At 56.1% G+C, this 57,671-nt stretch carries 49 protein-coding genes, 1 tRNA gene and 2 rRNA genes (2 of these 52 only partly in view); 20 read left to right on the top strand and 32 right to left on the bottom strand.

What is annotated here, in order from left to right; translation table 11 throughout:
- The 7 genes from ACWFTY_RS06305 to ACWFTY_RS06275 form a co-directional block, all read right to left on the bottom strand.
- Positions 1–1,264, bottom strand: partial view of a patatin-like phospholipase family protein gene (locus ACWFTY_RS06305; protein ID WP_447526506.1) — the 5' portion only. Its footprint begins 374 nt before the window's first position; only the first 1,264 of its 1,638 coding nucleotides appear in the window; its start codon is at positions 1,262–1,264; its stop codon lies beyond the left edge, outside the window.
- A 172-nt stretch (positions 1,265–1,436) separates the two neighbouring features.
- Positions 1,437–1,682, bottom strand: coding sequence for an addiction module antidote protein (locus ACWFTY_RS06300; RefSeq protein WP_447526505.1), 246 nt, complete (start codon positions 1,680–1,682; stop codon positions 1,437–1,439).
- Positions 1,675–1,851: an addiction module antidote protein gene (locus ACWFTY_RS06295; RefSeq protein WP_447526856.1), complete on the bottom strand. Its 177-nt coding sequence runs from the start codon at positions 1,849–1,851 to the stop codon at positions 1,675–1,677. The genes ACWFTY_RS06300 and ACWFTY_RS06295 overlap by 8 nt, the downstream gene beginning before the upstream one ends.
- Before the next feature lie 151 nt (positions 1,852–2,002).
- Positions 2,003–2,638 carry a PAQR family membrane homeostasis protein TrhA gene (trhA, locus tag ACWFTY_RS06290; protein ID WP_447526504.1) on the bottom strand — a complete coding sequence of 212 codons (636 nt, stop codon included), beginning with the start codon at positions 2,636–2,638 and terminating at the stop codon, positions 2,003–2,005.
- Positions 2,639–2,714: 76 nt separating this feature from the next.
- Positions 2,715–3,371 carry a TetR/AcrR family transcriptional regulator gene (locus ACWFTY_RS06285; RefSeq protein ID WP_447526503.1) on the bottom strand — a complete coding sequence of 219 codons (657 nt, stop codon included), beginning with the start codon at positions 3,369–3,371 and terminating at the stop codon, positions 2,715–2,717.
- A gap of 1 nt (position 3,372) precedes the next feature.
- Positions 3,373–4,620 carry a cytochrome P450 gene (locus tag ACWFTY_RS06280; RefSeq protein WP_447526502.1) on the bottom strand — a complete coding sequence of 416 codons (1,248 nt, stop codon included), beginning with the start codon at positions 4,618–4,620 and terminating at the stop codon, positions 3,373–3,375.
- Between the two features lie 265 nt (positions 4,621–4,885).
- On the bottom strand, positions 4,886–5,278 hold the full coding sequence (locus tag ACWFTY_RS06275; protein ID WP_447526501.1) for a host attachment family protein: 393 nt from the start codon (positions 5,276–5,278) through the stop codon (positions 4,886–4,888).
- Positions 5,279–5,594: 316 nt separating this feature from the next.
- On the opposite strand from ACWFTY_RS06275, the gene ACWFTY_RS06270 reads away from it, so the two are divergent.
- Complete coding sequence (locus ACWFTY_RS06270; RefSeq protein WP_447526500.1) at positions 5,595–7,925, top strand: TonB-dependent receptor; 2,331 nt, start codon at positions 5,595–5,597, stop codon at positions 7,923–7,925.
- A gap of 10 nt (positions 7,926–7,935) precedes the next feature.
- Here ACWFTY_RS06270 and ACWFTY_RS06265 read toward each other — a convergent pair whose 3' ends face one another.
- Positions 7,936–8,073, bottom strand: coding sequence for a hypothetical protein (locus tag ACWFTY_RS06265; RefSeq protein WP_447526499.1), 138 nt, complete (start codon positions 8,071–8,073; stop codon positions 7,936–7,938).
- Positions 8,074–8,152: 79 nt separating this feature from the next.
- Between ACWFTY_RS06265 and ACWFTY_RS06260 the strand changes: the two genes are divergently transcribed.
- Together ACWFTY_RS06260 and ACWFTY_RS06255 are read left to right on the top strand one after the other, a co-directional pair.
- The gene (locus ACWFTY_RS06260) at positions 8,153–9,331 is read left to right on the top strand and encodes a diguanylate cyclase domain-containing protein (protein ID WP_447526498.1); all 1,179 of its coding nucleotides are present in this window, start codon (positions 8,153–8,155) and stop codon (positions 9,329–9,331) included.
- 201 nt (positions 9,332–9,532) lie between these two features.
- Positions 9,533–10,231, top strand: coding sequence for a hypothetical protein (locus ACWFTY_RS06255; protein WP_447526497.1), 699 nt, complete (start codon positions 9,533–9,535; stop codon positions 10,229–10,231).
- Positions 10,232–10,339: 108 nt separating this feature from the next.
- Here ACWFTY_RS06255 and ACWFTY_RS06250 read toward each other — a convergent pair whose 3' ends face one another.
- The 3 genes from ACWFTY_RS06250 to ACWFTY_RS06240 form a co-directional block, all read right to left on the bottom strand.
- Entirely contained in the window at positions 10,340–10,720 is a 381-nt protein-coding gene (locus ACWFTY_RS06250; protein ID WP_447526496.1) for a DUF1304 domain-containing protein, read from the bottom strand.
- Positions 10,721–11,068: 348 nt separating this feature from the next.
- Positions 11,069–11,599: an isoprenylcysteine carboxyl methyltransferase family protein gene (locus tag ACWFTY_RS06245; protein WP_447526495.1), complete on the bottom strand. Its 531-nt coding sequence runs from the start codon at positions 11,597–11,599 to the stop codon at positions 11,069–11,071.
- A complete protein-coding gene (locus tag ACWFTY_RS06240) occupies positions 11,596–12,645 on the bottom strand; it encodes a type III polyketide synthase (protein WP_447526494.1) in 1,050 nt (349 codons plus the stop codon). Before ACWFTY_RS06240 ends, ACWFTY_RS06245 begins: the two co-directional genes overlap by 4 nt.
- 257 nt (positions 12,646–12,902) lie before the next feature.
- On the opposite strand from ACWFTY_RS06240, the gene ACWFTY_RS06235 reads away from it, so the two are divergent.
- The 3 genes from ACWFTY_RS06235 to ACWFTY_RS06225 all read left to right on the top strand — a co-directional run bounded on the left by ACWFTY_RS06235 (position 12,903) and on the right by ACWFTY_RS06225 (position 15,004).
- Positions 12,903–13,766, top strand: coding sequence for a phasin family protein (locus ACWFTY_RS06235; RefSeq protein WP_447526493.1), 864 nt, complete (start codon positions 12,903–12,905; stop codon positions 13,764–13,766).
- A gap of 219 nt (positions 13,767–13,985) precedes the next feature.
- Entirely contained in the window at positions 13,986–14,324 is a 339-nt protein-coding gene (gene clpS, locus ACWFTY_RS06230) for an ATP-dependent Clp protease adapter ClpS (protein ID WP_447526855.1), read from the top strand.
- A 20-nt stretch (positions 14,325–14,344) separates the two neighbouring features.
- A complete protein-coding gene (locus tag ACWFTY_RS06225) occupies positions 14,345–15,004 on the top strand; it encodes a DsbA family oxidoreductase (RefSeq protein WP_447526492.1) in 660 nt (219 codons plus the stop codon).
- Between the two features lie 5 nt (positions 15,005–15,009).
- Here ACWFTY_RS06225 and ACWFTY_RS06220 read toward each other — a convergent pair whose 3' ends face one another.
- The 4 genes from ACWFTY_RS06220 to ACWFTY_RS06205 form a co-directional block, all read right to left on the bottom strand.
- Complete coding sequence (locus tag ACWFTY_RS06220; protein WP_447526854.1) at positions 15,010–15,801, bottom strand: DUF1295 domain-containing protein; 792 nt, start codon at positions 15,799–15,801, stop codon at positions 15,010–15,012.
- A gap of 2 nt (positions 15,802–15,803) precedes the next feature.
- Positions 15,804–16,382 carry a lysophospholipid acyltransferase family protein gene (locus ACWFTY_RS06215; RefSeq protein ID WP_447526491.1) on the bottom strand — a complete coding sequence of 193 codons (579 nt, stop codon included), beginning with the start codon at positions 16,380–16,382 and terminating at the stop codon, positions 15,804–15,806.
- 206 nt (positions 16,383–16,588) lie between these two features.
- Complete coding sequence (locus ACWFTY_RS06210) at positions 16,589–17,548, bottom strand: cation diffusion facilitator family transporter (protein WP_447526490.1); 960 nt, start codon at positions 17,546–17,548, stop codon at positions 16,589–16,591.
- 126 nt (positions 17,549–17,674) lie between these two features.
- Entirely contained in the window at positions 17,675–17,854 is a 180-nt protein-coding gene (locus ACWFTY_RS06205; protein WP_447526489.1) for a PspC domain-containing protein, read from the bottom strand.
- Positions 17,855–18,467: 613 nt separating this feature from the next.
- Between ACWFTY_RS06205 and recF the strand changes: the two genes are divergently transcribed.
- The 3 genes from recF to mobA all read left to right on the top strand — a co-directional run bounded on the left by recF (position 18,468) and on the right by mobA (position 20,939).
- Positions 18,468–19,541 (top strand): DNA replication/repair protein RecF, encoded by a 1,074-nt coding sequence (gene recF, locus ACWFTY_RS06200; protein WP_447526488.1) that lies wholly within the window; start codon positions 18,468–18,470, stop codon positions 19,539–19,541.
- A gap of 86 nt (positions 19,542–19,627) precedes the next feature.
- Positions 19,628–20,308, top strand: a complete 681-nt coding sequence (locus tag ACWFTY_RS06195) for a CHAP domain-containing protein (protein ID WP_447526487.1) — start codon at positions 19,628–19,630, stop codon at positions 20,306–20,308.
- 40 nt (positions 20,309–20,348) lie between these two features.
- Positions 20,349–20,939, top strand: a complete 591-nt coding sequence (mobA, locus tag ACWFTY_RS06190; RefSeq protein ID WP_447526486.1) for a molybdenum cofactor guanylyltransferase — start codon at positions 20,349–20,351, stop codon at positions 20,937–20,939.
- Positions 20,940–21,003: 64 nt separating this feature from the next.
- On the opposite strand, the gene ACWFTY_RS06185 is transcribed toward mobA, so the two are convergent.
- Positions 21,004–21,270: a hypothetical protein gene (locus ACWFTY_RS06185; RefSeq protein ID WP_447526485.1), complete on the bottom strand. Its 267-nt coding sequence runs from the start codon at positions 21,268–21,270 to the stop codon at positions 21,004–21,006.
- 200 nt (positions 21,271–21,470) lie between these two features.
- Here ACWFTY_RS06185 and ACWFTY_RS06180 point away from each other — a divergent pair, with 200 nt between their 5' ends.
- Entirely contained in the window at positions 21,471–22,901 is a 1,431-nt protein-coding gene (locus ACWFTY_RS06180; protein ID WP_447526484.1) for an amidohydrolase, read from the top strand.
- Positions 22,902–23,433: 532 nt separating this feature from the next.
- Here ACWFTY_RS06180 and ACWFTY_RS06175 read toward each other — a convergent pair.
- The 6 genes from ACWFTY_RS06175 to ACWFTY_RS06150 all read right to left on the bottom strand — a co-directional run bounded on the left by ACWFTY_RS06175 (position 23,434) and on the right by ACWFTY_RS06150 (position 32,236).
- A complete protein-coding gene (locus ACWFTY_RS06175; protein WP_447526483.1) occupies positions 23,434–24,438 on the bottom strand; it encodes a sensor histidine kinase in 1,005 nt (334 codons plus the stop codon).
- A 598-nt stretch (positions 24,439–25,036) separates the two neighbouring features.
- A complete protein-coding gene (locus ACWFTY_RS06170; RefSeq protein ID WP_447526482.1) occupies positions 25,037–25,435 on the bottom strand; it encodes a response regulator in 399 nt (132 codons plus the stop codon).
- Between the two features lie 280 nt (positions 25,436–25,715).
- Positions 25,716–26,939, bottom strand: coding sequence for a hypothetical protein (locus ACWFTY_RS06165; RefSeq protein WP_447526481.1), 1,224 nt, complete (start codon positions 26,937–26,939; stop codon positions 25,716–25,718).
- Between the two features lie 283 nt (positions 26,940–27,222).
- Complete coding sequence (locus tag ACWFTY_RS06160; protein WP_447526480.1) at positions 27,223–27,924, bottom strand: hypothetical protein; 702 nt, start codon at positions 27,922–27,924, stop codon at positions 27,223–27,225.
- Between the two features lie 79 nt (positions 27,925–28,003).
- Entirely contained in the window at positions 28,004–31,201 is a 3,198-nt protein-coding gene (locus ACWFTY_RS06155) for an amidohydrolase family protein (RefSeq protein WP_447526479.1), read from the bottom strand.
- A gap of 84 nt (positions 31,202–31,285) precedes the next feature.
- Complete coding sequence (locus tag ACWFTY_RS06150) at positions 31,286–32,236, bottom strand: XdhC family protein (protein WP_447526478.1); 951 nt, start codon at positions 32,234–32,236, stop codon at positions 31,286–31,288.
- Positions 32,237–32,539: 303 nt separating this feature from the next.
- On the opposite strand from ACWFTY_RS06150, the gene gltB reads away from it, so the two are divergent.
- The gene (gene gltB / locus ACWFTY_RS06145; protein ID WP_447526477.1) at positions 32,540–37,192 is read left to right on the top strand and encodes a glutamate synthase large subunit; all 4,653 of its coding nucleotides are present in this window, start codon (positions 32,540–32,542) and stop codon (positions 37,190–37,192) included.
- Between the two features lie 21 nt (positions 37,193–37,213).
- Positions 37,214–38,650 (top strand): glutamate synthase subunit beta, encoded by a 1,437-nt coding sequence (locus tag ACWFTY_RS06140; RefSeq protein WP_447526476.1) that lies wholly within the window; start codon positions 37,214–37,216, stop codon positions 38,648–38,650.
- Positions 38,651–38,959: 309 nt separating this feature from the next.
- On the opposite strand, the gene ACWFTY_RS06135 is transcribed toward ACWFTY_RS06140, so the two are convergent.
- From ACWFTY_RS06135 to ACWFTY_RS06125, 3 genes are read right to left on the bottom strand one after another with little or no spacing between them, the layout of a single operon-like run.
- Complete coding sequence (locus tag ACWFTY_RS06135; protein ID WP_447526475.1) at positions 38,960–40,219, bottom strand: TolC family protein; 1,260 nt, start codon at positions 40,217–40,219, stop codon at positions 38,960–38,962.
- Positions 40,216–43,326 (bottom strand): efflux RND transporter permease subunit, encoded by a 3,111-nt coding sequence (locus ACWFTY_RS06130; protein ID WP_447526474.1) that lies wholly within the window; start codon positions 43,324–43,326, stop codon positions 40,216–40,218. The genes ACWFTY_RS06135 and ACWFTY_RS06130 overlap by 4 nt, the downstream gene beginning before the upstream one ends.
- Positions 43,327–43,330: 4 nt before the next feature.
- The gene (locus ACWFTY_RS06125; protein ID WP_447526473.1) at positions 43,331–44,464 is read right to left on the bottom strand and encodes an efflux RND transporter periplasmic adaptor subunit; all 1,134 of its coding nucleotides are present in this window, start codon (positions 44,462–44,464) and stop codon (positions 43,331–43,333) included.
- A gap of 293 nt (positions 44,465–44,757) precedes the next feature.
- On the opposite strand from ACWFTY_RS06125, the gene trxC reads away from it, so the two are divergent.
- The 8 genes from trxC to ACWFTY_RS06085 all read left to right on the top strand — a co-directional run bounded on the left by trxC (position 44,758) and on the right by ACWFTY_RS06085 (position 52,047).
- Entirely contained in the window at positions 44,758–45,198 is a 441-nt protein-coding gene (gene trxC / locus ACWFTY_RS06120) for a thioredoxin TrxC (protein ID WP_447526472.1), read from the top strand.
- Positions 45,199–45,315: 117 nt separating this feature from the next.
- Positions 45,316–46,728 (top strand): efflux transporter outer membrane subunit, encoded by a 1,413-nt coding sequence (locus tag ACWFTY_RS06115; protein ID WP_447526471.1) that lies wholly within the window; start codon positions 45,316–45,318, stop codon positions 46,726–46,728.
- A complete protein-coding gene (locus ACWFTY_RS06110) occupies positions 46,725–48,035 on the top strand; it encodes an efflux RND transporter periplasmic adaptor subunit (RefSeq protein ID WP_447526470.1) in 1,311 nt (436 codons plus the stop codon). Before ACWFTY_RS06115 ends, ACWFTY_RS06110 begins: the two co-directional genes overlap by 4 nt.
- Positions 48,032–48,721 carry an ABC transporter ATP-binding protein gene (locus ACWFTY_RS06105; protein ID WP_447526469.1) on the top strand — a complete coding sequence of 230 codons (690 nt, stop codon included), beginning with the start codon at positions 48,032–48,034 and terminating at the stop codon, positions 48,719–48,721. The genes ACWFTY_RS06110 and ACWFTY_RS06105 overlap by 4 nt, the downstream gene beginning before the upstream one ends.
- A complete protein-coding gene (locus ACWFTY_RS06100) occupies positions 48,721–49,935 on the top strand; it encodes an ABC transporter permease (RefSeq protein WP_447526468.1) in 1,215 nt (404 codons plus the stop codon). The genes ACWFTY_RS06105 and ACWFTY_RS06100 overlap by 1 nt, the downstream gene beginning before the upstream one ends.
- Positions 49,936–50,155: 220 nt before the next feature.
- On the top strand, positions 50,156–50,785 hold the full coding sequence (locus ACWFTY_RS06095; RefSeq protein ID WP_447526467.1) for a peroxiredoxin: 630 nt from the start codon (positions 50,156–50,158) through the stop codon (positions 50,783–50,785).
- Positions 50,786–50,888: 103 nt separating this feature from the next.
- Positions 50,889–51,059 carry a helix-turn-helix domain-containing protein gene (locus ACWFTY_RS06090; RefSeq protein WP_447526466.1) on the top strand — a complete coding sequence of 57 codons (171 nt, stop codon included), beginning with the start codon at positions 50,889–50,891 and terminating at the stop codon, positions 51,057–51,059.
- A 247-nt stretch (positions 51,060–51,306) separates the two neighbouring features.
- Entirely contained in the window at positions 51,307–52,047 is a 741-nt protein-coding gene (locus ACWFTY_RS06085) for a ZIP family metal transporter (RefSeq protein WP_447526465.1), read from the top strand.
- 245 nt (positions 52,048–52,292) lie between these two features.
- On the opposite strand, the gene ACWFTY_RS06080 is transcribed toward ACWFTY_RS06085, so the two are convergent.
- The 7 genes from ACWFTY_RS06080 to ACWFTY_RS06050 all read right to left on the bottom strand — a co-directional run.
- The gene (locus ACWFTY_RS06080) at positions 52,293–52,544 is read right to left on the bottom strand and encodes a hypothetical protein (protein WP_447526464.1); all 252 of its coding nucleotides are present in this window, start codon (positions 52,542–52,544) and stop codon (positions 52,293–52,295) included.
- A gap of 74 nt (positions 52,545–52,618) precedes the next feature.
- Positions 52,619–54,160, bottom strand: coding sequence for an IS66 family transposase (gene tnpC / locus ACWFTY_RS06075; RefSeq protein WP_447524186.1), 1,542 nt, complete (start codon positions 54,158–54,160; stop codon positions 52,619–52,621).
- A 54-nt stretch (positions 54,161–54,214) separates the two neighbouring features.
- The gene (gene tnpB / locus ACWFTY_RS06070; protein ID WP_447524187.1) at positions 54,215–54,562 is read right to left on the bottom strand and encodes an IS66 family insertion sequence element accessory protein TnpB; all 348 of its coding nucleotides are present in this window, start codon (positions 54,560–54,562) and stop codon (positions 54,215–54,217) included.
- Positions 54,559–54,966 (bottom strand): IS66-like element accessory protein TnpA, encoded by a 408-nt coding sequence (gene tnpA / locus ACWFTY_RS06065; protein WP_447524188.1) that lies wholly within the window; start codon positions 54,964–54,966, stop codon positions 54,559–54,561. Before tnpA ends, tnpB begins: the two co-directional genes overlap by 4 nt.
- Before the next feature lie 323 nt (positions 54,967–55,289).
- Positions 55,290–55,366: transfer RNA gene (locus ACWFTY_RS06060), tRNA-Met, on the bottom strand.
- 134 nt (positions 55,367–55,500) lie between these two features.
- A 5S ribosomal RNA gene (gene rrf, locus ACWFTY_RS06055) occupies positions 55,501–55,615 on the bottom strand.
- A 171-nt stretch (positions 55,616–55,786) separates the two neighbouring features.
- A 23S ribosomal RNA gene (locus ACWFTY_RS06050) occupies positions 55,787–57,671 on the bottom strand (it continues 918 nt past the right edge of the window).

Raw genomic sequence — 57,671 nt, 5'->3', positions numbered from 1 at the left:
AACAAATCAAAACAGACCGAGCCCGAATTCCACCAGCCTCTCGCAATGGTATAATTAATGCCGGAAATGGCTTATCGTCCTTGCCGACAACATGAACAGATGGATGTAAAAGCTGCTGATCATCCGGAACATAGAATCTCAATTTAAGAAACTGAAGCCCTTGGTTTTTATCTCCAGATAAACCTAAAGTAGTTGTGTAAATGTCGGGATAGTCATCACCCATTAGCGATTGTGCATAAACTTCTTGAGTTGCGACATCGGCATGATAATTAGTATTACGAAGCTGTTCATAAAAGGACAGTGCTACGGAACTGGTTAAGTGCTCCAATTCCAAGAGATCGTGTTTTTCGAGGGAAAACCAATCTGGACTACTGCGAGCCAGACTTCCTTGAAACCAAGCTTCAAACTGCTTTTTGGAATTTTTTGATTTCACATAAAACCGTTGGCGAACTTTACCTTCAAAAACTGAAGCAAAATCGAAAGTTGAAATGTCTGTGTGCAATTGTAAAACATTAGAAGGGCCTAACTGGCGCTTTGATTCTTCTACCCGTTCGGAAACCATTCCTTCAAAGATCGCCATCGCATAATTCAACACTCCTTTTTCCGCTCGGTTAAGGGGCACCTCCGAAACGAAGGAAACTCCCATCGCTCTTTGGCCCGGCCTTAGGTCTTTGAGTGCCTCCTCAGAAGGCAGATTCTGGAACAAACCACCGTCAACGATACAGCTCTTGCTACTACCTTTGACTGGCATACGAAAAGCGATCGGAATTGCACAAGAGTCTACCAACGCTTCAACCAATTGTGTTTGAGAAGTTTCATTATGGACTGGCTTGGTCAAGCCCAGAATATCGGAACAAGAAATTCGAAGTTGAGCAGTTTTTCCATTCATCAACGCCGCAATGGTTCGATCCCCAGAAATTCCGGCCTTATTAAGTAATTCTAATATCAGCGCATGAACCGACGCTTCGTCATAAATCGGTTGATTCAATATCAATCGTCTTACAACATTTATTCTTTTCATACGTTTTGTCGGAAATTTTTGCGCTATCATAGAATCGAAGCTGGCAGCGCTGGCCAATATATTTTCAATATCTCCATCCAACGCGTAAATTGCAGCGGCGATTGCTCCTGCAGATGCGCCTGAAACTCTCATTACGTTAAAGTTTTCCAGGTCCTTTTCCAAAGATCGGATAGCATCGACTGCTGCTAGCAAATCAAATAACTTGGCTCCACCGCCCTGAAAAGCTATAGAAATATCCAACAAAAAACCCCGTTTTCAAGAGTTAGCAGTTTAATTATTATAACGATAATTGCAACAGTTCTCAAATCATCTGTTTTTAGGGATTTACTGTGACATTGAACCCGATGCCCACCGTTCTCCAATAACTCATAGCCAGATCACGGTGACAGTTGCAACAATCCCCAATTTGCCGCCCTCACCCACTAACCGACAACCGCACCCCCATCGCCCGCAGCACCCCCAGCAAGGTCTCCAGCGTCATATTGCCATTCGGACCCAGTGCCTTGTAAAGCGCCTGCCGCGTGATCTTGCTCTCAGCGGCCACCGCAGCCATGCCCTTGGCGCGCGCGACATCGTTCTGCGCGGTGCGGATCAGCGCGGCGTCATTTTCTTCGATCACGGTGACAGTTGCAACAATCCCCAATTTGCCGCCCTCACCCACTAACCGACAACCGCACCCCCATCGCCCGCAGCACCCCCAGCAAGGTCTCCAGCGTCATATTGCCATTCGGACCCAGCGCCTTGTACAGCGCCTGCCGCGTGATCTTGCTCTCTGCTGCCACCGCCGTCATGCCCTTGGCGCGCGCGACATCGTTCAGCGCGGTGCGGATCAGCGCGGCGACTACGAAATGGCCAAAACTGCCCCCCTTACCTTCGTCATCCTGAACTCGTTTCAGGACCTCAGGCGTCGGCGCGCAATCTCACGGGATCCTGAAACAAGTTCAGGATGACGGCGCGGGGAGCTTGCGGTGGGCAGTCACTCTAACCCGCCACCAAAGCCACCCAAATCGCCACAAAGAAACTCGCCCCGCCCATCATCACAAAACTATGCCAGATGGAATAGCGAAAGGGGCACCCCTTGCGGGCATAGAAGATCGTGCCGAGCGAATAAAAGGCTCCACCCGCCAACATCGCCCATAATGATAATGGCGGCAACTGTTCCATCATCTCGGGCACGCCAATAATGCCCATCCATCCCAGACCGAGATAGGAAGCCAGCGACCAGCGCGAATCCAGGTTCTTGCCAAATATCTTGTACAGTATTGCGGGAATAGCGAGCGCCCAGACCGTCGTCAGCAGGAAGAGGCTGAACTCCGTGCCCGCGAGGACAAAAATCGGGGTAAAAGTTCCCGCGATCGTCAGATAGATCGCCGCATGGTCGATCCGGCGCAGCATCAGCCGCCGGTCATGAAAAGGTGACAAATGGTAGAACATGGACATGACGTGAGAAAATGCCACGCAGACCACATAGGTACCGACCGCCGCAACCACAGCCAGACCGTGACCGGCAGCAGCCTGTAAAAGCAACGCCAGGCCGGCCGCCAGGATGAAAATCAATCCTATGCCATGGACGATAAAATCGGCGCGGCGTTCCTGTTTATCGGGAGTGGGGTACATCAGGTCACAATCTTTGGAAGGGGGGCATTGGAGACGGGATAGCGATGACAGCATATTTATCGCCAACAGTCACCCACTAACCAACGGCCGCGATCTGCCCCTCGCCCACTTCGATCCGCTCGATCGATCCTTTCAGCCGCTCGACCGCACCGGGAAGCAGCTTGTGCTCGAACAGGGTGAGATGGCGGAGCAGGCTGCTGCGCACCGCGCCGCCGCCCTGCTCGATCGAGGCGCCCATCTCGCGATAATGGTCGAGGCCGTAGCGCAGGATGATGGTGGCGTTGATCGCCAGATCGGCCAGACGATCCTCCTGCCAGTCAAGCAGCCCGGCCGCGACAAAGGCCTTGAAATAGACGTGAAATTGATGCTGCGTCCGCTCGATCCAGCCGCGGGCGCCGCGCCGGACAATCTCGTCATGGCCGCCATAATCACCCTGGTCGCGGTAGAGGAAGCGATATTCCTGGAACTCCCAGATCAGCGACTGCAGCAGATCGCCATATTCGTCGACAATATCCGCGCCCGCCACCGGCAGCCGCGACAGCCGCTTTTCGATGTCGATCGCAAAGCCTTCGCTGATCGCCGTCAGAATCGCCCGCCGGGTCTTGAAATGATACCAGAGATTGCCCTCGGCCATGCCGAGATGCTCGGCCAGCGCGGCGCTCGACACATTGCCATAGCCGCGCTGGTTATAGAGCCGCCGGGCCTCAAGCACGATCCGGTCGCGGGTTTTCAAATCAGTAACGCTCCAGCTTGACCATCATTTTCTTGTAACCATGGACGAAACAGGCGGGCACACGCTCCGGTTCCTCGAGCACATTGACCCGCAGGCGCCGCTTCGCCATTTCCTCGAGCAACACATGCAGCTGCAGTTCGGCTACTCTCGCGCCGACGCAACGGTGGATGCCGTAACCGAAGGACAGATGCCGCCGCGCGTTGTCCCGGTCGACGCGGATGCTGTCACCATCCTCGAAAATACTCTCGTCGCGGTTGGCGGAGAGATACCAGAGCACGACCTTGTCGCCCTTCTTCATCGCCACGCCGTCCAGTTCGGTATCTTCCATCACCGTTCGCCGCATATGCGCCAGCGGCGTCTGCCAGCGGAGCAGCTCCGCCACCGCATTGGGGATGAGCGACGGATCGGCCTCCAGCTTCGCCCGCTCTTCGGGGAACTGGCTGAGACCGTAGGCATAAGCGCTCATCGAGTTGCGGGTGGTGTCATTGCCGCCGACGATCAGCAGGATCAGATTGCCGATAAATTCCTCGGGCTTCATTTCGCTCATCGATTCCGACTGCATCATCACCGAGATCAGGTCCTTGCCCGGCGCTTCACCGGCCTTGCGTTCCCATAATTTGGTGAAGGCCGCAGCCATTTCCATGGCATATTCATTGCGCCGCGCGATGCCGTTTTCTTCGTGGATCAGCTCGACATCGCCCAGCTTGTTCGACCATAGAGTCAGCTTGTCGCGATCTTCCCACGGGAAATCGAACAATTTGGCCAGCATCCCGGTGGTCAGTTCGATCGACAGTCTCTCGACCCAGTCAAAGGCTTCGCCGACCGGCAGCGAGTCGAGCACCTCGCCGGTGCGTTGTCGAACTTCGTCTTGCATCGCCCTGACTTCGCTGGGCCCGAAAGCCGGCGCGATCGTCCGGCGCTGCGCGGTATGTTGCGGCGGGTCCATCGCAATGAACTGCGGCTGGCGGAATTCGTCCGGCAGCAGGCGGTCGGTATAGAAGGCAATCGAAATGCCGCCATATTCATAGGACGACGAGAAAATCTTCGGCAGCGCCTCGACATTGACGATCGGCTTGTAGGTCGAGATCGACCAATAAGGCCCGAATTTGGAATCCGGCACATATTGGATCGGCGCTTCGGCGCGCAATTTGCGAAACGGCTCCTGCCAGCGATCCTCCGCATAGAGTTCCGCCAGCGAAACGTCGATCGGTTCGATCGCGGCCTTTGTTGCTTCCAATACCGTTGCCATAGTCTTCCCCCTCCAGAGATTTTGCACGACTCGTCTTTTTTTAGGGTGATAACCCTAATTTGGATCGAGCGCAAATTTTCTGTGGGGTGTGGCGTGGGAGCTGGCGTTGCTGTTGAGGGGGACAGAGTGGCCTGAGGATCGCGCGCCGCCCCTCCCTCGTCATCCTGAACTCGTTTCAGGACCTCGGGCGGCAGCGCGCGATCTCTAGGGGTCCTGAAACAAGTTCAGGATGACGAGTAATTGGTTAGGTTAACGACCTCACAACTTATTGTGCCAGAGACTTCTCAATATCCGCCACCGGTGAATTGATCAGCGTTTTCGCCTGTTCCAGCACGATTTTGTCACTCACCTCCTGATGCAGCAGCGGCCGGATTTCGCCCAGCGAGTCCGGATCGGCAACCAGGATCAACCGCTCATAGGCACCCTTGTGCGCGAGATCGTAAAGTTTTTCCGCGATGATTTTCGAGAAGGTCGCCTCCATGCTTTCGCGCGGCGACTGCTCGGACGGTGATTTGCCGGCAGGGCCTTGATCGGCGAGATCGCCAGGCGTCCAGTCGCCGTCATGCTCGAGCGAACCGCTCCTGACATAGAAGGTCTTGGCCTCCCTGCCGGTGGCGATGACGACAAATGTTTCTTCCGGAAAATTCAGGTTACCCATATTCATGTCCTTTTTTAGGTTCGGACAATCAACGCGGAAGTCGGGAAAAGGTTGCTTTCGAGAATTGCCGTCGGGGCGACAATACGTCCCCTCGTCATCCTGAACTCGTTTCAGGACCTCAGGCGTCAGCGCGCAATCTCTGGGGGTCCTGAAATAAATTCAGGATGACGATTATTGCTCCCCGCCATCGCGCCCTTGTCACAATGGTGTCGCACAAAATTCTCCAAAACGTCATCCGGTGACCGTCAACCTGTCACAGCTTTGCTGCACTGCACCATCCGTTCCCGTGTCGCACATAAAAAGGCTGAAAGCTTCCATGACAAAATATTCACCCGACGCCCTGTCCCGCCCCTCTCTGATCGCCCTCGCCGCCGCGCTGTTTATTGCCGGAGCGGCCCCGGCCGTCGCCCAGTCCGATACCGATGATTTGGCAGAAGAGTCGGACGGCGACGTCATCATCGTCACCGCCCAGAAATTCGAGCAGAAGTCGACCGATGTGCCGATCACTATCTCGGCGAATACGGGCGAGCGGCTCAAGCAACTGGGCGTCTCCGATCTCGACGAGCTGTCCAACTATGTGCCCGGCCTGAATATCCAGGAGCAGAGCGCCAATAATCCCGGCATCGTCATCCGCGGCATCACCTCGGACAGCGGCTCGGCGCAGCAGGCCGCCCGTGTCACGCTTTATTATAACGGCGTCGATATCTCCCGTTCGCGCGGCTCCTATCAGGACCTGTACGACATCGACCGGATCGAGGTGATCAAGGGGCCGCAGGCGACCCTGTTCGGCACCGCCTCTGCGGTCGGCGCGATCAGCATCATCTCCAACAAGCCACAGCCCGGCCTGTCCGGCGAAATCACCGCCAGCTATGGCAATTTTGACGCCTATACGCTGAGCGGCCATCTCAACGCGGGATCGGATGTGCTCGCGGTGCGTGTCGCCGGTGCCTATAAGAAGCGCGACGGCTATGTCACCAATCTCGCGGCCAATCAGGATGATCTCTATGCGCAGGACCAGCTCGGTGGCCGCGCTTCCCTGCACTTTTCGCCGAACAGCAATTTCACCGCCGATCTGGTGCTGACCTATGATCGCCAGCGCAACTCCGGCACGCCGTTTATCTCCGGCACGCTGCCGACCAGCGCCGGACCGGCCGATCCATTCGGGGCTGCCGATCTGCGCGGTTCGCCTTTCTCGGCAGCAGTACTGGGCGATGACAAGCTCGGCCTGACCCGCGATGTCTATGACGCCAATCTGACGATGAGCTGGGATTTTGCCGACGAGTGGAACCTCACCATGGTCAACGGCTTTCGCAAGTTCAACAGCAACGAAGTCTTCGACGCCGATGGCTCCGCCGCCTATTTCCTGGAGTTTGCCGAGGATGCCAATGGCGAGCAAGGCAGCCATGAAACCCGCTTCACCTATAATAATGGCGACACGTTCCGCGGCAGCTTCGGCTGGAATTTCTTCCGCGAGGACAGCAATCAGCGAGTGCCCTTCTCGACCGATGAAGTGACCTATTTCCAATGTCTGGCCAACGCCGTCGTCGCCGGCGTTGCCTGTGTCGATGACAATGGCGTGCCGGCCGGAGACGCGATCCGCGACCTGACCGGCGGTGCTGTCGATACCATCCCCTATCAGGCCGTGTTCGAAAATTTCGGCAAGAATGACAGCTATTCGGTCTTCGCCGACGGCACGTGGATCCCGACCCCCAGCGTCGAGTTGACCGCAGGCGTCCGCGTGCTGATCGAGAAGCGCCGCTCAGGCTATCGCGCCACCGCACCGGGTTCCGTCTTCACCGGCGCACCACCCTTCGCGATCACCGACACCGACGGCCAGACTTTCCGCACCGAGGACAGTTTCTCGGCGGTATTGCCGCGTTTCAATATCCTCTACCGCTTCTCCGATGATATCAATGGCTTTGCCACGGTCTCTAAAGGGCGCCGTTCCGCTACGGTGAACGCCGGTGCCACCGCCACACCCACCGGACCGATCGGCAATTTCAACGACATCGCCGCAGAAACCGTGTGGAATTACGAGGTCGGCCTGAAGGGAGCATCGGGCCCGATATCCGGTTCGCTCGGCGTCTATTACCAGACCTATGACAATTTCCAGGTCACCGTCAACGATCCGGCCAGCCCCGGTACCACAACCACGCTCAGCGCCGGTAGCGCGACCAACTTCGGGGTCGAGGCCGAGGTCAGTGTCCGTGCCACCGAATGGCTCAGCCTGTTCGCCAATATCGGCTATATTGACGGTGGCATCGATGACGAGCCGGGCAACGGCAATCTGGCCGGCGCGCGCTTTCGCCTCCAACCGGAAGTCCAGGCAGCAGGCGGCTTCACTATCGATTATCCGATCAATGACAGCACCCGCTTCTTCGCAACGCCCAGTGTCACCTATCGCAGCCGGGTCTATTTCGAAGCGCCGAATTCACTGCTGGCCAGCCAGGCCGCTGTCACGCTTGTCAATCTGCGCGCCGGCGTTTCCTTCGCCGATGACCAGTTCGAGATTGCCGGCTTTGCCCGCAACCTGACCAATAAAAATTACCTGCTTGATGCCGGCAATACCGGCGGTGCCTTCGGCATCCCGACCTTCATCCCGGCGGAACCGCGCTTCTACGGCGTGCAGGCCAGCGCGAAATTCTAGCGACCACGCGCTAGAAACAGACCATATTCCCGGTGAGGCTGCGGCCTTCGCCGGGAATATGGTGACCAATGCACGCCGCTTGCGGATGGCGGACAAATCCGGTGCGAACGGCGCAATATCCGCGAATCTGCGCATATACCGAAAACATTTGTTAACCCTATTTGTACAGCAGTCGCCTAGTCAGGACATTATATACTCAACCCGCTATTGCAGGATGGCCTGACGACATGGATCTAGCGCCACTATCAGAAGAAAACTGGCAGACATCCTGGCAAACTCCATGGCGGTCGCCAAAAATCCCGCAAGAAATCCGGTCCTCGATCGAGCAAATGCAATTGCACCGGGCCATGACCCATGTACCGATGATTTATCTGGTCGCCATTTTCAATCTGGTGTCGGTGATGGTGCTGTCGGCTCACGAAGGGGTTGAGCCAGTCTATTATGGCTGGATGGGCCTGTTAGCGGTCGGCTGCGTAGGGCGGATGGTGATGTGGATGCGCTATCCAAAGGATCCGGATTCTCTGGTCCACTCGCAGAAAATCCTCAGAAACCTCTCCGTCCTCTCGATCGCTATCGTCTCGTTTCTCAGCATCTGGTCGGTCCTCATAATTACAACCGGCATGTTCGCAAACCAGATGTTCATCCCGATGTCATTGGTCTTCGGATCAACCTGCATTGCCCATTGTCTGGCCTGCGTCAAAAAGGCAGCCGTCACCGTTTTGCTTGTCGGAGTGATACCATCGGCTATCGCGATGATCTTGGTAGGCGGTTTTGATGACGTGATCATGGGATGGAGCATGATCACGATCGTGCTGCTGATGATCCGGTTCATCATCGATAGCTATAATCAGATCATTTCCGGTCTGATCATGCGCCATACAATATGGAAACAGGCGCATAGCGACCCCCTGACCGGACTGGCCAATCGCCGGGCGATGATGAACCATCTGCATCTGGCCGAACGGTCCTTCGCCAGCGACGGCAGCGGTTTTGCTGTTGCCTTAATCGACCTCAATCGCTTCAAGCAGGTGAATGACAATCTGGGCCATGATGTCGGCGATCATCTGCTGGTCGAGGTTGCCAACCGGCTAAACCAGAGCTGTGCCGCAGACGAGATTGTCGGCCGTCTCGGCGGCGATGAATTTTTGATTTTGATGCCCGATGTGACCGGTCACGAAAAAGCGCTGGCGCGAGCGACTGCATATCTTTCCGGCTTCGCCAGGCCAGCCAAAATCAACGGCCATATCCTGACACCATCAGCCAGCGTCGGCATCGCCGTTCAGGCGCTTGACGGTAAGGGCACCGAGCAATTGCTCAAGGCTGCTGACAGCGCGCTCTACAAGATGAAGCGTAGCGGCAAAGGCGTGAGCAAGCAGGTGAAGCCGGTTTTGCGCAATATTGCCTGATGTCGCGAAGGCAAGCCGAACGCGAAGCCTCTTAAGCTAGGCCGGGTGAATCGGGAATTTTGCAACCAATGCCGTCATCCCAAGTTCTATCAGGATGAGGAATGGTCGTGATGTACCGAGCGTACCTGTCCACAAACACGTACTGCGACAACCGGTTTGTCATTCTATGGCCTGTCCAGCGAACATCGGGAAACAATATTCATGAAAGCCATACTCGTCCTTATCGTAGCGCTGGCCTTTGCCATTGCGCCTTTTCTGTCGCCGGAATTTGGCGGGATTGACCCGGACCGATATCCGGTACCCCAGAACAATCCACCGGTTCAGCCAATTGGATGGGCTTTCAGTATCTGGGGTCCGATCTACTTGTGGCTGGTCGCCCATGCATTTTTTGGCGCATTCAAGTTCAGGCAGGACGCGGAATGGGACAAGAGTCGCATTGCACTGGCGCTATCTCTGGCCGTCGGCACGATCTGGCTGCCCGTCGCGCTGATTTCGCCTATCTGGGCAACCGTCCTTATATGGATCATGCTGATCGCCGCGCTGGTGGCATTATATCGCTCTGGAAATGCATCACCCGTCTGGATAGCAAAATGGCCACTCGCGCTCTATGCGGGCTGGCTGTCTGTTGCCTCGTTCCTATCCATCGGACTGCTGCTTGCCGGATATGGTTTTGTCGGTGAATTTACGGCAGCAGTGATTGCACTGATTTTAGCGACCGGCTTCACCGGCTATAATGCCCTTCGCCTCCAGTCATGGCCCTATGCCATCGCCGTGGCCTGGGGTTTTTTCGGCATCGCCGTGGCCAATATGGGTTCCGCAATGACGCTGGTGATCGCGGCCGTGGCAGCGGCGGCTATCGTTCTCGGACTGACGGCACTATCGAGGAAATCTTTCGGCTAGAGGGAGAGCTCGGGGATCACTCGTCATCCTGAACTTGTTTCAGGACCTCGGGCGTCGGTGCCCAATCTCAAGGGGTCCTGAAGCAAGTTCAGGATGACGGGCAGCGGCTTACCGCCGCATCCGGCTCAAAGGCAACCACAGCAACAGCAGCCCGATCACCGCTGGCCCCGCCTGCACCAGCGCAATATCCGGCGAAACACGCCAGGCCCCGAAAATGCCCGCTGCGGCCACGAACAGCAGGAAGCTGCTCGCGACCTTGCGCTGCCATTCCGCATCGCGAATGAACAGCGACCAGATCAGGCCGACAGCAACACAAAGATTATAGACCCCCTGATTGGCGGCCATGGCGGTTGTCGGTTCGAACAGGTTGGCGGGGAGGTCTGGAAAGGTCGCCGGCCCCTGCGCCTGCCAGGCGAATATCCCGAACCAGGCGACGTAGAGATGGAGAATGGCAACCAGCGTGATCATGATCTTGGCAAATATCGACACGCAGTAACTCCCCGAGGCTGGTGGCTCTTATAGGCGGTAAATCTGCAAGCTCAACATGGCTTGCTGGCCAGCATTATCTGGCCGTGATAGCAAATGGCTTTCCTACATCGCCGGATTTTGATAAATTCCACACTGGTTCTTTAACATTTTGAGCAGCCTCGGTTTTGGCCGCCTCATATCCAACAGCACCAGCCAAAGGTCGCAGATTTTCGGTTTTCTTAACACTGTAAAGTTTGTAAAGTTCAATCCACCCCGAGAGAATTGTTTTTTACCTTGGCAGGTCCAGTTCAGACATTGTCTGAAGTCCGATCGAAGCCGTCATTGGCCCCAACTTTGACAAACTTTGGATTAGCCGCGCTCGCCGAGCACCTTATTTTCGACGCCGATCCGGTGGCGCAACAGGATCGCGTTGAGGATAGAGAAGACCAGAGCCACCCATGGCAGGCCGAGCATCAGCGGAACGATCGCGATCTCGAGTATGACGACGAGATAATTGGGATGGCTGATATATTTATAGGGCCCGCGTTTGACCCGGTCGAAATGCGGCGCCGAAATGATCCTGGTTGTCCACCAGCGGCCAATGCTCGCCAGCGTCCAGATGCGCAAAACTTGCGTGCCGACGAACAGCGCCAGCATCGCCGGATGGATCGTGTGCAGCGGGTCGACCAGCAAGGCAATGATCGCAATCCAGGCGCTATGGAGAAAAATGAAATAATGATAATGGTCCGCACCATGTTCCTGCCCGCCTTCGCCGAGCAGTCGTTTGGTATTGCGATTGGCGTGGACCAGTTCGCCCAGCCGCTGGACGACGATATAGACAAGCACCCAGGTCACCGTTGTCGGACTGGTCGTGAAAATGGCGCCAAGCTGATCAGTCATGCTGCACCCTGCGGATCGAGGATACCGAGCGCTGCTGTGAAGCCGGGACCGAGCGCGGTGAGCAGGATCGGCTTGTCGGGCTTCTCTGCCAGGAGCTGCTCGAGCACGAACAGCACCGTCGGCGAGGACATGTTGCCATGCTGACGCAGGACTTCGCGAGTGGCAGGGATACCGGCAATGGCCGGCGCGAAATATGCCTCCAAAGCTTCCACCACCCTGCCCCCGCCGGGATGGCAGGCGGGTTCGGCGAGATCGGACATTTCCAGACCCTCCGCTTTCAGAAAGGTATCGCAAAAGGGCGCGAAATCCCTGGTCACGAAAGTCGGAATATCCCGCGCCAGCACCAGATCGAAGCCAGTCGTGCCGATGTCCCAGCCCATCATGTCGCGGGTATCGGGCCAGGTCTTCTGGTCAAAGGCACGGAAGCTGGGCGCACCGGCCTGTCCCGTCTTGCCGCTGAGCACAGCCGCAGCACAGCCATCGGCAAACAGCGCGGTGGCGATCATGTTCTTCTTGTCGAACTGGCTATAATCATAAGACAGGCTGCACAATTCAAGCGAGATCATCAGAACATTCTGACCCTCACCCGCGTCCGCCAGATCATTGGCCAGCCGAAGGCCGAGCACGCTGCCGGCGCAACCATAGCCGAATACCGGAATGGTCTGGGTCGACGGCTTGAAACCCATCGCCTCGATCATCCGGCTGGGAATAGAGGGCGTCATCATCCCCGTAGTCGAAATCACGATGATGGCGTCGATATCGGATGGCGCGAGCGAAGCCTTTTCCAGCGCATCCCCGGCCGCCTTGTGCGCCAGCCGCGTACCGACCTGATCATAGATAGCGGCCCGGCCGGTCCAGCTGCGTGGCTCCAGATAATAATCCGCCTCGCAGGCAAGATAGCGCTGATCAATCCCGCTATTCCCGAGGATTTGTTCCAGCCTGGCCGGAAGTGCCGCCCCCCTGGCCTTCGCCAGCACCGCCAGCACTTCAGCCTGGCTGATCCGGTGATCGGGAACAGCGGTGGCGATAGATTTCAATATGGACATGGGGAACTTTCGATCATCATTATGCAGCTGTTACAACAGATGCAGCAGGGAAACACGCAAATCTGGTGCAATGCACCATAGCACGTATGGCGAAGACCAGAGAAATATCGTTATCAAATAATATACAGTCCCAAAAAACGACTATATTCCAGCAGCTTCTGCGTCAAAAAGTGACTTATTGTGCACTGCACCATTTTTCTTGACATTGGCAGTGTGATACCCTATTTGTGCACTGCAACATAGAAGTGAGATAACCGATGGCTGATACGAAGAACGAAACATCCACTGCCCCGGCAGGAAAAGTAACCGGCTCGCTCTCTGCTGATGCGGCTTATGCTGCAGCGGCCTCCGCGACCAATATTTCCGACAAACCGGCTGCAGAAACCGCGACCGTCGAGAAAGCCGCAGCTGAACAAGCTCCGGTAGTGACAGATACCAAAAAGCCGGTGGCTCCCGCTGCTAAACCGGCAACAGCGGCAAAGCCTGCTGTCAAAAAAACCGCAGCAACCAAGCCGGCAGCAAAGAAGGCCGCAGCGAAGCGTAAAGTCGCTGCGAAGCCAGCCGCCAAAACCACATTGAACAAAACGACCAAAGGAACCAAGAAAATGGCTACCACCAAAACCACCGCAACCAAACGCGTTGTGAAGAACACCAAAGCCGCCAACACCAAGGCTGCCAACACTGCCAAGAAAACTGCTGAGCAGATGGGCTCGCGCTTTGAAAAGCTGACCGCCGACGCGCAAACCCGCGCCAAAGCAGCTGCTGAACGTGCCGTTGCACTGTCGAAGAACGCCGTTGAATTCAACCGCGAAAATGTTGAAACCCTGCTCGAAAGCGGCAAGATCGCTGCGAAGGGCGCTCAGGAAATCGGCAAGACCAACGTCGAATATACCCGCGAGAATTTTGTTGAAGCCAGCCGCGCTCTGCAGGGCCTGTTCAGCGTCGCGACACCGAAGGACATGTTCGCAAAGCAGGCTGACTATGTACGCAGCGGCCTGGACCGGGTGATGGACCAGACTTCGAACAATGCCGATGCTGTCGTCAAGCTCGCTGGCAAAGCCTATCAGCCGATTGCTGATCGCGTCAGCGAAATCCGCAAGGAACTGAAAGCAGCCGCTTAAGCCGCTTCTTCAACCGATCAAAAAGGGCCGTTCCGCTGGAGCGGCCCTTTTTATTTGTGCATTATTGACACGGGTCACCGCAAAAGCTTCCGAAACTATCAATCCGCCACTTGCCCTCGAGGGTAAAAATACCATATCCTGAGGCTAATGATGAACCAGCAGATTCTTTCCCCCTTCCATAAATTCATTCGGCAAATCCCTGCCGGCAACCAGCCGGTCATGGGCGACGATGCGGACAAAGGCTCCGGTGACGACGATGACGACACAAATCTCGGCATCGCGACCAAGACCAGAGCCAAGACCAAAAAGCCCAGCCCCTATAAAGTCCTCATTCTCAACGACGATTATACGCCGATGGAATTTGTCGTCCTGGTGTTGAAGCGATTTTTCAACATGGACATTGATGAGGCCACGCGCGTCATGTTGCATGTCCACCAGAAAGGCGTCGGGGTCTGCGGGACGTTCAGCTACGAAGTCGCGGAAACCAAAGTCACTCAGGTGATGGATTTCGCCCGCAAAAACCAGCATCCGCTGCAGTGCACGCTTGAGAAAGCCTGAAAATAATCAAGGAAGTTCCCATGTCCGATATACCTGTCATCACTATCGACATCGTCTCCGATGTTGTCTGTCCATGGTGTATCATCGGATATAAGAAGCTTGAAAAAGCGATGCAGCAATTCGAAGGCAAGGCCCGTTTTGAACTGGCTTGGCATGCCTTTGAACTAAACCCGTCCATGCCGCCGGAAGGCCAAGACATCAGCGAACATATGGCTCAAAAATACGGCGCTACGCCCGAGCAAAGCAAAGCCAATAGAGAGCGCCTGCGTAACGCCGGTAGCGAGCTAGGTATTGAATTCAGCTATGGTGACAAGATGCGGATGGTGAACACATTTGACGCCCACCGCCTGCTCCACTGGGCCGGAGAGACCGGCAAGCAGACCGCTCTGAAACTGGCTTTGTTCAAAGCGCATTTCACGGATGGCAAGGATGTCAGCAATCATGATACCCTGGTATCCGTCGCAGCGTCAGTCGGTCTGGACGAAAAACGCGCCCGTGATCTGCTCAGCACCAACCTCTTTGCAGAAGAAATACGGGCGACGGAAGCCGAGTGGCAAGACCGTTTCATCACCGGCGTACCGGCCTTCATCTTTAACAAGAAGTTCATGGTGCCAGGCGCCCAGGAAGCGGAAGTTTTTGCCAATATTATTGAAAACAAGCTGCTCAAAGAAGCCGCTTAGCCCGGTTATTTCTTCGGCGGCATCGGAAAGAATCCGGAAGTCCGTTCAATATACTTCACATAGTCCGGCCGGTTCTGTTTCAGGCTTTTCTCCAGCAACGGTGCGCCGCTCCACTTCATCAACGTGAAGCTCAGGAACAATGGGCCGATTGCGGCTAGCCAGACGGGCCAGCCCATCGGCGCCGCGACCAGCCAGATCCCCCACCAGGCGCAGAAATCTCCAAAATAATTGGGGTGGCGGGTATATTTCCACAATCCGCTATCCAGCACCTTCCCCTTGCTGGCCGGATTGGCCTTGAAAGCTTTGAGTTGCATATCGCCTATGGTTTCAAAACCGATGCCGATCACGGCAATCACAGCACCGATGACGGAAATATATGACAGGCTATCGGCACCCGCCAGCAATATACCGAGCTGAGCCGGCAAGCAGACGATGAACAGCAACGGGATTTGCATCGCCCAGGCCTTGAGTAGAGCCGCTTTTGCGAAGCTCATGCCCTGCTTCTCCATCGCGCGACCCATGATCTTTTTATAGCGAGGATCGACGCCTTCCTTGCGCCAGCGCAGGAACAGATGCGTTCCCAGCCTGATACCCCAAAGCGCAGTGAGTGCCCAGATCGTGTAAGCCAGTGATCCGGGGTTTTCGGTCTGCATGAAAGACGCGCTGGCCATAACAGCCATGCCATAGGCCCAGAAGGCATCGATGAAGGATACGTCCCGGATACGTATTGAAATCAACCACAGGATGATCATGATGGCGACCAACAAGCCGAAATTCAGTCCGAGGGCTGCGAGCACGTTCAACGGACCTCTCCTTTATCAAGTTTGTCACCGGCTGATCCGGGTTCGGTCGACACAATATCGCGCATCGCTTTGTCGGGATATTTAGGTGTCACGCTATAATAGAAGTCGCTGAGCTTCCGCATGTCATCTTTGTAGTTTCCGGAAGGCATGAAGGATGGACCCAATCCGCCGCTGCGTTTCGAATAGTCCATCAAACCGATTATCAAAGGCACTTTTGCCTTGAGCGCGATGTAATAAAAGCCTGTCCGCCATTCTTTCACGCTACCGCGCGTGCCCTCTGGCGGAATTGTCAGCAGAAAATCTTCGCGCCGCTCGAATTCTTTGACCATCGCGTCGACCATATTCTGCGATTTTGACCTGTTCACCGGAATGCCGCCCAGGCGACGCATCATATCGCCCCAGGGTGGTTTGAATAACGTGTCTTTTCCGATCCAGTAGGATTTGATCTTCAGTTTATTGATCAGCCCGAAAAAATAGAGAAAGTCCCAGTTACTGGTATGAGGCGCGGCAATGATGACGGCTTTTCTTGGTGGCGGATTTTCCTGAACGGCAGACCATCCGTTTATTGTAAACATGAAGACAGAAAATCGACGAACAATTTCCGACAACCAGTTCGGTTTAATCTCGTCGTGCACACATCCTCCCTCTCGCGGGATTGAGCGCCGCGTTTGCCAGAAGACCATAAGTCTATTTTCCGGCTGCGCAACGAAAGATGTCCGTTGGTGCAATCGTCACCGTCACTTGATGCCGCGATTGCCTGCAACAGATATTCGGGCTCGCCTCAGTTTTGGCCGCTACAGTCCGTCTGGCACAGATCTGCTTCTTCATCCTCAAGTTCGATCTGGATAGTGATATGGTGGATCGAGAATAGCATATTCAGCTCTTTCTGCACGGAGGCCAGAAAACCTTTACCCGGATGTCCCTCTGGCAAAACCAGATGCGCTGTCATCGCCGTCTCGCTCGTGCTCATCGGCCATATGTGCAGATCGTGCACGGCCTGAACGCCAGGCAAAGAAGCAAGATATGCCATAACTTCCTCGACATCGATATCCCGCGGCACACCTGCCAATGACATATGCACGGCTTCAGACAACAGCCCCCATGTGCTCCAGAAGATAATCGCGACGATCAGCAGGCTTATCAACGGATCAATCCAGTTCAGGCCGCTGAAATAGATCGCGATGCCGCCAATCACCACTCCTGCCGACACGCCGGCATCGGCCATCATATGGAGAAAAGCACCGCGGATGTTGATGTCTTCTTTCTGGCCGCGCACGAAAAGCATGGCAGTCCCGAAATTGATGACAATGCCGAACGAGGCGACAACGATGACTGTGGTTGACGCGACCGGGCTGGGCGCGCTGAATCGTTCAATCGCCTCCCAGGCGATGGCGCCGCAAGCAACCAGCAGGAAAAGCCCGTTAAGCAAAGCAGCCAGAATCGATGATCCGCCGAGACCGTAGGTAAATCGTTTGCTGGGCGGCCGTTTGGACAGTTCCGCGCCAGCCCAGGCAACGGCTAGCCCGAGAACATCAGACAGGTTATGACCGGCATCAGCCAATAGTGCCATGGATCCGGCCAGCAGGCCGAATATGACCTCTACGACAATATATATGATGTTGAGGGAAATTCCGAGCGCGAAGGCACGGCTGAAATTCGTCGGCATATGGCCATGCGCGCCGTGGCGGTCGTGATGGCTATGGAAAACATGGCCGTGATTGTGATGATGACCTGCGGACATCGGCGCTCCGACTATTGCAATGCGAATGTTCAAATTTTCGATTACACGGATTAGTCAGAGCGGTCTATCATCTTTATACAATATTTTCCGTATGTTATATCATCTAGTGACGACCTGATGTCGAGATCAGTCGACAATCAGACCGATCGCCAGATAGATTATAACTGCGGAACCAAAGCCAAATATAGTTGCGAGAACGAATATGATACGCAGCAGATTGGCGTCCATTCCACTCCAGTTGGCCAGTCCGGAGCAGACGCCCATCAGCTTGCCATTGGCTTTGTCGAGTTTCAGTTTATTTTTCATGGGTTGTTTGCTTCCTTGTCTGGACGAGACGGGTTCCGGCCAACTGCCGGATGCGGATTCCGAGTTCTTGTTTTGGCTGGCCATCAGATCACCACCGAAGATGCATTGTTAATGGCGGGCAGAATGCTGGCGCCGATAAACAGGGCTGCTGAAACGGCTGCGGCAAAAGCGGCGGAGAAAGAATTCTGAAGATTGATTGACATGGGCTGTGCTTTCCTAGGTTGAATTGGACTTAAGCGACGACCGATGCGGCGTTGCTGACTGCGGGGCCGACACTGGCGCCCACAAATATGGCGGCAGAGAAGATTGCGGCTACGGCGGCGGAGATGTTGCTGGAGACATTCGAGAACATTTTGATTTCCTTTCGGCTTGAAACTGTTTTCGCATCGTTGCGAAGATGTCTGATACTTTGCATGAGCCGTGCCAGTTTATATATTTGTGTATATTCCAATAGGTTGCTTCAATCTCGCAGCCCACGGAAAATTGCCTTAAACCGAATTTTGGCGGTTTTTCCCAAATATTGGCCAACGACTTCCTCGGATCAGATAGAACATATACCCGCGCCGAATTTGCTTCTCATCACAGTTGCCGAAAGCTAGTGACCAGCCCTGTCATGACCTTGTCACAGCTCACTCTGCACAACTTTCGCAACTATCCGGAATTGCGTTTGAATGCCGCCCCTGGGTTCATGGTGTTCAGCGGTGCCAACGGCGCAGGCAAGACCAATATACTGGAAGCGGTGTCGCTGCTCGCGCCAGGCCGTGGCCTCCGCCGCGCTTCGCTCCGCGATATCGCCAGCCAGAATGGCCCCGGCGATTTCGCCGTCGCCGCACAACTGGATGATGTTCATCTAGGAAGCGGCACCAGCATAGATGCGCCCGAACGGCGCAAAACCCGGATCAACGAGGCAGCTGTACCGACCAACGATCTGGGGGAATGGCTTTCGATATTGTGGCTGACACCCGCGATGGATCGGCTTTTTACAGAGGGCGCGTCAGGGCGCCGCAATTTTCTCGACCGGCTGGTGACAGCGCTAGAGCCCTCCCATGCACGGAACTGCGCCCGCTACGAAGCCGCCCGGCGCGAACGCAACCGGCTTCTCGCCGATGCATATTCGGCGGACAAGGACTGGATCGACGGCTTGGATGTGCAACTGGCACAATTTGGCTCGCTCGTCGCAGAAGCCCGCAACCGGATGGTTTCCGCATTGAACCAGCGGCTTCGGCAATCAGACAGCCAGATATTCGCAACACCGGCGGTGGAACTCGCCGACGGGCAGTTGCACGGTGAGCAGCAACTTCAACGGATGCTACAACAAAACCGGTCCGCCGACCGCGCAGCCGGTCGAACCATACGGGGGCCTCATCGAACCGACCTCAACGTCTTTCATTCGGCGAAACAGCAACCCGCCGACAAATGCTCGACCGGCGAACAGAAAGCGTTGCTTTTCTCGATCATCCTGGCGCACGCGGATCTGATTGCCGAACGGCGCGACAGCCGGCCGATATTGTTGCTCGATGAAGTCGCAGCCCATCTTGATCCACAGCGCAGAGCAGCCTTGTTCGGCAAGCTGGCGGAGCGTGGGGGGCAAGTCTGGCTGACTGGTACAGAACCGGAACTATTCCGCGACATACCGGAAAACGCGCTGCATTTCGAAGTCTCGGACGGCACTGTCACGCCGAGGTAGAGACTCGAACGGATGGGATATGGTTTACGAGTGATTCACGATGATCATTAGCTTAGACTTTCCGCCATGCCTCTATGCCCGTTCGGATGAACGCAACGGCTCTCAAAAACATACTGATCACTCTTCGCAACGCGATCATTCCCATGCTGCTGGTATTGCAGGCGATCATGATGCCCGCTCCGGCGCATGCGAATGACTATTTGCAATGCGTTCCTTTTGCCCGCGAGCTCAGCGGCATAACAATTTATGGCGACGCCCATAGCTGGTGGGATCAGGCGGACGGAAGCTACCAACGCGGAACTATGCCCGCGGAGGGTGCGGTCCTGTCCCTGCCCAGCCATGGATCAATGAGGCTCGGCCATGTCGCAGTGGTTCGCGAAATTGTCGATGAGCGCACGATCCTGATCAGCCATGCCAACTGGTCGCCAATCAATGGCCGGCGCGGCCAGATCGAGCGCCGTGTTAAGGCCAAGGATGTCTCAGAAGACAACGACTGGAGCAGGGTCCGAATCTGGTATGCGCCGATCGGCAAGCTTGGGACCACGGCCTTTCCAGTCAATGGCTTCATCTATCCCGCGAAACCATCCAAAAAAGCCAGCCGTCAATGGGCATCTTCCAAACCGCAGCACAGCAGCAGACGGCCCAGTCGCCCGCTGTTTGACCGCAGGTTGAAAGCGGAGCTTGCCCAATCCGCCGTTCAGGAACGGCCGGCCGATACGGAACCCAGAGACTTGATCGGGGAATTGCTGGACAGAGTGGGCAGCTGAGTCCAGATTGAAGCGACATGCTTCACACCGGTACACACATATGATCACGTCCCTGCCCTCATGCCTCGTCATTCTTGCCGGTGGCCAGTCGACCCGCATGGGCAGCGACAAGACGGTCATCAGTTTTGAAGGACAACGGCTGATTGACCGACTGATCGACAGATATGCCGGCACAGCGGACCGGATATTGCTCTCGGCGCGGGAAGATTACGGGACCGGGCTGTCAATCATCAACGATGACCGGGATGCGCCGGATGGTCCGGTCGGCGGCATCTTCTCGGTCGCTGCCGGTCTGCTGGAGATGCAGTCCGCTATCGAAGGCTTTGTCACGGTCCCGGTCGACGCGCCTCATGCACCCGTGGACCTGATCGACCGGCTATCGGCGAGCGGCAGTTGCGCCGTTGCGCGGGACCAGCAGCGCGTCCATCCGACCTTTGCCTACTGGCGCTGCGATATCGTCAATGCCGTCCGGGCCACCTATCAACCCGGCGAGCGAGCGCCGTCGCTGCAATGGCTCGCCCGAGAATGTAGCGCAATATCGGTGTCTTGGCCCGACGATCGGCCATTCATCAACATCAACCGTCCGGAAGACCTGATCGCCGCTGGGGGCGTCAAAAAAGCCGGCGCTTGAGGGGAAGCACCGGCTTTTTTTGGCAGCGATGATCACTGCGATTTTTTATCAAGCAACGATGTGCCTAGTCGAGGCGACGGATTTCCGTCTTGGTCAGGCTGGTGACCAGCTTGCCCTCGGTGTTGGACAGGGTCGAAGCTTCGATCCGCCGTACTTTGCCCTTGTAGATGACCAGAAGATCGCCAGAGTCCAGTACCCGGTTCACTTTAGCGACGCTCGCGCCAGTGGCATCGAACAGGCGGTCGTTGCGCTCTGCTTCGGCAGCGGAAGCTGCTGGGACGGTGAAGGACAGCGCGGTTGCCGCGAGGATCAGGGAGGTTAGTTTACGCATGGTGTTACTCCATTTGGTTTGAAAATTGTGGGGCGACTATGACCGAGCGATATTAAGTTGCAATATGAAATGCTGCACCTGCGAGTTGCATTTTTGCAATTGACCGGAAAACACGTGCAAAAAGTGGAACCACAAGCCTGTTGCCCCCTCCTGTCGCTTGTGCAATCCTCTACCCAATTTGCTAGTCTTATGAGGTTTACATGATCCGATATGCCGTAACGCTCGCCCTTGCGACTCTTCCTGCAGTCACGCAGGCCCAGCAAAATGATATGATGGCGGAAATATCGGCCCTGATCGATACCCGTTCCGGAGAATCTGCAAAGACGGCGCGCCAACTGTGGGAATGGGCGGAAGTCGGCTATCAGGAGCAGAAATCCAGCGATCTGCTCAAACAGACGTTGAAAGCCAACGGTTTCAAGATCGACTCCGGCGTCGCAGACATCCCGACCGCCTTCACCGCCGAATTTGGCACCGGTGGACCGGTGATCGGGATCCTGGCGGAATATGACGCGCTGCCGGGCATCAACCAGGATGCCCTCGCCACCCGCACCCCGATCGAGGGCAAGGGGGCTGCCCATGCCTGCGGCCACAATCTGTTCGCCGCCGGGTCGCTGGAAGCCGCAATTGCAATCAGCAAATGGCTGAAGCAGAGTGGCACGCCGGGGCGTGTGCGGCTCTATGGCACACCGGCCGAAGAAGGCGGCAGCGGCAAGGTCTATATGGTCCGCGCCGGTCTGTTCAACGACGTCGATATCGCGCTGCACTGGCATGCCGCTGATGAAAATTCCGCAGCCGCCCGCACGACGCTGGCCAACCGCTCGGCCAAATTCCGTTTCCGCGGCGTTTCCGCCCATGCCGCCGGCGCCCCGGAAAAGGCCCGCTCGGCGCTCGACGGCGTTGAATCCTTCAACATGATGATCAACATGATGCGCGAGCATATACCGCAGCAAAGCCGGATCCATTATGTGATCACCGAAGGCGGAACCGCCCCCAATGTCGTGCCCGACTTTGCCGAAGTGTTTTACTATGTCCGCCACCCCGATCCGGCCGAAGTCGATGCGATCTGGACACGGCTGGAAGATGCGGCGCGCGGCGCGGCGATGGGCACCGGCACCAAGGTCGACTGGGAAGTGATCCACGGCAATAACCCGCTGCTGGTCAACGAACCGCTGGCGAAGATGATGGACGCCAAATTGCGACAGGTCGGTGGCGTCACTTATACGGCCGAGGAGCAGAAATTTGCCGAGGGCATTTACGCCAGCTTTGACAAGCCCGGCCATGCGCTCGGCAGCCAGGAAGAGATTCAACCTTATAATGTATCGCTCGGCTATGGCTCGACCGATGTCGGCGATGTCTCCTACGCAACGCCAACCGTCGGTCTGCGCACCGCGACTTGGGTCCCGGGCACCTCGGCGCACAGTTGGCAATCGTCTGCAGCGAGCGGCATGTCGATCGGCTTCAAGGGCACCCAGGTCGCGGCCAAGACGCTGACGCTGGCGGCGATAGAGCTCTACACCAACCCCGAGCTGCGCGCCGAGGCCAAGGCCGAGTTCGACAAGGCGCGGGGGCCGGATTATCAATATAAGTCGCTGCTCGGCGACCGCGATCCGCCGCTGGATTACCGTAAATAGTCGGGGCACGTGAGTCGACGTCATGGCGAGAGTTTAGGTCATGCGGTCGGGTGTAGGACAGCCTGTTTTGGCAGCCGGCCGAATAAATGCGCGGTCCCTTTGAGCAGGGCGTTTATTGGACTCACACGAAGACGCGAAGCCGCAAAGCGACTGCGCGGCTTCTTTAAACTCTTCGCGACTTTGTGTCTTCGTGCGGGCCGGACTATTTTTAGGGCTCGCCGCGAACTTTACACAGACGTCTACTTTTATTTTCTGCGACCTTTGCCCCAAAGCCGCAGATTTCCGGGATTTGTTGGGCCACAATCTTGGGCCTAGTGTAACCTTTGAAATCGCCGCGCAATCCTATGCGCCTGTTCGATGCGGGCGCGCGGCAGGGTCTTCCGCTTATCCGGATTGTCAAAGAGCCTGTCCCGCGCACGTCGAGGGGCCAGTGGGGACAATAGATGATTGGACTGGGTGTAGGAAAGCTTTATTCCGGTCACCAGTTTGGGGTTTGATCAGAGAGTTCCGCTGTCGGGGCTTCCCACCAAATTCAAGGCAGGTCGCGCAATGTTGCGATATAGCGCGTGCCTTCATTGCCTGTTTCGCATTCAAGCCCGGCCTTGGCTGTGGCGGCGAAGGCATCAAGAAAGCGTCGTCCCTGGGCACCGTCCCGAACATCCTCGGGAAGCCCGATGCCATCATCTTCGATAGATAATATCGCCTGCTCATCATCTCCGGTCAGGGAGATCGCGATCACGCCGGATTCGCGTCCCTTGAACGCATGTTTCACCGCATTTGTGACGACTTCATTAATGAGCAACCCCATCGCCGATGCGCGGTCGCGCGACAATTTGCAGGGCATGGTATCGATCCGGATCACGATGCCGCCTTCCAGAGCCAGCGCGTTGCCGACCTCCTCACAAAGCTGCTTGATAAACTGGTCGAATTGCACGACCGCAATATTATCGATTCCATAATGGAGGTTTTCATAGGCCTTTGACAGGCTAAGCACCCGGCCGGCCGCTTTTTCCAGAGCGAGTTTGGCGTCCTTATTTTCGGTCTCATGCTGCTGGAGACGCAGCAGGCTGGTGAGGATTGCGAGGTTGTTCTTCACCCGGTGATCCACCTCGCGCAGCAACATTTCACGTTCTGCGATCCGCTCCTCCCGCTCGTGTAGCAAAACGCGAACATTCCGGCGGGCAAACTCCGTCAGACCGATCAGCAGCAATCCGGTCACGATATTGACTATCGTGCGGGGTCCGTCAGAGATATTGGCGAAGGTGAAGCTCCCCTGATACGGAACAATCGCGTACCATGTGACGATGGATGTCAGTATCAGAACAAGTAAACCAGCGCGGAAACGGCCAATCAACGTGGCGATCAGCATGGCAGGGACATTGAGCGCATAAGGCGCGGCCCCCGGGTAGATCATATCGACCAGAAACCGCATCAGAAGTGCAAGCAGCGTGCACCCCACTCCTACAAGCAACTGGGTAATCAATTCCGGCAATTTCGGTGCGTGATCGATCGCATCCAGCTGGGTAATTCTTTGCATGTCGATTTGATTAGTCGCAATCGCAATTACCAGCAATTGCAAATCGACTGGGGGACATGCATTTTGTCGGGCGGGAAATCCCGTTCCAGACCTGAAAATGCATAGGAAGCGGGGAGCAACGAATAATCGGGGACTCGGCCATATACTGGCCTCGCGCGAAACCGCTAGGCGATCGGATGCTTGCTCGAAGCCTTGGTGCCTTTATCACTTCGTGCGCGCCTGCCCCTTTTTGTGGCTCACGGCAAAGTTTACAGAAACGTCTGCTTTTGTTTTCTGTCACCTTTGCCTCATCGGCGCAGATTTTCTGCCTTTGCGTGCCGCCAGCCTGGGGCCGAGTGTGACCTTTCAAATGGCTGCATAATCCAGCACGCTTGATCTATGCAGGCGAGCGACAGGGTCATCCGCATATCCAGATTGTCAAAGAGCCAGCCCCGCGCTTGTCGTGGGATCGGTGAGGAAGATAGAGAATTGGGGCGGGTGTAGGAAAGGAGTTTTCAGGTGTTGAGGTTGAGGATTGTTGCTCCGGTCAGCGTATTGCTACCCAATGTGGCGCGAACACCGCCCGAACAAACAACATTTCATCCCGCGCTTGCCCCTTCTACACCCGAACCTGCTCGGCCTCCGTCGCCACCGGCATCCATTTTTCCAACACTCTGCCCAGATCGTCCTTTATGATCGGCTTGCCCAGATGTTCCTGCATGCCGGCTGCGTGGCAGGCCTTGATATCCTCCTGATAGGCATGGGCGGTGATGGCTATGATCGGCAGCGCTTCGTTGGTGACACCCAGCCGGCGGAGCTTGCGGGTCGCCCCCATGCCATCGACATTTGGCATCTGCAGGTCCATCAATATGATCGAATAGGGGTCCTCGTCGTTGATCGCCTGCTCGATCTTTTCAATCGCTTCGGCGCCATCCTCGGCGATGTCGGGATAAGATCCGAGCTGCTTCAAAAGTGCCGTTATCAGCACCCGGTTGATATCATGATCTTCGGCAACCAATATCCGTGCGTTTCTGGCGACCTTGTCCGGTTGCTGTTTCTTGTCGACGTGGCAGGAGGACCCGGCGGTGAGCGGGTCGGCCTGAGTTGTTTTGAGAAGCTCAACGGAATAGCCACCGGTCTTTTTCTTGATCGTTCATCATGTACGTCAGATGGGCGACATTATTAATATCGGCTGCTTTGCACCGGCACAGACGCCAGCGAATGCGGGGGCTGTTGCAAAGAAAAAGGATGACCCGAATTAACGGACCACCCTCTGTCGTCGGCTGTGATTAGCGGGACTAGCTGAAAGCCGGTTCCAGCGGGCGAGAGACTTTCATCTCGCCGGCTATTCTTGTCCGACTTTCGCGCGGTGGCCTGTTCATCCCCGCCAGCTTTCCGTCGAGATAGCGGGCGCGTTTCAGGCGCTTCTCGCGGGTCAGGAAGGGGTTTTGCGGCGTCGGCAAGGCGTCGACATTGGCCGTAAAATATCCTGCGGTGCGGGCCAGATCTGCTTCCGCCAGATAGGGTCTCGGCGCTGCTGCGACACGGCGCTCGCCGAGGGCTACTCCGCGACTTGCCTTGCCGGCCGGTGTTTCAAAGGCCGGCAGGTCTGCGACAAATTGCGCGAAGTCCGCATTGGTTGTCGCCTTGCTCTCCAGCGTCCGGGCCGTGACCTGCTCCATATCCGCCGCCGGATCGGTTTCTTCCTCAACCAGATCGTGGCGCTGATCGGAAATGGTCGCCGCAGTCAGCGAAGCAGGAAGGGGATCGTTGCTGCGCGGCTCGGTTGGTGCCTCGCCTTCGCTTTTACGCCGACGACTGACCGCATAGGCGCCTGCACCGCCAACGCCCAGCAACGCTGCCAGTGCGGCAAGCAAGCCCCAGTCGGCGCCGGCTTCACCGGAGAGGGCATCGGGCGATGCCGCAACTTCCGGTGTCGGCTGAGCGGTCGGGATCGCCGCAACTGTGCCAGTCGCGCCTTCTGTCCCGATTTCCAGAACTGTCGGCATTTCGGCAACGGCGGTAGCCTCTAGTGCGCGATTATCGACAGCAGGACTCGCGCTGCCGGAAGCCCTAACGGGCGTTTTGACGGAAGCTGCTGCAGCTTTTGCCGTGGCCGCCCTGCGCGCCTGCTGCTCGCGCTCGATCTGCGCCAGCGCTTCGGGCGCTACGGTTTCAGCGTCGAAGCCGCCCTTATTGGCCAGTTCATCAGCCCGCTCCTGGCTGACGGACGGCATAGTTTCCGCTTTGACAGCCGGTGGGCTGCTTGCCGGTGGCGCTGCGATAGTGGGAGCCATCGTCGGCGATGCCGTTGGTGCAGGCTGCGGGCCGATTACCGGCGGTGCCTGTACGGGCGCGGTCATGGCTGGTGCTGTCATTTCCTGGGCCTGCGCGGGCGCCGCGGCCATTCCGACCGAAATCGCCAACATGCTGATCATGGACAGGCTGCCAGCCGCCTTGGCCGGCAAACCGTGACTCAGGGACACATTGATGCTTTTGGTCATCTTGATGCTATTGGTCATTTCATTTCTCCTAATGTGGTGAACAACAAACCCGCCAGAACGAGCTTGGTATCCCTCCACAGGGACAGAATGAGCCATAAAAAGAGACGAACGGAGTTCCTGAACGCCCTATTCATTCGGCGTTCAGTGAATTGAGGCGCCGGTTAAACTGGGGTTCATCCAATTATAGTGGATTTAGTTACCAGTTTACGGAATTTATACTGTTATCGATCGCGTTTTACACAGGTACAGTCACTTAACATGACCGCTATGCCGATATATATATCGTCGAAACAATATAATGTTATCTCGGCAAAATTTTGACCTGATCGCCAGGAAAGTGAAAATAGGCACCCCCGTCACCATCGGCGGTAAACTTGACCAGAACCTCCGCTATCCGGTTGCATGTCTCAATCGGCCAAACCTCGTCCCAACTACCCGTATAGCGGACACCGAATAAATCTGCACCTAGGCCTTCCTCTTCGGATTCAATGCGGATTACGCCCAATTTGAATTTGTCAGCAATCTCGCAACTGACGCCTGCGCGGTCGAGCGCGATATAAGCGGCGGCCCTTGCTGACGGAAGCGCATCACTGATCAGCGAGTCTGATGCATAAGATATGCCGCGATTGACGCGAATCGTTTTCAGGCTGTCGTCTGTATCCTGCATCACCATATAGCGGACCTGAGCGGCATCACATCCCGGCATACGGACAATCAAAGTCCAGGCGTTGCGCATTTGATTGCGGATCAGCGCATTGAAAACAAATCGATCTGCAGTCGCCGGATGAATTCTGTCGATAAAAATCGCGGAACTGGTGCAGGCGTCGTTCAGCCCATAGACCTCTCGCGCGGCACTTTGGATCTGCTCCTTCAACTTCTCGGTGCTCGGCACGGGATCTGCGTCGTTCCATTCGTTGAGTTTTTGAAGAAGCAGAGGATGTTGAGCCTGGCCCGGGCTAACGGGATAAAGGCACAAAAAGAGCAACAGCAGAAGTTTTCTCATCGTCGACAGTTTCCTAAGCTGGTTATGGATTGCGATGGGAGCACGGAGGAAAAGGCAATAATCTTCGAACCCCTGACCTTCACTCCCACCAATAAGCCGCGCGCTTTCTTGAGCCGGTGACAACCTCGTTCATCGTCAGCGGATCGTATAGCCGTCCATTGAGCATCACGAGGTTAATTTTGTCGCTGTTGCGGATGTCGGCGGTCGGATCGGCGTCGAGCACCAGCAGGTCGGCGAGCTTACCGGTTTCCAGTGATCCGATCTCTGTGGCCATACCCAGCGACTGGGCAGAGACTATCGTGCCGGCCGCCAGCGCTTCTACCGGGCTCATGCCGCCACGGACGAAGGACCATAGTTCCCAGTGGCTGCCGATGCCGGCTTGCTGGCCATGCGCACCGATCGAGACTTTCACGCCGGCATCGGCCAGCTTTTTCGCTTCACGGGCATTGTCGTCATCAACGAAGTTGCTTTCCGGCGCTTTGGTCCGACGGACTGTGTCTGCGGCCAATATGGTCGGCGGGGTGTGGACGAGCAGCGGATTTTCCCAGACGTTGGTGGCCTGACGCCAATAGGGATCACCGGCGAGCCCGCCATAGCTGACCACCAGAGTCGGCGTGTAATTGGTGTCGGACTGCGAGAACATCTGCACGACATCTTCATAGAAGATATCGAGCGGGATATTATGTTCGAGCGTCGAATTGCCGTCGGCGACCAGCGCCATGTCCATGCCGAACAAGGAACCGCCTTCGGCCACGACCAGCATATTTTCCTGACGGGCCGCCTCGACCACCTGCTGCCGCTGTTCGCGGCGGGGCTGGTTGTAGTTTTTGACGCTATTGCCGCCTTGCGCCTTCAGACGGCGGACATGGGCGAGCGCGTCGTCGAGATTGTTGATCTCTGCGTAGACGTCGGCGGCTTTAGCACCATAGACGATCTCGCCGGTCGAGAAAATGCGCGGACCTAGGATCATCCCGGCGCGCTGCATTTCGCTGGCGACAAATATCTCGCTGGCGCGGCTGGATGGATCGTGGATTGTGGTCGTGCCGAGCGCCAGGTTTTGCAGGAGCGACCAGTTCTGCTGCGGCACCAGTTCGTCGCTGCCCTGCGGACCGTGCGCATGGGCGTCGACCAGGCCGGGAATGATGGTCTTGCCGGTTACGTCGACAGTCGCGGCGCCTGCGGGAATAGTGACCTGGCCGCGCTGTCCGACTGCGGCAATACGATTGCCCTGAATGACGATCACGCCATCTTCGATGATCCCGCCCTCGTCGCCCGCCATTGTGACAATCCGCGCGCCGGTAAGCGCAACCGTTCCGGAGGGTTTCTCTGCTGCAATCGTCCGTTCGAGCGACACGCCGCTGGTTGGCGGCTGATATTTGGGCGCATCCTTCGCGGCTGGCGCATTGGGGAACAGCGCGCTGGTCGTGGCGGTATAGACCGTGGGCCCGATGCTCCAGTGGAGCGCCTGCCCGCCCTTGGACCAGTTGATATAGTCCGCGCCATTGGCACTGACCCTCGTGACCGGCAGCGATGTACTGGTCGGACTAACCTCGACCGCCTGGGTGCCGGGCATCAGCGGCATGACATAGGCTTCATAGCTTTGCCGGAAGGCGACATTCAGTCCGTCAGGCGAGACAATATAATCGTTGGTCAGGTCGCCTTTGGCATGGGTGCGCTTTGCTTCACCATTGAGATCAGTGCTGATCAGGACGCGCTGATCGTCCTCGTTCTCGAGCATGAAAATCCGGTCGCTGGACACACCATATTGCGGACCGGCGGCACCCTTGACCACCCGCACAGGTGCACCGCCGCTGGCTGGCACGCGGTAGACGCCATCTTCCACCGACCAGTCGGGCGAGGTCATATAACCACCCTCCTTCATCTCGAAAACGATATTCTTGCCGTCGGGGGAGAAATGCGGACGGGCATAATGGCCGGGCCGGCTGGTGACGGTGCGCGAAGACCCGCCGCCTGCCGATACGGTCTTGATCTGGCCCAGCCCTGCATCGGTCCAGCCGACAAAGACGATCGAACGGCCATCGCGCGACCATGAAGGGAACAACTCGCGTTCCGAACCGCTGGTCAGCCGCTTGGCCGTCCCGCCGCTCATCGGCTTGGAGTAGAGCTTGCCCAGACTTTCAAAAACAACGGTCCGGCCGTCCGGAGATACTGCGGCAAAACGCGGCATTTTGGTGGTGAAACTATCGGGTGCAACCGGGATTGTCGGATGGGGGGCATTGGCGACGCCGCGGGTATCGCTGACCTGAAACGGGATCACTGAGGAGGCGCTGCCGTCAGCCGCTACGCGCCGGATCTTGCCGCCGGCCCAGAAAACGATTTCGCGGCTGTCGGGAGTCCAGTCCATATTCGGATAGACGCCGGTCACCGCCCAGGTTTCCTGCACATCCTGATCGAGATCGTCATAGACCTTGCGTTCAATGCCGGATTCCAGATCTTTTACGTAGAGCTTGGATCTGGTCATCTCGCGGCGGACAAAGGCGATTTTCTTGCCGTCGGGAGAAGGATTGGGACGCACGGACCCGCCGAGGCCCGACACCGCTGTCGTGACTTCACCGGTTTCCAGATCATATTTTTCGATGTTGAACAGGTCGCTGTTGCTGTCCTGCGCATAGATGAACGTACCGCCGGGCGTGATATTCCTCGTGTAATAGACCGATTTGCCATCGGGCGCGTAGATCGGCTCGCCGAGTTCCTTTTGATGCTTTTCGCTGGGTTTCTTGACCAGTTGCACCCCGCCGCCACCGGAGACATGGTAGATCCAGATTTCGCCTGTGCCGAGCGAGCGCCCGGTGGTGAAGTGCTTTTTCGCAACGACATAACGGCCGTCAGGGCTCCAGCTCGGCTGGTTGAGCAGGCGGAATTCTTCCTTGGTGACCTGTCGCTTGTCGCTGCCATCGCGGTTCATGATCCAGATATTATCGCCACCGCCGCGGTCCGAGGTAAAGGCGATGCGCTTGCCGTCGGGCGAGAAACGCGGCTGCACTTCCCATGCGAGGCCCTCGGCGATCCGGGTCGGAGACCCTCCCGCAATCGGCATAGTGTAAATATCACCGAGCAAGGCGAAGGTCAGGTTCCGGCCGTCGGGGCTGACATCGACATCGATCCAGCTGCCCTCGTCGACGTTGATCGGAACCTGCTTGATTGTCGCGCCGGTCGGCGCATTTACATCCCATTTGACCTCTTCGGATTTGTCCTGAGCCAGCGCGGCCCCCGAAATGAACAATGTCGCAAGAACCGAAACCAGACTATATTTCATGTTAATCCCCGGAGAAGAATGTCGTCATTCTGTTCCCTCTAATCCAGTTTGTGACCAGAAGAAACTAGGAACAATATTTACTAATTATGTCTTGAACCCAAAGTGCCGGTGATAGCTTTCCACCACCTGCGCCAAAGTCGACAAGGCCAGTGTCGCCGGGTCCCGCGTCGACGGAATCAGGCCGATCGGCGCGACCATTTGGTCGCTCTCTTCTGCTGGAACGCCAATATCGGCCAGATATTGCAGGCGGAGTTCATGGGTTTTGCGGCTGCCCATTGCACCAACATAGAAGGCAGGTGAAGATAAAGCCTGCTTCATCAATGCCGCCTCCCAGTCATGATCGTGAAAATAAAAAATGCAGGCTGTCCAGGGGTCAGGATCAAGCAGTGGCGTCGCCTGCGGCGTTTTCAGCAGGTCCGCGGTCGTAGCCAAGCCCTCAACCGCAGCTATCACACCGGGGTCTGGTGACAGAACAGCGCAATCGATGCCATAGCTCGTCGACAATCCAACCAGGCTTTCGACCGATGGCCCGTGTCCCAATATGTTCAGCTTGGCTGCTGGAATGTGATGCACCAAAATCTGCGAACCTTCCCGCTCCACCGATGTCCGGTGCGCCAGTTCTGCTTCGCAGCTGATATCAGTGCTTTGACTATCGAGGATGATCGTCAGCGGCATACGAGCTTCAATCCGGTCAAAAATATCGGCTACAATCGCGCGATCCACGATCGGGGTAAACAACAGGTCGATGCCGCCGCCGCACGGTAGCCGGATATCAAGATAGGGAGAGTCGGCGCCAAATCTGATCTCACGCGGCGCGCCGGTTTTGATCACGTCCAGCGCTTCGGCAACGACAGCGGCCTCCACGCATCCGCCGGAGAAAGACCCGGTCGACGAACCATCCTCTGCCACGGCCATATGCGTGCCCGGGTTTCGCGTCGACGCACCCGTAACCGCGGCCAGCGTAATCAAGACCGTTTTCTGGTTCGCTGCCGTTTTTGCCTGCAGAAAGTCGAAGGTGGGCAAAATATTGTTCAAAACTGACTGTCCCGCCGGTTACGGAAATGGATCTGGCTAGCCGGTCCATGCCTCAAACCGGAAAATTGGGCAATCTCCTTGATGTCTGCAGGCGAGAAAGGTTGACCCGCACCGGCTTTGAAGTCAGCCATCGATTTGAAATCGCACCCAATTTCGTCCCAATTAACCGGACGTCCGTAGCGGCAATCGCTATCCGCGCAACGTTTCTTTACCCCTCTGCATAAATCTTATCTTCAAAATGCGTAAAAATCCATCTAGGAGCATCTTAATTACAAAAATCCTATCGAAATATGAGGACGGAATATGAGTTTCCCGCCACGGCAAGGCCTGTACGATTCAAAGAACGAACATGACGCATGTGGCGTCGGTTTTGTCGCGAATATTGAAGGTGAGAAATCGCACCTCACGGTCAAACGTGGCCTCGAGATTCTGGTCAATATTGACCACCGCGGCGCCGTTGGCGCTGATCCGCTTCTGGGTGATGGCGCCGGGATATTATTGCAGATTCCTGACGCGCTTCTGCGGGATTGGGCGAAATCCGAAAACCTGACTCTGCCTGCTACTGGCGATTATGCTGTCGCGATGTGCTTCCTTCCGTCGGATCCGGCCGAAACGGAATATGCCACGGCACATTTCGAGCGTTTCATCGCCAAGGAAGGGCAAGTCATGATCGGCTGGCGCGACGTGCCGATCGACACGACGGGCATCGGTAAAGCGGTGCTCGACCAGATGCCGACGATTCGTCAGGCGATCGTTGGCAGAGGCGAATCGATCGCCGATCAGGATGCATTCGAGCGCAAAACCCTGGCGATCCGCAAGCAGGTGCACAATCCGCTCGATGGGATCGCGGAAAAAAATGGCATGCCCGGTCTGACCGAATTTTATATGCCGTCCTTCTCGACCCGGACAATTGTCTACAAAGGCCTGTTGCTCGCGGATCAAGTCGGTTCATTCTACAAGGACTTGCTCGACCCCCTCACCACCTCTGCCGTGGCTCTGGTCCATCAGCGCTTCTCGACCAACACATTCCCCTCGTGGAAACTGGCGCATCCCTACCGGTTCATCGCGCATAATGGCGAAATCAACACGGTGCGCGGCAATGTGAACTGGATGAATGCCCGTCGCCGGACCATGGAATCCGATCTTTTGGGCGCCGACCTCGACAAGATGTGGCCGCTGATCCCGCACGGTCAATCCGACACGGCCTGCCTGGACAACGCATTGGAGCTGCTGGTCGCAGGCGGCTATTCCCTGCCACATGCGGTGATGATGCTGATCCCCGAAGCATGGGCCGGCGATCCGACGATGGATGCCGACCGCAGAGCATTTTACGAATATCATGCTGCCTTGATGGAGCCATGGGATGGCCCGGCCGCCGTCGCCTTTACCGACGGACGGCAAGTCGGTGCGACGCTCGACCGCAACGGCCTTCGCCCTGCCCGTTTCTGCGTCACCGACGATGGTCATGTGATCATGGCGTCGGAATCCGGCGTGCTTCCGGTCAAGGAAGACAATATCGTCCGCAAATGGCGGTTACAGCCCGGCAAAATGCTGCTCATCGATATGGAGCAAGGCCGGATCATCGAGGACGAAGAGATCAAGGCCGATCTCGCCAAGGCCAAGCCCTATGCGAAATGGCTGGAATCGACGCAATATAATCTGAAAGACCTCGATCTTGACGATCTTGACGATGTCGATGCACCAAAGGCGAACGGGCTGGACAGTCCTGCCGCGCTGCTTGATCGCCAGCAGGCGTTCGGCTTCACCCAGGAAGATGTCACCAAGTTTCTCGAGCCGATGGCGAGCGACGGCCTCGATCCGATCGGCTCGATGGGCACCGACACACCGATTGCGGTTCTGTCCGGCAAGCCGCGGCTCCTCTACGATTATTTCAAACAGAATTTCGCTCAGGTAACCAACCCGCCGATTGATCCTATCCGCGAGGAACTGGTGATGTCCTTGGTCTCGATGATCGGGCCGCGTCCCAATCTGCTCGGCCATGATGCCGGTACGCATAAAAGGCTGGAGGTTGACCAGCCGGTGCTGACCAATGCGGATTTGCTGAAAATCCGTTCGGTTGAAGATGCGCTGGATGGGGCATTCCGAACCGAAACCATCGACATTAGCTGGGATGCCGAGACTGGCGCAGCCGGTCTCGAAATGGCGCTGAAGGAAATGTGCTGGGCAGCAACCGAAGCGGTGCTTGCCGACCGTAACATTCTGATCCTTTCCGACCGCGCCAAGGGCCCGGACCGGATCGCGATGCCGGCCTTGCTGGCAACCGCAGCGGTTCACCATCATCTGGTCCGTCAGGGCCTGCGGATGCAGACCGGTCTTGTGGTGGAAACGGGAGAAGCGCGCGAAGTGCACCATTTCTGCGTGCTCGCAGGATATGGCGCGGAAGCGGTCAATCCCTACCTGGCTTTTGAAACGCTCGAGGAAATTCGCGTTCGCCGCGAGCTGCCGCTGACCACGCAGCAGGTCGAACAAAATTATATCAAGGCGATCGGCAAGGGCATTTTGAAGGTCATGTCGAAAATGGGCATTTCGACCTATCAAAGCTATTGCGGCGCGCAGATTTTTGATGCGGTTGGCCTATCCAGTGAATTTATTGAAAAATATTTCACCGGAACGGCGACGATGATCGAAGGCGTCGGACTGGCCGAGGTCGCGGAAGAAACCGTGAAACGGCATTCGGAAGCTTATGGCGACAATCCGATCTACCGGAATATGCTGGATGCCGGCGGTATCTATGGCTACCGGATCCGCGGCGAAGAACATGCCTGGACGCCGGCCAATATCGCGAACCTGCAGCATGCGGTGCGCGGCAATGATCCGAAAAATTACGCTGAATTTGCAGAATCGATCAACGAGCAGAGCGAACGGTTGCTGACCATTCGCGGATTGATGGAACTGACCAAGGCCAATGAACCGCTAGACATCAGCGAAGTGGAACCGGCGACCGAGATCGTGAAACGCTTTGCCACCGGCGCGATGAGCTTCGGTTCGATCAGCCGCGAAGCGCACACGACGCTGGCGATTGCGATGAACCGGATTGGCGGCAAATCCAATACCGGCGAAGGCGGCGAAGAACCGGATCGTTTCATTCCGATGGCCAATGGCGACAGCATGCGCTCTGCGATCAAGCAGGTCGCGAGTGGCCGCTTCGGTGTTACCGCCGAATATCTGGTCAATGCAGACGATATCCAGATCAAGATGGCTCAGGGTGCCAAGCCCGGCGAAGGCGGCCAGCTGCCCGGTGCCAAGGTCGACAAGAATATCGGCAAGGTTCGCCATTCGACCCCTGGTGTTGGCCTGATTTCTCCGCCACCGCATCATGACATCTACTCGATCGAGGATCTGGCACAGCTGATCCACGATCTGAAAAATGTGAATACCGGTGCGCGTATCTCGGTGAAACTGGTGTCTGAAGTCGGCGTCGGCACGGTTGCCGCGGGTGTGTCAAAAGCACGCGCCGATCATCTGACCATTTCCGGCTATGATGGCGGAACGGGCGCTTCGCCTTTGACCTCGCTGACCCATGCAGGTTCGCCGTGGGAAATCGGTCTGGCCGAAACCCAGCAGACATTGTTGCTCAACGGATTGCGCTCGAGAATTTCGGTGCAGGTCGATGGCGGCCTGCGAACCGGTCGCGATGTTGCCATTGGCGCTCTCTTGGGTGCCGACGAATTCGGCTTCGCTACGGCGCCGCTGATTGCCGCCGGCTGCATCATGATGCGCAAATGTCATCTCAACACTTGCCCGGTCGGCGTCGCGACGCAAAATCCGGAACTGCGCAAGAAATTCACCGGACAGCCGGAATATGTGATCAACTATTTCTTCTTCGTCGCCGAAGAGCTGCGCCAGATTATGGCCGACATGGGCTTCCGCACAATCGAGGAAATGGTTGGCCGGGTGGACCGGATCAACATGAGCAAGGCGCTGCACCACTGGAAAGCGGAAGGCGTCGATCTGTCGCGTATATTGCATCAGGTCGTTCTCGCCGAGGGTGAACCACTGCACCAGACGATAACGCAAGAACACGGGCTTGAAGCTGCGCTCGACCAGGAATTGATTGCGGCCGCCGCGCCGGCGCTGGACAATGGCCAGACCGTCAAGATCGAACGCAAGGTAAAGAACGTCAACCGGACGGTCGGCGCGATGCTTTCGGGCGAAGTTGCGAAAAAATATGGCCACGCAGGCCTGCCGAACAACACCATCCAGCTATCGTTCGAAGGCGTTGCCGGCCAGAGCTTTGGCGCGTTTCTGGCGCACGGCATCTCGGCTGAACTGGTCGGCGATGCCAATGACTATGTCGGCAAGGGCCTTTCGGGTGGCCGCGTGGTTGTCAAACAGCCAAGCCATGTCGATCGCAATCCGACCGAGAATATCATCGTCGGCAATACCGTGCTCTATGGTGCGGTTGCCGGTGAAGCCTATTTCAACGGCGTCGCGGGCGAGCGCTTTGCGGTTCGCAACAGCGGCGCGGTGGCCGTCGTCGAAGGCACAGGCGATCATGGCTGTGAATATATGACCGGTGGTGTGATTGCTGTGCTCGGCAAGACGGGACGCAATTTTGCGGCTGGCATGTCCGGCGGGGTCGCCTATGTTTATGATGAGGACGGCCTGTTCCGTCAGCGGTGCAATATGGCGATGGTCGATATCGAGACTATCGACAATGACGCGGATGATGGTGAAGACACCAGGCCGCCACAGCAGCTTCCGGTCGATGTGAATGATTTTGGCATGGGTGACATGCTCTATCATGACGCTGCCCGGCTGAGGATCCTGCTGGAGCGTCACAAGCTTTATACCGGCAGCAAGCGAGCCAGCGAGATTCTCGACAATTGGGAAGAGGCCCTTGGCCGTTTCGTCAAAGTCATGCCGCGCGATTATTCGGCGGCGCTGAAACAACTCGAAGCCGAGCGTCTCGACGCTATCGTTGCTGCAGAATAATTGAAGAAATTGGAGTAGACCGTGGGTAAAGTAACAGGCTTTCTCGAGATTGATCGCAAAGAAGCGACCTATGCCGATCCAAAGGAACGGCTGACAAACTATCGGGAATTCACGATTCCGCTGCCGGAAAAGGACATCAAGGACCAGGCGGCGCGCTGCATGGATTGCGGTATTCCCTATTGCCACAACGGCTGCCCGGTGAACAATATCATCCCGGACTGGAACAATCTGGTCTATGAAGGCGACTGGAAAAACGCACTGGAATCCCTGCAATCGACCAATAATTTTCCGGAATTTACCGGTCGTATCTGTCCAGCCCCTTGCGAAGCCGCCTGCACCTTGAACATCGATGACGTGCCGGTGAATATCAAATCCATTGAATGCGCGATTGTCGACCGCGGGTGGGAAGAAGGCTGGATCACACCACAGATTGCCGAAGAAAAAACCGGTAAATCGGTTGCGGTTGTCGGTTCCGGTCCTGCCGGCATGGCTTGCGCCCAGCAGCTGGCTCGTGCCGGCCATAATGTCACCCTGTTTGAAAAGAACGACCGGATGGGTGGCTTGCTTCGCTATGGCATCCCCGATTTCAAGATGGAAAAGCATCTGATCAACCGCCGCCTCGTGCAGATGGAGGCCGAAGGCGTTGAATTCCGCACCAGCGCCGAAGTCGGCGTGTCGGTTTCGATGGAATCACTGCAGGATAATTACGACGCCGTGGTCATGTCCGGCGGCGCAGAAAAGCCTCGTACGCTCGATATTCCCGGTTATGAAATGTCCGGCGTTCGCCTGGCTATGGAATTTCTAGCCCAGCAGAACAAGCGCAACGCGGGCGACGATGAAATGCGCGCCGCTCCGCGCGGCACGATTACCGCGACCGGTAAACATGTGATTGTCATCGGCGGCGGCGATACCGGCTCGGACTGTGTCGGCACATCCAATCGTCAGGGCGCCGCTTCGGTTACCCAGATTGAAATTATGCCCAAGCCACCGGAAAAAGAAGACAAGACTTTTTCATGGCCCGACTGGCCGTTGAAACTGCGCACCTCTTCCAGCCACCTGGAAGGCTGCGACCGCGACTGGGCCATACTCACAAAACGCGTTGTCGGCACGAACGGCGAAGTGGAAGGCCTCGAATGTGTTCGGATCGAATGGGTCGACGGCCAGATGCAGGAAATCGCCGGAACCGAGTTCACGCTGAAAGCCGACTTGATCCTCCTCGCAATGGGCTTTGTCGGCCCACGCAAAATGGGACTTGTCGATCAGTCGGAAGTGGAACTCGATGCACGCGGCAATGTGTCTGCCAATGTCGTGGATTATAGCACCAGCAAAGAAGGTGTTTTTGCCTGCGGAGACATGCGGCGGGGCCAAAGTCTGGTCGTATGGGCGATTCGCGAAGGCCGGCAATGCGCCCGCGCCGTCGACCTGCAACTCATGGGAAAAAGCTCGCTGCCTCGCTGATAGCGAAGCTGCGGTGACAGCAGGTGCGTAGCAACTGACAAGTCAAAGCTCACCTGTTTCCGCCCCACAGCGTCAGACTTGAACAATTGTCTGGTCAATTGCGACGATGAACAATGAGCTGGCATCGCCGCAGCCGCTCGTAGGGACACGGTCGCCCGAAAACATGCGAGCCGTAACCTTTGGTTGCGCAACATTCGTCAGCACTCAAGTTTAGTTGCAGATACAGTCATACGCGGCCGATAACAGTTTCTCTCTATCCAGACCGACACTGGTACTTCCCCTCCGAACCTGTTTACCGGCTCCCATCCGTCATTGTTGCGTCTCATGATCATCATCACCTATCCACAGAGTATGACTGTCAATCCGGAGTTTGGTAATCGCCAGCAACGCGTCTTTTCTCGCCTGAACTTCAGAACGAAACGCATCGTGGGTCATCCGCTCAACCAGCAACACGTCAGACAGATCAAACGCGCCCAAGTCATGACCGCGCCGCATTTTTATCACTCCATCCACCTGTGCCTTCATACCCTCGCGACTCCGCTTCCACGAACGCCAGGCGGCGTTAGCGGATGCCAAGCCCGTGTCAGCCATTTCCTGAACATCGAAACGCACCGCGCCCGCTTCGGCACTTACGGCTTGCGCTTCCCGTTCAGCTCGCTCGGCTAGCGCGCTGCGATGGCTGCCACCAAGAGGAATGGAAGCGATAAGACCGACCCCCTTTTCCAACCCGTCCCGCTCGCTGAATATCCGAAAGCCCAGCGACGGATCGGCAATGCGGTCACGCCGGGTCCGGTCTGCTAGTGTCTTGACCCGGGCAGCCTCTGCATCGGCTGCGGCTATTTCGTGGCTGCGCGCGATAACCAGATCGCGCAGTGCCGAAAATCCGCCAGCAGGAACGGTTGGAAGCGGCAGCTCAGGCGCTTCGATCGGCAGGGGCAGGCTTGGATATTGGGCGGCGAGACGCACGCGAGCGAGCTCCGCTTTCCCCTTTGATTGTTCCGCTGCCAGCCTTGCGGCTCCCAAAGCTGCTTCGGCCTGATCCACGTCGAGTTGAGCGGCGTCGCGCAATTGCATCCGACGCTCTACAGATGCAAGCATCGCTTCATAATTCATGACCGCCTGCGCATCAACGCGGGCCTCTTCCGCATTGCCCAGCCAGCCCCACCACAAATCAGCCAGCAGGGTGGCAGCTTGATGCTTTACATCTTCAGCCCGATTTTCGGCAGCGACGAGGCCATAGTCTCCCGCCTGCCTGTCGAGCCGTTTCTTGCCCGGAAGACGAAATGGTCGCATGACTGTTGCGTCATATTCGTTGAATCGACCCTCGTTATCCACGTCGCGGCGAACATAGGAGCCTGATAAGGTCACCTCATGGGGACCGGCCTTGAGGGCCCGGGCATCTGCTCTGGCCGCCTCGACACGCGCGCGCGCTGCCATCACGCTCGGGTGCTCGTCCAACGCCGTCTCGACCGCCGCCTCATCAGGCAGTCCGGAGTCATTTTGCGCAGCGACGGAGACGGGAGCCATAGTCACCAGCCATAACGAAAGGGTGTATAGGGCGTTTCTCATGATGGCACCTCTTCGCCGAAGTTCCGGTTACTGGCCTCTTGCTCGTTCTTATTCTCGCCAAACCTCTCGTAGAGCATGGGCAGCAGCACGAGCGTCAGCATTGTCGCGGTCACAAGGCCGCCGATTACAACGATCGCGAGCGGTTTCTGGATTTCCGATCCGGGACCGGTCGCGAAGAGCAAGGGCACCAGTCCAAAGGCAGCAATGGAAGCTGTCATGAGCACCGGGCGAAGCCTGCGGGCAGCGCCTATCCGAACCGCCTCTGCCATCCCCAGGCCTTGGTCGCGGAGCTGCCGGAAATAGCTGACCATGACCAGACCATTGAGCACTGCAATACCGAGCAGTGCAATAAATCCGACCGATGCCGGAACCGACAGATACTCGCCTGAGACCGCCAGTGCTACCATTCCGCCGACCATCGCAAAGGGAATGTTGACCAAAATCAGCAGGGATGCGCGCACCGAACTCAAGGTAGCGTACAGAACGACAAAGATAAGGATCAGAGATATCGGAAGCACGATCATCAACCGCGCCGATGCGCGTTGCTGGTTTTCGAACTGACCACCCCAGACGATCCGATAGCCGGATGGCAGTTTCACATTTGTGCTAATGTCGGCTTTCGCTTCTTCAACATAGCCGACCAGATCGCGACCTGACACAAAGGCCTGGACCATGGCAAAACGCGAACCATTTTCATGTTCAAGTTTCACCGGTCCGGCAATCTGCTTAACAGTGGCGATATCGCTGGCGCGCACCAGTTGGCCGGTGGGCGAGCGATACAGCTGATCGGCAAAGCTTTGCGGACTCATACCGCGGCTACCTTCACCCTTTATCAGGATGGGAACGCGCCGGTTGCCATCGGCAACAACGCCGGAGTGCACGCCTTCTATCTGAGCGCGCATCATGTCCTGCATCATGTCCACTGGCATACCGCTGCGGCCGGCCGCCATCCGGTCAATATCGAGCTGCAGATAGTCAACCGTATCATTGGCAACCGTCATCGCTTCGGTCGTACCCTCGATTTTTTCCAGGCGGGCCTGAATATCGCCAGCGATCCTGGAAAGCTCGTTTAGGTCGGAGCCGAACAGCTTGATTACAAGATCACCGCGCGCGCCGGTGAGCATTTCGGAAATACGCATTTCAATGGGCTGAGTGAAACTGGGTTCGATGCCTGGCAAATCATCAAACACCTTGCGAATTTTCTCGGTCAGTTCATCCTTGTCAGCCACTTGCCATTCACTACGCGGCTTGATTTTCAGAAAACTGTCGGTTTCATTTGGACTCATCGGATCAAGCCCGAGCTCGTCGCTACCAACCCGCGCGATCACATCGGTGACTTCCGGGACTTCAGCAAGAATGGCCTTCTGGACCTTGATGTCACCAGCCACGCTATGGTCAATCGAGATGCTCGGTAATTTCGTCAGCTGAACGATCATCGAGCCTTCATCCATGGTCGGGAGAAAGGTCTTTCCGGTCACATTGTAGGCAAGTCCCGCGATCAGCAGAGAGAAGGCCGCAATAGCATATACAACGGATTTCCGGTTAAAAGCACTGTCCAACACCCGCTCGTAGAAGGGTGACAATTTGCGCATCAACCAGGGTTCGTGGTGACCATCCGGTATTTTCAGAACAAAATAGGCCAGAACCGGAACCAGCGTCAGTGACAGGATCAACGCTGCGAACAGCGCGAGCACGATCGTCAACGCAACGGGTGCGAATAATTTGCCTTCAAGCCCTTCCAGTGTGAGCAGCGGCAGGAAGACCAGCGCGATAATGGCAAGGCCCGATGCAACAGGTTTTGCCACTTCAGCCGAGGCAATGAAGATATTGTGGAGCTTACCGGCGCTGCGATGTTTCTCGTCGGACAACCGTTCGACCACATTCTCGACCACCACCACGGCGCCGTCGACAAGAATGCCAACCGCGATGGCCAGCCCGCCAAGGCTCATGAGATTGGCTGTCAAACCGAGAAAACGCATGGCGATAAATGTGAACAATGCTGCCATTGGCAAAGCGAGCGCAACGATGACCGACGCCCTTATGTCGCCGAGAAAAAGGAGCAGCAAGATCACGACCAATATAGTCGCTTCGAGCAACGCTGATTCGACTGTACCCACGGCGCGTTCAATCAGGTCGGATCGATCATAGAACGGGTCGATCTTCAACGAAGATGGCAGGCTGGATTCAATTTCCTTGAGCCTTTCCTTGACGCCATCGACCACTTTGCTGGCATCTGCTCCGCGCAGGCCGATGACCAGCCCTTGCACCGCTTCGCCCTCGCCATTTTTGGTAACGGCACCATAGCGGGTAAGGCTTCCTGTGCGCACCTGCGCTACATCACCGACCCGTACGACCATTCCACCTTCGGATTTGACAATAATGCCCGACAGATCGCCGAGGTTCCGGATAGCGCCAACTGCGCGGACGATGAGCGATTCCTCTCCGGTTGTCAGCCGCCCTGCACCATCATTTCGATTGCTGCTTTCAATCGCGCTGCGTAAATCTTCAATGGTGAGATTGGTTGCGGCGAGCGCAGCATTGTCGGGTACGACTTCATAGGTTTCAACATAGCCGCCAAGCGCGTTGACATCCGCCACGCCGGGCACCGTGCGCAGCGCCGGTCGTATAACCCAATCCAGAATACGCCGTTTTTCGGCCAGCGATTGTGGCCCTTCAAGCGTGAACATATACATGTCTGACAATGGCGTTGAAATGGGTGCCATGCCGCCGGTTACCGTCGCCGGAATGTCTCCCATCACGCCGTTCAACCGCTCCGCCACCTGGCTGCGCGCCCAGTAGATGTCCGTACCGTCTTTGAAGTCGATCGTAATATCCGCGATCGCATATTTCGCCACCGAACGCAGCACCACTTGATCGGGGATGCCGAGCATTTCCATCTCGATCGGGGTGATAACCCTGCTTTCAACCTCTTCGGGCGTCATACCCGGTGCTTTCAGGATGATCTTCACCTGCGTCGAGCTGATATCGGGGAAAGCATCGATGGGAAGATTGACGAACGCATAGGCACCAAAGCCGGCAAGTCCGGTCGCTATCGCTAATACAGCCATACGAAAGGCGAGCGCTTTTTCAACGAGTTGCCGCAGCATAGGATCAGTCCCCGGCCAACATGACTTTAAGCTCGGCGATGCCGCTCGCGGCGACCTTCTCGTCCGGCTTCAGTCCGTCGCTCAAGATAGCATTGTCGCCCGATTGAGCGACCAGTGTCACTTCACGCCTGGTAAAGCGATTGGCTGAAAGAACGAATACATAGTCCCTGTCGCCGATCCGCGTGACCGACATCGCTGGAACCGACACACCGGTCTCGCTGCCATCTCCCTTGATCGTCACCATGACGCTTTTACCCGCAACCATGCCGGGCGCAGCGCCAATGCGGGCTTTTGCCATGACCGAGCGAGTCATCGGGTCGAGCGAGGGCGAGACCGAAATGATCGTGCCGCTGACAGGGACAGGATCACCATCCCCGGATGACCCGGGCAATTGTAGCTCTACCGTCAGACCCGGAACAACTTTCTTCGCAAGCCGCTCCGGCAATTGAATGTCGAGCATGTAAGACGATGTATTCTCGATCACAAATGGTGCCGTCATCGTGTCAACCGGCCCGCCGGTCTGGACGTTGATCGCTGATACACGGCCCCCGATCGGTGCGCGCAGGGTCATCTGGCCGCTGCCCCCGGCACCGGCTTGCGACAATATTCTCTGGTTCTCGGATATGTTGATTTGCGCTTCGTACAGCGCTGCATTGGCTTCGTCGGCCCGAGCGTCTGCGATAATTCCTTCGCTGGCGAGCTGGTTCAATCGCCGGGCGCTCGCTTGGGCCAGACCCAATTGCGCACGGGCCCGAGCAAGGTCGGCGCCGATCTGCACCGGTTCACGCGCTTTTACCGATGCAAGAGCAGCCCCTTGAGCCACTGCCTGCCCCTCTACTACAAACAGCCGGATTATCGCTCCATCAAACGGCGCGGCTACCGCGACCCTTGCCTCGGGCGGCAGGTTGACCATTGCCGGGACCGTACCAAGCGGAACCGCGTCAGCAGCCCTTGCCGCGACAATCCGGATGCCGAGCTTTTTGATTTGTGCTGCCGAAATGGTTCCAGGCTTGGCGGATGTTGCTACCGCAGATGTATCTGAATCAGTCGCTGTGTCTCCGGAGAATGCATAATATATGCCCGCTGCAACAAGAACTGTCGCCAAGGCAAGAACCAGAATTATATTTCTACTTTTCATATGGTCTCTCACCGAATTCAGGGTTGGTCGCTTGGTTTCGACAATGTTTCAATCACGTATTTTCAGGCTGCTGCACGCCTAACTCGCGAGAAATTATTTGCGGTTTTGGCTGGCGAATTAGTCTCTTCTTTTCCAATGCCCCTATCTTTCATCATTTCTGGGTATTGGGATCAAATTCTGACTAGGGTTGCCAACCATGATGTCTAAATACGTAATGTTACCGATAATGCAGAATCTGATTTCGGTTCATAGTCTGCAAAATTAACGAACAAGACGAACGGGAGACTTGATATATGACTGATCCATTGATGATCATTTGCCCCTCCTGCAGCACGACCAACCGGATTCCAGCGCAAAAGCTGACGGGGAACGGTAAGTGCGGGAAATGCGGCAAGCCCCTGTTTGAGGGAAAGCCGGTCATTCTGAATTCCGGGAACTTCCATAAGCATGCCAGCATTAGCGACATTCCGTTGCTTGTGGATTTCTGGGCCAGTTGGTGTGGCCCGTGTCGTCAGATGGCGCCAGCGATTGACGCGGCAGCTGCGCAGCTTGAACCGAATGTGCGTGTCGCAAAACTGGATACCGAAGCAGAACAGCAGATTGCCGCCCGTTTCAACATACGATCAATTCCTTCATTGATATTGATATCAAAAGGCAAAGAGATGTCACGAACGGCCGGAGCCATGCCTGCGGGATCGATTGTTCAATGGACCAATCAAGCTCTTATGAAATAGGTTTGCTTTCAAGATACGGCCGTTTTCTAGAAAGCTTCAGACTGGCGAATTTGCCCAGATATTCAATTTGGTCGAACTTAATTCGGAAAATTGCTTTGAGAGGCGTTACAAAACCAAATGATTTCCCAAATTCCACGTTCAATAGTTATCGTCGGCCTGTTCTTTACGGGTTGCACGCAAGGACCGGATTATCGTCCCTATTCGGCATCCGACCTCGCGCTGCCCGGGCAATATATCGACGGAAATGACGAGGTTTCTATTGATGATATAACTGAATGGTGGTCTCAATTTGACGATCCTGTGCTCGCCGAATTAATTGACACGGCACTTTCGGAAAATCTCGATATTGCACAATCAGCGGCACTGGTGGTCCGAGCCAGAGAGTCTCTGATCCAATCCGGTGCCGATCAACTGCCCGCCATTGGTTTCTCGAGCAGCAGTGGCAGAAATTTCTATTCCGAAACATCTGACAGCTGGTCTTTTTCGCGCTCGATCGACGCCAGCTGGAGCGCGGATATATTCGGCGGCCTGAAACGATCGAAACAGGCGGCACTCGCCTCCTATCAGGCAGCAGGATATAGTCTCGCCAACATCCGGACACTGATCGCTGCAGAATTGGCGAGCAATTATGTGACAGTTCGGTCCTTGCAGGACCGCCTCCTGATTGCCGAAGACAGTCTGCGGAACCAGGACAACAATTTGCAAATCGCCAAATGGCGCGCTCAGGCCGGACTGGTATCATCGGTCGATGTCGAGCAAGCCAAGGCCCAAAGGGCGCAAACTGCCGCCATAATCCCGTTATTGGAGCAGTCCGAAGCCGCTGCGCGATACCGCCTGGCGGTGCTCACCGGACAGGCACCCGGGGCGGTTGATGGCTTATTGGGCGGTGATGGTCGCCTTCCGGCCATTCCGGATTTTATCGCCAGAGGCGCGCCGGCCAACATATTGCGTCAACGCCCGGACATCCTGTCTTCCGAGCGCGACCTTGCATCAGCAACAGCGCTGATCGGTGTGGCCCAGGCGCAGCTATATCCGGCACTGACACTCACGGGGAATATTGCATCCACATCCAGTGAATTCGGCAATATCACCGATATCCTGACCGGCGGGCTGTTTGCATCAATCGCGCAAAGCATTTTTGACGCGGGCAGCCGGAGGTCCGTTGTACGGTCACAGATGGCGGCTGCGGATGGCGCATTTGCCGCCTATCGTTCGACCATATTGACAGCGCTCGAAGAAGTGGAAAATGCCACCATATCCCGGCGCACGGCAGAGGCGCGTATTTCGGCCTTTTCGGATCAGAGTATGGCGGCCAGCAACGCTGCAATTCTGGCACGCGCCAATTATCGCGCGGGATTGACTGACTTTCAACGGTTGTTGGAGTCCGAGCGCAGCTTGCTGTCGGCCAATGATAGCCTGGCGGTGGCCCGGGCCGATCGGCTGACTGCCACGATCCAATTATATCTTGCCTTGGGCGGCGGATGGCAGTCCGTACCGCAAAATGGCAATAATGAAGAGGCCTCGAAATGAACGCATCTGGCGAAACCACAAATCTGGATGAATTTCTGCAAACTCCGGAACCCTCGCCAATATGGCGTTACGGCAAGTGGGTCCTGCTGGCGGTCGCAATCGGTCTCGTCGCCCTATTTGTCAGCCAATTGTTCTTCAGCGATACTGGCACCGAATATGTAACCGATACAGTCAAGCGCGGCGATATAACGGTGGATGTAACCGCGACCGGAAATCTTGCGCCTACAGAGCAAGTTGAAATTGGTTCGGAGATATCCGGGATCGTCAGAACAGTCCTGGTTGATGTCAATGACCGGGTATCAAAAGGACAGGTTATTGCGACAATCGACACCGACCGGCTTATTGATATCGTCAAGCAATCACAGGCCAGTCTGGCGGCCAGTCGAGCATCGGTTGTCAGCGCTCAGGCGTCGCTGGATGAGGCCCAGGCACAGTTGCGACGGTTGCAGGAAGTCTATCGCATGTCCGATGGCCAGGTTCCGTCGGACACGGAAATGACCGCGCAGAAAGCGGCAGTGGCCAGGGCAGCAGCGTCTTTGAATTCGGCAAGGGCCAATGTTGCGGCCGTGCAAGCCGAGCTGTCTTCCAACAAGACCCAGCTCTCGCGTGCCTCTATCCGTGCGCCGACGTCAGGAGTGGTGCTGAAGCGGCTAATTGACCCGGGACAAACCGTGCAGGCGTCTTTTAACACACCATCTCTTTTCATCATCGCCGAAGATCTGGCCCGCATGCAGCTTGAAGTTGCCGTCGACGAGGCGGACGTCGGGCAAGTGGAGGCAGGACAGAGTGGCAGCTTTACCGTTGACGCCTATCCCGGCAAGAAATTTCCGGCGAAGATTCTGAGAGTGAATCTGGGGTCAACCAATCTTTCCGGCAGCTCGAGTAGCAGTTCCACCTCTACGTCCGATGTCGTTTCCTATACGGCTCTTCTCAATTTCAACAATGATGACTTGAAGTTGAGGCCGGGAATGACCGCGACCGCGACAATCCGGACCAATGGTGAGAAAAATGTGCTGATGGTCCCCAATGCAGCGCTCCGCTATATTCCGCCGAAGGACGAGGAAGCCGAGGAAAGCGGCGGCTTTGAATTCGGGCCGCCCCGCTCGAGCGGGACCCAGGTCACCCAGGAAACCGAAATCGGCGTCGGCAGCAGCCAGACAATCTATGTTCTGGGCGATGATGACAAATTGCGAAAAATCACCGTCGTGACAGGGCAAAGCAATGGCCGCCAGACGGCTGTCACTGGCAAGGATATCAAGGTTGGACAACGTGTCGTGACCGGGCAAAAGGCAAAAGCGGCAGAATGAGCGAGCCGATCATCAAGCTGATCGATATCACCAAGACATTCGGTGAAGGAGAAGCTGCTTTTCAGGCTTTGAAAGGCGTCAATTTGGCCATCAATGAAGGCGATTTCATCGCCATCATGGGGGCCAGTGGATCCGGCAAATCCACAATGATGAATATCGTGGGTTGCCTTGATGTGCAAACCACCGGCTCATATCTTTTCAAAGGTGTGCCGATAGAATCACTCAATGTTGATCAGCGAGCCTTGCTGCGCCGACGTTATCTGGGCTTTGTGTTTCAGGGGTTCAATCTTTTACCCCGGACCTCCGCCCTTGAAAATGTCGAATTGCCCCTGCTTTACCGGGGTGAAAGTCCGGCGAAGAGGCGAGAATTGGCTTTGGCGGCGCTTGATAGCGTCGGCCTTGTTCCTTGGGCTAATCACAAGCCGAACGAACTGTCCGGCGGCCAGCAACAACGTGTAGCGATCGCCCGGGCCATCGTCACGGAGCCGGCTGTGCTGCTGGCGGACGAACCGACCGGCAACCTCGACAGCGAACGATCAGAGGAAATCATGGAACTATTGACACAGTTCAACAAGGAACGGGGCATCACCATCATGATGGTAACCCACGAACCCGAACTTGCTGCCTTTGCCCATAAAATTGTGATCTTCAAGGATGGCCTGGTCGAACGCGTGGAGCAACACTGATGCTGTCGACGACATTTCTATTAGCATTCCGTGCAATCCGGCGTCACCTGCTGCGCTCCTTTCTGACCCTGTTGGGTATCATGATCGGCGTGCTGTCCGTGATCACCATGGTGACACTGGGCAACGGGGCCACGGAGGCAATCAAGACATCGATTAGCGCTCTCGGGTCTGACCTGCTGCAAGTATATCCCGGACAGCGAGCCAGCCCTGGCGGCGCCGGCGCCGGTGAAGCGCCGCCCTTGTTCAAGCAAGCCGACGTCAATGCCATTGCCGAGCAGATTGGCGGCGTCACGGTGGTAACCGGTCAGGTGCAAACCAGCGGAGCCGCAATCAGAAATGCACAGAACTGGACAACCACGGTCAATGGCACCACCAATAATTATTTTATCGCCCGGAAATGGGAGCTGGCGGAGGGACGAAATTTTTCCGCAGAGGAGGAGCAGGCTGGCAAAAGTGTCTGCATGATCGGCTCGACCATCGTTACCAATCTGTTCCAGGATACCGACCCCATCGGACAGAATTTCCGTATCAAAGGCGTCAGCTGTCAGGTCATCGGTATCCTCGAAGAGCGCGGTCAAAGCGGTTTTGGCGGAGATCAGGATGATACGGTGATCATGCCGCTGAAGGCCGTCCAGAGACAGATGACCGGCAATCAGGATATCAACTCGATCATGATTGGCCTCGATCCTGCCTACGAGACCAGCGCGGTAAAGGAATCGATGATCGCGCTACTGCGGGAGCGCCGGAGTCTGGGGCCGGACGAAGAAGACGATTTTAATGTCCTCGATGCCAAGCAGATTTCCGACACGGTGTCTGGAACAGTCGGCATCCTGACCACATTATTGGGAGCGGTTGCCGGTGTCAGCCTGCTGGTAGGCGGTATCGGCATCATGAATATCATGCTCGTGAGCGTCACCGAAAGAACGCGTGAAATTGGAATCAGGCTCGCCATTGGCGCGCTCGGTCGAGAAGTGATGATGCAGTTCCTGGTGGAATCGATCGTGTTGTCCAGCCTCGGCGGACTGATCGGCATATTTCTGGCACTGATTGTCGGGATTGTTGCCGCGCCTTTAATGGGCCTGGAATTCCAGTTCGATATCCAGATAAATGTAATCAGCTTCCTGTTCTCCGCCGTAATCGGGGTCATATTTGGATATTTTCCCGCACGACGCGCGGCAAAGCTCAATCCGATTGATGCCTTGCGATCGGAATAAAGTTTGCCCACCGACAACTGGCCGGTTTTCGGGAACGTGCAATATGTGGGCTCCCTGCTTCGAACTACAGCGCTTGATATCAACAAATGAAAAGCGGGCGTCCACCAAGCGCAACTGATCACCCATTCATTCAATAAAACACTTAGTGTAAATGAGTAATTGAATTGGATTCAGGGCGAATTGCGAGCTATCATTTCCGAACAATCAGAAAGGAAAGATTATGACATTGCATATTGGAGACACCGCCCCCGACTTTACCGTCGACACCCAGAATGGGGAAATCAGCCTACACGAATGGGCTGGCGACAGCTGGGTATTCTTTTTCAGTCATCCGGCTGATTTCACCCCGGTCTGCACCACCGAAATGGGTCGCACCGCGCAGCTCGCTGGCGAATTTGCCAAGCGGAATACCAAGCCGCTCGGCCTGTCGACCGATACGGCGGAGGAGCATCGCAAATGGATCGAAGATGTGAACGATACACAAAACACCAATCTTACATTTCCGATCGTTGCCGATGCAGACCTGGCAATCGCGAAAATGTACGACATGATCCACCCAGACGAGAGTCAGACCGCTGCGGTCCGGTCGGTGTTCATCATTGATCCCGACAAGAAGATTCGCCTGACCATGACCTATCCTATGAGCGTTGGTCGGAATTTCGATGAAATTTTGCGGGTCATCGATGCGCTGCAATTGAGCGATAAAAAGCGCATTGCCACGCCCGCAGACTGGCAAATAGGCAAGGATGTGATCATTCCGCCATCGATCAGCAACGAAGAGGCGAAGGGCCTGTTCCCACAAGGATGGACGGAGCATCGGCCGTATCTGCGCACAACCGATGTAAGCTAGATTAGTCAACTTCGACCGCAGCTCGGCGGGACATATCCAATCTGGATGAAAATTGTTCCGCCGATCAGCTGGGTCTGACTTTTTCCGCGTTTCGGAACAATCAATGAAAGACTTAATAATGCCGTTAGTTGAGAATAAGGACGAAAAATGCAGGGCAATCCAGAAGCTCATCGCGTCGGGAATGGGCGTTTGCGAAAGCTGTCGGGAGATCGGGGTTTCTGAAAAGACCTATTATCGATGGCGTCTTGCGAATGCGGACAAGTCCAAGACCTAGCTTACCTCCTGCTCGTCAATTGTGGCTTCCCAATCTCATGCTTCCAAAGTGGGTCGACGGGAGGTCACCCAGACGTTGCAATTTCGTCGATCTTGGTGGACTGTATAACCATGGAAATTGGAAGCGGAACCCTACATAATAAGTCGACCGGCGCCTTCGCTGGCTTGCCCCTTGGGGACGGAAGACGGGCGAAGCGACCTGTTTGGGAACGCGGCCTCTTGTTACCCGGCTTCGCACTGGGCGATTGATGTTATTGGGCTGGATCATCGTCTTCAGTATATTGGGCAGCCTAGGCGCGATCGCCGGTGCCGCATTGATGCTGTTGTTTCCGGCAAATGTCCGAAAATCGATTTTGCCCTATCTTATCAGCTATGCAACCGGCACTTTGCTTGGTGCCGCATTTCTCGGGATGATACCCAAGGCACTAGGTCACGCCGCGCCGATAGCGGTATGCGGAACCGTTCTGGCCGGGATTCTGCTTTTCTTTGCACTCGAAAAAATACTGCTCTGGCGCCATTGTCATGACGAAGACTGCGAAGTCCATTCGAATTCGGGTCCATTATTGCTGATCGGCGATGCCTTCCACAATTTTGTCGATGGCTTTGTCATCGCGGCAGCTTTTTTGACTTCGATCCCGTTTGGCATTGCAGCCTCTCTCGCCGTCATCGCCCATGAAATCCCGCAAGAGGTTGGTGATTTTGCTATTCTTTTGGAAAATGGCTACTCCAGACTGAAGGCTCTCGTCCTTAACTCCCTGTCGTCCATCACAACCCTGCCAGGAGCAATTATTGCCTATTATTTTCTCGGAGAAACGCAGCAGGCCATTCCCTATATCCTCGCGCTCTCCGCAGCCAGCTTCATATATATCGCCCTTGCCGATCTAATACCGGGCCTACACCGCAAGACAACGCCGGGATCGGCGCTGCTCCAGTTCATCCTCATAGCAGCCGGAATTGGAACGATCGGGCTTATCCAGTTTGCGCACTAGGGAATACGCCAATTGCAACTGAACTAAATCAGTTTCTCCAGTGCCAGGTTGATCTCCCGCAGCTGATCAACTTCATTGTCTGGCATTCCTTCATCCGTCCCCTGTTTTGTTCTTTCTATTCATAAGCCCGTCGTTTCAGCAGCTCAATCTTGATCGCATCCGGGAGTTCGGTGGCCATCAGCTTGCCCGGAGTCTGAAAGGCGCCTTCCGGATCAATCATTGCATCGTCGAGGCCCCGACCGTTTTTATTGCATCTGATCGCAGGGTCGCAAGATAGTCGCGCCGGTCGATACAGGCTTCGACTTCCGGTTCCGACGGAAAAGCCTTACCGAACGCGTAATATTCGCTATCGCTGCCCCCAAATTGCCTTGCGCCTGATAGGTCCGCTTTTCGGAGCCCGCCGCCGCGCCGAGATATTGATCTTCGAATTTTCTCTGATCCTCGAGCAGGCCATGAACATGGACGTCGGCCCCCGAGTGAGCGGATAAAATTTGCACTGCGCGTTGTTCATTGCCCTTGCTCCAGGTCCGTACCCACAACAGCAGCGTAAGCGAGAGCTGGGGGCCGCGTATTATGCGGCTTGACGGTTCCGTTTGTTATTGTCTGTCCAGTTCCATGGCATGAGTTCGTCCCAACGGGAAGCGGGCCAATCGGATGCGATTTTTTCAATAACATCGGTAATATAGGCTTGGGGTTCTACGCCATTGAGTTTGCAGGTTTCGATAACCGAGTAGATAGCGGCAGCGCGTGTTCCTCCGGCCTTGGATCCGGTAAATAGCCAATTTTTTCTGCCTATCGCTATGGAACGGATGGAGCGTTCTGCAATGTTATTATCCATCTCGGCTATGCCTTCACCGAGATAGCGCGTGAGCGCATCCCAGCGTTTGCGGCCATAGGTTAGCGCCTTGGCCATGCTTGATTTGGGCGACAGACGGCGCAAGGCATCGTCGATCACGCTGTGCAGCGTCTCGATTTGCGGTTTGCTATGTTCTTGGCGCTGCTGACGGCGGATATCGGGTGGCTGACCGCGAACATCGTCCTCGATCCGGTATAGTCCTGCAATCCGTTCCAGCAGGTCGGTGGTGAGCGGCGTCGGACTTGCTTGATGGTTCTCGAATATCTTGCGCCGGAAGTGCGCCCAGCAGGCGACCTCGCGTATCCGGCCATCCTGATAGAGCTTATCGTAACCAGCATAGCCATCGGCCTGCAGCAAACCTGTAAATGTCTTAAGCTCGGTCTGCGGATGGATACCGCTGCGATCAAGGGTAAACTTGTACCAGACCAATGCCGGACCGGTAGAGCCGGATGCGCGGTCATCGACAACATGGGTCCACAGCCTCGCTTGTGCCGTTTTACCCTTGCCGGGTACCAGCATCGGGACCGGCGTATCGTCGGTATGGATCTTTGCGGCCTTTAAGCCTTCTTCGCGGATACGGCTAACGATAGGATCGAGCAGACTGGCGGCTTGGCCAGCCCAACTGGCCAGCGTCGAACGGTCGATGTCCACACCTTGCGCCGCCATCATCTCGGACTGACGGTAGAGCGGTAGATGATGATCGAACTTGTTCACGACGACATGGGCAAGGGTGGCGAAGCTGGCTTTACCCCGGGCAATGGCTTTGGCAGGCGCATGGGCCTGCACAATCTTCTCGCAGGAACGGCAGCTATATTTGGGACGGATGGTACGGATAACGCGCCATTGCACCGGCAGTACATCAAGTATCTCGTCGCTGTCTTCGCTAAGCGGGCGAAGGGTGCCGCCGCAATCAGGACAATTACAGGCACCTGTCTCCGGTTCAATGCGGCGTTCATCGCGTGGCAGATGATCAGGCAAAGCGCGAACGGGCGATGGCCGTCCGGCTTTTACGATCGGCTCAGGCGCCCGGGCATCGGAAATCGCAGCTTCACTCTCCAGCTCTTCGAGCGTCAGTTCCAGTTGCTCGATCTGCTGCGACAGCTTCTCCGACGACTGGCCAAAGGTCATACGGCGCAGCTTGTCCAGTTGTAACCGCAGCGTCTCGATCAGCGTGTCACGGGCCGCCAAAGCAGCTTCCAGCTCGGCGATCCGGGCGTCTTTATCGGGGTAAGAATGAGCGGTATCTGACACCGCCATTTAATAGCCGAGTGGCTCATGGATTACCAGTAAAACCCGCCCAAATATGCCGTTTTATCCCGCCAGAAGCGGAACGGCCGTGCGTTCAGGTCTACGCCAGTCAATGCCTTCGAGAAGCATGGAAAGCTGGGCAGAAGAGAGGTGCACTTTGCCGGTCCTGGTCACCGGCCAGACGAAACGGCCACGATCCATCCGTTTGGAAAACAGGCACATCCCTTGGCCGTCATACCACAGCAGCTTGACCAGATCACCGCGCTTGCCACGAAAGGCGAACAGCGCCCCTGAATGCGGGTTCTTCTGCAATACTTGCTGCGCCAGTACCGCCAGACCATTAAAACCCTTGCGCATGTCGGTCGCACCGCAAGCTAGGTAAATGCGCGTCGAAGGAGATGGCGGGATCATCGGGAAAGCACCGCGAGCACCCGTGTCAGCGCATCGGCATCGACCGCCGCGTCCACCGTCAGTCTTATCCTTGTCGGCAGGTCTATCCTGATCAGACTAGGCTGTGCAGGATTTACCGCCGCTCGGTCGCTTGGGCCAGTATCCAGCGAGACTTCGGCAAAAGCAGGTGCGGCAAGCGCTCGGCCTGACGGGTTCATGCCACCTAACTGACCGTTCACCGCCAGACGCCGCCATGTGTATAGCTGGCCACTGCCAATCCGGTGACGCTCGCAAGTCTGGCCAACCGATCCTTCCGGACCAAATGCATCTGCCAGCATCGCCAGCTTCTGCTCGGCTGTCCAGCGCCGACGGCCGCCGACAATCTCTACACGGCCAAGACTAGAACCACTCATATGAGTGGTCATATGACTAATCGTATGACTGCTCGCTGATCCCGAACCCATGTCGTCCATAATCGCCGCTCCCAAATAAGCAGCCTTCAACCCTTAAATGCCATAACGCGCAAGGCGGCCTACAGCTCTCGCTTACACAGCAGCCCGCCATGGCTCAGTTGATCCGCAATATCGTTGGCATGATGCTGACCGACTCCGGATGATCTCTCGCACCCGCAGGCCTAGTGCCTTCCTTCGCTAGGGCGCTAGCTTCATATGGCATATTGCTAAACGAACAAAAGCCCCGATCTTTCGACCGAGGCTTTTGGTTAAGCAGTTGTATCTGGAGTTCCAGTTGGTTGCGGGAGTAGGATTTGAACCTACGACCTTCAGGTTATGAGCCTGACGAGCTACCGGACTGCTCCATCCCGCGCCAACGTTTCCGGTTTGGCTTTTGTGCCGTACCAGAGAATCAAAAAAGCGGCCGGCCCTATGAGGGACAGGCCGCTTTTGAAAAGGTGAATGGGTTATTTCCTCGTGACTACAAGTCTATGCGCCTGCTGCAATGCCTGGCGACGTCCTACTCTTCCATGCCTTGAGACAAAGTACCATCGGCGCAACCTGGTTTCACGGCCGAGTTCGAGATGGGATCGGGTGGGGCACAGGCGCTATGGCCACCAAGCAATGAAGCAGGCGCATAAGCTGTAATCACGGGTCTTTTAATCGATGTTGGTAAGATCACGCCCGGACATATCCCGAGGGGTAATATCCGTGCATGTTGACCATGGGCCGAGCTTAATTGTCCGTTCTTCAACAAACATGCTTTCCAACATTGTTGTTGATGGCGGGATTCTACAAGCGCGAATTGAGTAATTAGGACTGGTTAGCTTCACAGGTTACCCTGCTTCCACACCCAGCCTATCAACGTGGTGGTCTTCCACGACTCTATGATAACTTATCTCGAGGGAGGCTTCCCGCTTAGATGCTTTCAGCGGTTATCCCGTCCATACATAGCTACCCAGCAGCACGCCTGGCGGCATGACTGGTACACCAGAGGTATGTTCAACCCGGTCCTCTCGTACTAGGGTCAACTCCTCTCAATTATCGACGCCCACGGCAGATAGGGACCAAACTGTCTCGCGACGTTCTGAACCCAGCTCACGTACCACTTTAATTGGCGAACAGCCAAACCCTTGGGACCTGCTCCAGCCCCAGGATGTGATGAGCCGACATCGAGGTGCCAAACGATTCCGTCGATATGAGCTCTTGGGAATCATCAGCCTGTTATCCCCGGCGTACCTTTTATCCGTTGAGCGATGGCCCTTCCACGAGGGACCACCGGATCACTATGACCGACTTTCGTCTCTGCTCGACTTGTCAGTCTCGCAGTCAGGCTGGCTTATGCCATTGCACTCTAACAGACGGTTTCCAACCGTCCTGAGCCAACCATCGCGCGCCTCCGTTACTCTTTAGGAGGCGACCGCCCCAGTCAAACTACCCGCCACAGAGGGTCCCTGATCCGGATAACGGATCTAAGTTAGACACCAGAAAACAATAGGGTGGTATTTCACATTATGGCTCCACTCGGACTGGCGCCCAAGTTTCAAAGCCTCCCACCTATTCTACACAATTCTTTCCTAATGCCACTCTGAAGCTGCAGTAAAGGTGCACGGGGTCTTTCCGTCTAACCGCGGGTACTCCGCATCTTCACGGAGAATTCAATTTCGCTGAGCATATCCTGGAGACAGTGGGGAAGTCGTTACGCCATTCGTGCAGGTCGGAACTTACCCGACAAGGAATTTCGCTACCTTAGGACCGTTATAGTTACGGCCGCCGTTTACTCGGGCTTCAATTCAGAGCTTGCACTCCTCCTCTTAACCTTCGAGCACCGGGCAGGCGTCAGACCCTATACGTCGTCTTGAAGCCGACTTAGCAGAGTCCTGTGTTTTTGCTAAACAGTCGCTACCCCCCAGCTTGTGCCCCCTACCAAAAGTTGCCTTCTGATAGGGCCTCCTTCTCCCGAAGTTACGGAGGTAATTTGCCGAGTTCCTTCAGGATACTTCTCTCAAGCGCCTTGGTATACTCTACCTGCCCACCTGTGTCGGTTTAGGGTACGGTCTATATGGTGGAGCTATTTCCTGGAACCTCTTCGAAGCCTGATCAATCCAATAAGATCAGACAACACACGAGATCCGTCACATTCCACCAGGTCACGGAATATTAACCGTGTTCCCATCGACTACCCCCTTCGGGCTCGTCTTAGGGGCCGACTCACCCTGCTCAGATTAGCTTTAAGCAGGAACCCTTGGGCTTTCGGCGACAGTGCATCTCACACTGTTTGTCGCTACTCATGTCAGCATTCGCACTTCCGATACGTCCACCGTCGGTTACCCTTCGGCTTCATCCGCTTACGGAACGCTCCGCTACCGCTCAGAATAAATTCTGAACCCTAAGCTTCGGTGCATATCTTTAGCCCCGTTACATCTTCGCCGCAGGAACCCTTATTTAGACCAGTGAGCTGTTACGCTTTCTTTAAAGGATGGCTGCTTCTAAGCCAACCTCCTGGTTGTTTTGGGATTCCCACATGCTTTCCCACTTAGATATGACTTGGGGACCTTAGCTGTAGGTTAGGGCTGTTTCCCTTTTGACGACGGACCTTAGCACCCGCCGTCTGTCTCCCGGACTTGTCTCTATGGTATTCGGAGTTTGGTTAGGTTTGGTAGGTCTCGCGACCCCCT

Source organism: Parasphingorhabdus sp. NYA22 (assembly GCF_976973735.1).
Note: the sequence above shows the minus strand (reverse complement) of the source record. Positions and strands in the feature narration are given on the sequence as shown.

Excerpts from the sequence above, each read along its gene's own strand:
- ACWFTY_RS06090 (WP_447526466.1), top strand. The coding sequence starts at position 50,889 with ATGAAAGACTTAATAATGCCGTTAGTTGAGAATAAGGACGAAAAATGC.
- ACWFTY_RS06210 (WP_447526490.1), bottom strand. The coding sequence starts at position 17,548 with ATGTCCGCAGGTCATCATCACAATCACGGCCATGTTTTCCATAGCCAT.
- ACWFTY_RS06195 (WP_447526487.1), top strand. The coding sequence starts at position 19,628 with ATGAACGCAACGGCTCTCAAAAACATACTGATCACTCTTCGCAACGCG.
- ACWFTY_RS06185 (WP_447526485.1), bottom strand. The coding sequence starts at position 21,270 with ATGCGTAAACTAACCTCCCTGATCCTCGCGGCAACCGCGCTGTCCTTC.
- tnpA (WP_447524188.1), bottom strand. The coding sequence starts at position 54,966 with ATGACCACTCATATGAGTGGTTCTAGTCTTGGCCGTGTAGAGATTGTC.
- ACWFTY_RS06180 (WP_447526484.1), top strand. The coding sequence starts at position 21,471 with ATGATCCGATATGCCGTAACGCTCGCCCTTGCGACTCTTCCTGCAGTC.
- ACWFTY_RS06265 (WP_447526499.1), bottom strand. The coding sequence starts at position 8,073 with ATGTTTTCGGTATATGCGCAGATTCGCGGATATTGCGCCGTTCGCACC.
- ACWFTY_RS06280 (WP_447526502.1), bottom strand. The coding sequence starts at position 4,620 with ATGGCAACGGTATTGGAAGCAACAAAGGCCGCGATCGAACCGATCGAC.
- trhA (WP_447526504.1), bottom strand. The coding sequence starts at position 2,638 with ATGTACCCCACTCCCGATAAACAGGAACGCCGCGCCGATTTTATCGTC.
- ACWFTY_RS06110 (WP_447526470.1), top strand. The coding sequence starts at position 46,725 with ATGAACGCATCTGGCGAAACCACAAATCTGGATGAATTTCTGCAAACT.
- ACWFTY_RS06115 (WP_447526471.1), top strand. The coding sequence starts at position 45,316 with ATGATTTCCCAAATTCCACGTTCAATAGTTATCGTCGGCCTGTTCTTT.
- ACWFTY_RS06100 (WP_447526468.1), top strand. The coding sequence starts at position 48,721 with ATGCTGTCGACGACATTTCTATTAGCATTCCGTGCAATCCGGCGTCAC.
- trxC (WP_447526472.1), top strand. The coding sequence starts at position 44,758 with ATGACTGATCCATTGATGATCATTTGCCCCTCCTGCAGCACGACCAAC.
- gltB (WP_447526477.1), top strand. The coding sequence starts at position 32,540 with ATGAGTTTCCCGCCACGGCAAGGCCTGTACGATTCAAAGAACGAACAT.
- ACWFTY_RS06105 (WP_447526469.1), top strand. The coding sequence starts at position 48,032 with ATGAGCGAGCCGATCATCAAGCTGATCGATATCACCAAGACATTCGGT.
- ACWFTY_RS06130 (WP_447526474.1), bottom strand. The coding sequence starts at position 43,326 with ATGCTGCGGCAACTCGTTGAAAAAGCGCTCGCCTTTCGTATGGCTGTA.
- ACWFTY_RS06260 (WP_447526498.1), top strand. The coding sequence starts at position 8,153 with ATGGATCTAGCGCCACTATCAGAAGAAAACTGGCAGACATCCTGGCAA.
- ACWFTY_RS06215 (WP_447526491.1), bottom strand. The coding sequence starts at position 16,382 with ATGTTTACAATAAACGGATGGTCTGCCGTTCAGGAAAATCCGCCACCA.
- mobA (WP_447526486.1), top strand. The coding sequence starts at position 20,349 with ATGATCACGTCCCTGCCCTCATGCCTCGTCATTCTTGCCGGTGGCCAG.
- ACWFTY_RS06225 (WP_447526492.1), top strand. The coding sequence starts at position 14,345 with ATGTCCGATATACCTGTCATCACTATCGACATCGTCTCCGATGTTGTC.
- tnpC (WP_447524186.1), bottom strand. The coding sequence starts at position 54,160 with ATGGCGGTGTCAGATACCGCTCATTCTTACCCCGATAAAGACGCCCGG.
- ACWFTY_RS06135 (WP_447526475.1), bottom strand. The coding sequence starts at position 40,219 with ATGAGAAACGCCCTATACACCCTTTCGTTATGGCTGGTGACTATGGCT.
- tnpB (WP_447524187.1), bottom strand. The coding sequence starts at position 54,562 with ATGATCCCGCCATCTCCTTCGACGCGCATTTACCTAGCTTGCGGTGCG.
- ACWFTY_RS06095 (WP_447526467.1), top strand. The coding sequence starts at position 50,156 with ATGACATTGCATATTGGAGACACCGCCCCCGACTTTACCGTCGACACC.
- ACWFTY_RS06205 (WP_447526489.1), bottom strand. The coding sequence starts at position 17,854 with ATGAAAAATAAACTGAAACTCGACAAAGCCAATGGCAAGCTGATGGGC.
- ACWFTY_RS06235 (WP_447526493.1), top strand. The coding sequence starts at position 12,903 with ATGGCTGATACGAAGAACGAAACATCCACTGCCCCGGCAGGAAAAGTA.
- ACWFTY_RS06245 (WP_447526495.1), bottom strand. The coding sequence starts at position 11,599 with ATGACTGATCAGCTTGGCGCCATTTTCACGACCAGTCCGACAACGGTG.
- clpS (WP_447526855.1), top strand. The coding sequence starts at position 13,986 with ATGGGCGACGATGCGGACAAAGGCTCCGGTGACGACGATGACGACACA.
- ACWFTY_RS06270 (WP_447526500.1), top strand. The coding sequence starts at position 5,595 with ATGACAAAATATTCACCCGACGCCCTGTCCCGCCCCTCTCTGATCGCC.
- ACWFTY_RS06125 (WP_447526473.1), bottom strand. The coding sequence starts at position 44,464 with ATGAAAAGTAGAAATATAATTCTGGTTCTTGCCTTGGCGACAGTTCTT.
- ACWFTY_RS06240 (WP_447526494.1), bottom strand. The coding sequence starts at position 12,645 with ATGTCCATATTGAAATCTATCGCCACCGCTGTTCCCGATCACCGGATC.
- ACWFTY_RS06175 (WP_447526483.1), bottom strand. The coding sequence starts at position 24,438 with ATGCAAAGAATTACCCAGCTGGATGCGATCGATCACGCACCGAAATTG.
- ACWFTY_RS06255 (WP_447526497.1), top strand. The coding sequence starts at position 9,533 with ATGAAAGCCATACTCGTCCTTATCGTAGCGCTGGCCTTTGCCATTGCG.
- ACWFTY_RS06155 (WP_447526479.1), bottom strand. The coding sequence starts at position 31,201 with ATGAAATATAGTCTGGTTTCGGTTCTTGCGACATTGTTCATTTCGGGG.
- ACWFTY_RS06160 (WP_447526480.1), bottom strand. The coding sequence starts at position 27,924 with ATGAGAAAACTTCTGCTGTTGCTCTTTTTGTGCCTTTATCCCGTTAGC.
- ACWFTY_RS06085 (WP_447526465.1), top strand. The coding sequence starts at position 51,307 with ATGTTATTGGGCTGGATCATCGTCTTCAGTATATTGGGCAGCCTAGGC.
- ACWFTY_RS06275 (WP_447526501.1), bottom strand. The coding sequence starts at position 5,278 with ATGGGTAACCTGAATTTTCCGGAAGAAACATTTGTCGTCATCGCCACC.
- recF (WP_447526488.1), top strand. The coding sequence starts at position 18,468 with ATGACCTTGTCACAGCTCACTCTGCACAACTTTCGCAACTATCCGGAA.
- ACWFTY_RS06165 (WP_447526481.1), bottom strand. The coding sequence starts at position 26,939 with ATGACCAATAGCATCAAGATGACCAAAAGCATCAATGTGTCCCTGAGT.